At 33.1% G+C, this 57,671-nt stretch carries 57 protein-coding genes and 1 pseudogene (1 of these 58 running past the window's edge); 39 read left to right on the forward strand and 19 right to left on the reverse strand.

Annotated features, from left to right (window positions below; genetic code table 11):
- From ACIQ0M_RS04445 to ACIQ0M_RS04455, 3 genes are all read left to right on the forward strand, one after another.
- On the forward strand, positions 1 to 208 hold a 208-nt coding region (locus tag ACIQ0M_RS04445; RefSeq protein WP_396150135.1), incomplete at its 5' end, for a hypothetical protein.
- Positions 209 to 214: 6 nt separating this feature from the next.
- Complete coding sequence (locus ACIQ0M_RS04450) at positions 215 to 1,582, forward strand: hypothetical protein (RefSeq protein ID WP_396150137.1); 1,368 nt, start codon at positions 215 to 217, stop codon at positions 1,580 to 1,582.
- 3 nt (positions 1,583 to 1,585) lie between these two features.
- Positions 1,586 to 2,509, forward strand: coding sequence for a DUF4435 domain-containing protein (locus ACIQ0M_RS04455; RefSeq protein ID WP_396150139.1), 924 nt, complete (start codon positions 1,586 to 1,588; stop codon positions 2,507 to 2,509).
- A 296-nt stretch (positions 2,510 to 2,805) separates the two neighbouring features.
- Here ACIQ0M_RS04455 and ACIQ0M_RS04460 read toward each other — a convergent pair whose 3' ends face one another.
- Positions 2,806 to 2,952, reverse strand: coding sequence for a group II intron maturase-specific domain-containing protein (locus ACIQ0M_RS04460; RefSeq protein WP_396150288.1), 147 nt, complete (start codon positions 2,950 to 2,952; stop codon positions 2,806 to 2,808).
- 256 nt (positions 2,953 to 3,208) lie between these two features.
- Here ACIQ0M_RS04460 and ACIQ0M_RS04465 point away from each other — a divergent pair, with 256 nt between their 5' ends.
- Positions 3,209 to 3,736, forward strand: a complete 528-nt coding sequence (locus ACIQ0M_RS04465; protein WP_396150141.1) for a hypothetical protein — start codon at positions 3,209 to 3,211, stop codon at positions 3,734 to 3,736.
- Between the two features lie 4 nt (positions 3,737 to 3,740).
- The gene (locus ACIQ0M_RS04470) at positions 3,741 to 3,908 is read left to right on the forward strand and encodes a hypothetical protein (RefSeq protein WP_396150144.1); all 168 of its coding nucleotides are present in this window, start codon (positions 3,741 to 3,743) and stop codon (positions 3,906 to 3,908) included.
- 308 nt (positions 3,909 to 4,216) lie between these two features.
- On the opposite strand, the gene ACIQ0M_RS04475 is transcribed toward ACIQ0M_RS04470, so the two are convergent.
- Positions 4,217 to 4,285: a hypothetical protein gene (locus ACIQ0M_RS04475; protein WP_396150290.1), complete on the reverse strand. Its 69-nt coding sequence runs from the start codon at positions 4,283 to 4,285 to the stop codon at positions 4,217 to 4,219.
- A gap of 361 nt (positions 4,286 to 4,646) precedes the next feature.
- Here ACIQ0M_RS04475 and ACIQ0M_RS04480 point away from each other — a divergent pair, with 361 nt between their 5' ends.
- Positions 4,647 to 5,390: a DUF6597 domain-containing transcriptional factor gene (locus ACIQ0M_RS04480; RefSeq protein ID WP_396150146.1), complete on the forward strand. Its 744-nt coding sequence runs from the start codon at positions 4,647 to 4,649 to the stop codon at positions 5,388 to 5,390.
- Between the two features lie 39 nt (positions 5,391 to 5,429).
- Positions 5,430 to 5,822 (forward strand): VOC family protein, encoded by a 393-nt coding sequence (locus ACIQ0M_RS04485; protein ID WP_396150148.1) that lies wholly within the window; start codon positions 5,430 to 5,432, stop codon positions 5,820 to 5,822.
- Between the two features lie 184 nt (positions 5,823 to 6,006).
- Here ACIQ0M_RS04485 and ACIQ0M_RS04490 read toward each other — a convergent pair whose 3' ends face one another.
- Entirely contained in the window at positions 6,007 to 6,897 is an 891-nt protein-coding gene (locus ACIQ0M_RS04490) for a Brp/Blh family beta-carotene 15,15'-dioxygenase (protein ID WP_396150150.1), read from the reverse strand.
- Positions 6,898 to 7,008: 111 nt separating this feature from the next.
- Here ACIQ0M_RS04490 and ACIQ0M_RS04495 point away from each other — a divergent pair, with 111 nt between their 5' ends.
- Positions 7,009 to 7,734 carry a bacteriorhodopsin-like gene (locus ACIQ0M_RS04495; RefSeq protein ID WP_396150152.1) on the forward strand — a complete coding sequence of 242 codons (726 nt, stop codon included), beginning with the start codon at positions 7,009 to 7,011 and terminating at the stop codon, positions 7,732 to 7,734.
- Positions 7,735 to 7,860: 126 nt separating this feature from the next.
- Here ACIQ0M_RS04495 and menD read toward each other — a convergent pair whose 3' ends face one another.
- Positions 7,861 to 9,522: a 2-succinyl-5-enolpyruvyl-6-hydroxy-3-cyclohexene-1-carboxylic-acid synthase gene (menD, locus tag ACIQ0M_RS04500; protein ID WP_396150154.1), complete on the reverse strand. Its 1,662-nt coding sequence runs from the start codon at positions 9,520 to 9,522 to the stop codon at positions 7,861 to 7,863.
- Positions 9,523 to 9,650: 128 nt separating this feature from the next.
- On the opposite strand from menD, the gene ACIQ0M_RS04505 reads away from it, so the two are divergent.
- Positions 9,651 to 10,157: a GNAT family N-acetyltransferase gene (locus ACIQ0M_RS04505; RefSeq protein ID WP_396150156.1), complete on the forward strand. Its 507-nt coding sequence runs from the start codon at positions 9,651 to 9,653 to the stop codon at positions 10,155 to 10,157.
- Between the two features lie 93 nt (positions 10,158 to 10,250).
- On the opposite strand, the gene ACIQ0M_RS04510 is transcribed toward ACIQ0M_RS04505, so the two are convergent.
- The 4 genes from ACIQ0M_RS04510 to ccsA all read right to left on the reverse strand — a co-directional run bounded on the left by ACIQ0M_RS04510 (position 10,251) and on the right by ccsA (position 15,947).
- Positions 10,251 to 10,832, reverse strand: a complete 582-nt coding sequence (locus ACIQ0M_RS04510) for a glutathione peroxidase (protein WP_396150158.1) — start codon at positions 10,830 to 10,832, stop codon at positions 10,251 to 10,253.
- Between the two features lie 105 nt (positions 10,833 to 10,937).
- Positions 10,938 to 11,621 (reverse strand): DUF4276 family protein, encoded by a 684-nt coding sequence (locus tag ACIQ0M_RS04515; RefSeq protein WP_396150160.1) that lies wholly within the window; start codon positions 11,619 to 11,621, stop codon positions 10,938 to 10,940.
- Positions 11,618 to 12,721 carry an AAA family ATPase gene (locus ACIQ0M_RS04520; RefSeq protein WP_396150162.1) on the reverse strand — a complete coding sequence of 368 codons (1,104 nt, stop codon included), beginning with the start codon at positions 12,719 to 12,721 and terminating at the stop codon, positions 11,618 to 11,620. Before ACIQ0M_RS04520 ends, ACIQ0M_RS04515 begins: the two co-directional genes overlap by 4 nt.
- A 70-nt stretch (positions 12,722 to 12,791) precedes the next feature.
- Positions 12,792 to 15,947, reverse strand: a complete 3,156-nt coding sequence (ccsA, locus tag ACIQ0M_RS04525; RefSeq protein WP_396150164.1) for a cytochrome c biogenesis protein CcsA — start codon at positions 15,945 to 15,947, stop codon at positions 12,792 to 12,794.
- Positions 15,948 to 16,098: 151 nt separating this feature from the next.
- Here ccsA and ACIQ0M_RS04530 point away from each other — a divergent pair, with 151 nt between their 5' ends.
- From ACIQ0M_RS04530 to ACIQ0M_RS04570, 9 genes are all read left to right on the forward strand, one after another.
- On the forward strand, positions 16,099 to 16,860 hold the full coding sequence (locus ACIQ0M_RS04530) for a Rossmann-like and DUF2520 domain-containing protein (RefSeq protein ID WP_396150166.1): 762 nt from the start codon (positions 16,099 to 16,101) through the stop codon (positions 16,858 to 16,860).
- A complete protein-coding gene (locus tag ACIQ0M_RS04535) occupies positions 16,844 to 17,371 on the forward strand; it encodes a KdsC family phosphatase (protein WP_396150168.1) in 528 nt (175 codons plus the stop codon). The genes ACIQ0M_RS04530 and ACIQ0M_RS04535 overlap by 17 nt, the downstream gene beginning before the upstream one ends.
- 215 nt (positions 17,372 to 17,586) lie before the next feature.
- Positions 17,587 to 18,519, forward strand: coding sequence for a geranylgeranylglycerol-phosphate geranylgeranyltransferase (locus ACIQ0M_RS04540; protein WP_396150170.1), 933 nt, complete (start codon positions 17,587 to 17,589; stop codon positions 18,517 to 18,519).
- Positions 18,512 to 19,102, forward strand: coding sequence for a Maf-like protein (locus ACIQ0M_RS04545; protein WP_396150172.1), 591 nt, complete (start codon positions 18,512 to 18,514; stop codon positions 19,100 to 19,102). The genes ACIQ0M_RS04540 and ACIQ0M_RS04545 overlap by 8 nt, the downstream gene beginning before the upstream one ends.
- Before the next feature lie 3 nt (positions 19,103 to 19,105).
- Positions 19,106 to 19,636, forward strand: coding sequence for a mechanosensitive ion channel domain-containing protein (locus ACIQ0M_RS04550; RefSeq protein WP_396150174.1), 531 nt, complete (start codon positions 19,106 to 19,108; stop codon positions 19,634 to 19,636).
- 55 nt (positions 19,637 to 19,691) lie between these two features.
- Positions 19,692 to 21,521, forward strand: coding sequence for a hypothetical protein (locus ACIQ0M_RS04555; RefSeq protein ID WP_396150176.1), 1,830 nt, complete (start codon positions 19,692 to 19,694; stop codon positions 21,519 to 21,521).
- A gap of 114 nt (positions 21,522 to 21,635) precedes the next feature.
- Positions 21,636 to 24,143, forward strand: coding sequence for a PIG-L family deacetylase (locus tag ACIQ0M_RS04560; protein ID WP_396150178.1), 2,508 nt, complete (start codon positions 21,636 to 21,638; stop codon positions 24,141 to 24,143).
- A 114-nt stretch (positions 24,144 to 24,257) separates the two neighbouring features.
- Positions 24,258 to 25,964 carry a sodium:solute symporter gene (locus ACIQ0M_RS04565; RefSeq protein WP_396150180.1) on the forward strand — a complete coding sequence of 569 codons (1,707 nt, stop codon included), beginning with the start codon at positions 24,258 to 24,260 and terminating at the stop codon, positions 25,962 to 25,964.
- A gap of 6 nt (positions 25,965 to 25,970) precedes the next feature.
- Positions 25,971 to 28,382 carry a TonB-dependent receptor plug domain-containing protein gene (locus tag ACIQ0M_RS04570; RefSeq protein ID WP_396150182.1) on the forward strand — a complete coding sequence of 804 codons (2,412 nt, stop codon included), beginning with the start codon at positions 25,971 to 25,973 and terminating at the stop codon, positions 28,380 to 28,382.
- Positions 28,383 to 28,453: 71 nt separating this feature from the next.
- Here the strand turns inward: ACIQ0M_RS04570 and ACIQ0M_RS04575 are convergent, their stop codons facing one another.
- The gene (locus ACIQ0M_RS04575; RefSeq protein ID WP_396150184.1) at positions 28,454 to 29,305 is read right to left on the reverse strand and encodes a DUF2911 domain-containing protein; all 852 of its coding nucleotides are present in this window, start codon (positions 29,303 to 29,305) and stop codon (positions 28,454 to 28,456) included.
- 135 nt (positions 29,306 to 29,440) lie between these two features.
- Here ACIQ0M_RS04575 and ACIQ0M_RS04580 point away from each other — a divergent pair, with 135 nt between their 5' ends.
- From ACIQ0M_RS04580 to ACIQ0M_RS04595, 4 genes are read left to right on the forward strand one after another with little or no spacing between them, the layout of a single operon-like run.
- The gene (locus ACIQ0M_RS04580) at positions 29,441 to 29,908 is read left to right on the forward strand and encodes a cell division inhibitor (protein ID WP_396150186.1); all 468 of its coding nucleotides are present in this window, start codon (positions 29,441 to 29,443) and stop codon (positions 29,906 to 29,908) included.
- A gap of 3 nt (positions 29,909 to 29,911) precedes the next feature.
- Entirely contained in the window at positions 29,912 to 30,610 is a 699-nt protein-coding gene (locus ACIQ0M_RS04585) for an SDR family NAD(P)-dependent oxidoreductase (protein ID WP_396150188.1), read from the forward strand.
- A gap of 42 nt (positions 30,611 to 30,652) precedes the next feature.
- Positions 30,653 to 31,939: a cryptochrome/photolyase family protein gene (locus tag ACIQ0M_RS04590; RefSeq protein ID WP_396150190.1), complete on the forward strand. Its 1,287-nt coding sequence runs from the start codon at positions 30,653 to 30,655 to the stop codon at positions 31,937 to 31,939.
- Positions 31,940 to 31,952: 13 nt separating this feature from the next.
- Positions 31,953 to 33,413 (forward strand): deoxyribodipyrimidine photo-lyase/cryptochrome family protein, encoded by a 1,461-nt coding sequence (locus ACIQ0M_RS04595; protein ID WP_396150192.1) that lies wholly within the window; start codon positions 31,953 to 31,955, stop codon positions 33,411 to 33,413.
- A 1-nt stretch (position 33,414) separates the two neighbouring features.
- On the opposite strand, the gene ACIQ0M_RS04600 is transcribed toward ACIQ0M_RS04595, so the two are convergent.
- From ACIQ0M_RS04600 to ACIQ0M_RS04635, 8 genes are all read right to left on the reverse strand, one after another.
- Positions 33,415 to 34,074, reverse strand: a complete 660-nt coding sequence (locus ACIQ0M_RS04600) for an HAD family hydrolase (protein ID WP_396150194.1) — start codon at positions 34,072 to 34,074, stop codon at positions 33,415 to 33,417.
- 159 nt (positions 34,075 to 34,233) lie between these two features.
- On the reverse strand, positions 34,234 to 34,950 hold the full coding sequence (locus ACIQ0M_RS04605; RefSeq protein ID WP_396150196.1) for a ThiF family adenylyltransferase: 717 nt from the start codon (positions 34,948 to 34,950) through the stop codon (positions 34,234 to 34,236).
- Positions 34,951 to 35,107: 157 nt separating this feature from the next.
- On the reverse strand, positions 35,108 to 35,767 hold the full coding sequence (locus ACIQ0M_RS04610) for a TatD family hydrolase (RefSeq protein WP_396150198.1): 660 nt from the start codon (positions 35,765 to 35,767) through the stop codon (positions 35,108 to 35,110).
- A 26-nt stretch (positions 35,768 to 35,793) separates the two neighbouring features.
- The gene (locus ACIQ0M_RS04615) at positions 35,794 to 36,405 is read right to left on the reverse strand and encodes a hypothetical protein (RefSeq protein ID WP_396150200.1); all 612 of its coding nucleotides are present in this window, start codon (positions 36,403 to 36,405) and stop codon (positions 35,794 to 35,796) included.
- 17 nt (positions 36,406 to 36,422) lie between these two features.
- Entirely contained in the window at positions 36,423 to 37,019 is a 597-nt protein-coding gene (locus ACIQ0M_RS04620) for a DUF1684 domain-containing protein (protein ID WP_396150202.1), read from the reverse strand.
- Positions 37,020 to 37,252: 233 nt separating this feature from the next.
- Positions 37,253 to 38,203 (reverse strand): phosphoribosylaminoimidazolesuccinocarboxamide synthase, encoded by a 951-nt coding sequence (locus ACIQ0M_RS04625; protein ID WP_396150204.1) that lies wholly within the window; start codon positions 38,201 to 38,203, stop codon positions 37,253 to 37,255.
- Between the two features lie 126 nt (positions 38,204 to 38,329).
- Positions 38,330 to 38,839, reverse strand: a complete 510-nt coding sequence (locus ACIQ0M_RS04630) for a hypothetical protein (protein ID WP_396150206.1) — start codon at positions 38,837 to 38,839, stop codon at positions 38,330 to 38,332.
- A gap of 172 nt (positions 38,840 to 39,011) precedes the next feature.
- Positions 39,012 to 39,962, reverse strand: coding sequence for a PhoH family protein (locus ACIQ0M_RS04635; protein ID WP_396150208.1), 951 nt, complete (start codon positions 39,960 to 39,962; stop codon positions 39,012 to 39,014).
- A 106-nt stretch (positions 39,963 to 40,068) separates the two neighbouring features.
- On the opposite strand from ACIQ0M_RS04635, the gene ACIQ0M_RS04640 reads away from it, so the two are divergent.
- The 6 genes from ACIQ0M_RS04640 (at position 40,069) to ACIQ0M_RS04665 (ending at position 45,702) form a co-directional block, all read left to right on the forward strand.
- Positions 40,069 to 40,896, forward strand: coding sequence for an S-adenosyl-l-methionine hydroxide adenosyltransferase family protein (locus tag ACIQ0M_RS04640; RefSeq protein ID WP_396150210.1), 828 nt, complete (start codon positions 40,069 to 40,071; stop codon positions 40,894 to 40,896).
- A 5-nt stretch (positions 40,897 to 40,901) separates the two neighbouring features.
- The gene (locus ACIQ0M_RS04645) at positions 40,902 to 41,198 is read left to right on the forward strand and encodes a putative quinol monooxygenase (RefSeq protein ID WP_396150212.1); all 297 of its coding nucleotides are present in this window, start codon (positions 40,902 to 40,904) and stop codon (positions 41,196 to 41,198) included.
- A gap of 96 nt (positions 41,199 to 41,294) precedes the next feature.
- Positions 41,295 to 42,020 carry a gliding motility-associated ABC transporter permease subunit GldF gene (gene gldF, locus ACIQ0M_RS04650; protein WP_396150214.1) on the forward strand — a complete coding sequence of 242 codons (726 nt, stop codon included), beginning with the start codon at positions 41,295 to 41,297 and terminating at the stop codon, positions 42,018 to 42,020.
- Positions 42,020 to 43,684, forward strand: a complete 1,665-nt coding sequence (gldG, locus tag ACIQ0M_RS04655; RefSeq protein WP_396150216.1) for a gliding motility-associated ABC transporter substrate-binding protein GldG — start codon at positions 42,020 to 42,022, stop codon at positions 43,682 to 43,684. The genes gldF and gldG overlap by 1 nt, the downstream gene beginning before the upstream one ends.
- 72 nt (positions 43,685 to 43,756) lie before the next feature.
- On the forward strand, positions 43,757 to 44,875 hold the full coding sequence (gene dnaN, locus ACIQ0M_RS04660) for a DNA polymerase III subunit beta (RefSeq protein ID WP_396150218.1): 1,119 nt from the start codon (positions 43,757 to 43,759) through the stop codon (positions 44,873 to 44,875).
- Positions 44,876 to 45,012: 137 nt separating this feature from the next.
- Positions 45,013 to 45,702, forward strand: coding sequence for a LipL32 family surface lipoprotein (locus tag ACIQ0M_RS04665; protein WP_396150220.1), 690 nt, complete (start codon positions 45,013 to 45,015; stop codon positions 45,700 to 45,702).
- A gap of 137 nt (positions 45,703 to 45,839) precedes the next feature.
- Here the strand turns inward: ACIQ0M_RS04665 and ACIQ0M_RS04670 are convergent.
- Together ACIQ0M_RS04670 and ACIQ0M_RS04675 are read right to left on the reverse strand one after the other, a co-directional pair.
- Positions 45,840 to 45,998, reverse strand: a pseudogene (locus ACIQ0M_RS04670) (AbgT family transporter); the annotation flags it as partial.
- A gap of 188 nt (positions 45,999 to 46,186) precedes the next feature.
- The gene (locus ACIQ0M_RS04675) at positions 46,187 to 47,029 is read right to left on the reverse strand and encodes a universal stress protein (RefSeq protein ID WP_396150222.1); all 843 of its coding nucleotides are present in this window, start codon (positions 47,027 to 47,029) and stop codon (positions 46,187 to 46,189) included.
- Between the two features lie 214 nt (positions 47,030 to 47,243).
- Here ACIQ0M_RS04675 and ACIQ0M_RS04680 point away from each other — a divergent pair, with 214 nt between their 5' ends.
- The 11 genes from ACIQ0M_RS04680 to ACIQ0M_RS04730 form a co-directional block, all read left to right on the forward strand.
- Positions 47,244 to 48,209 carry a Gfo/Idh/MocA family protein gene (locus tag ACIQ0M_RS04680; RefSeq protein WP_396150224.1) on the forward strand — a complete coding sequence of 322 codons (966 nt, stop codon included), beginning with the start codon at positions 47,244 to 47,246 and terminating at the stop codon, positions 48,207 to 48,209.
- A gap of 23 nt (positions 48,210 to 48,232) precedes the next feature.
- Entirely contained in the window at positions 48,233 to 49,849 is a 1,617-nt protein-coding gene (locus tag ACIQ0M_RS04685; protein ID WP_396150227.1) for an exonuclease domain-containing protein, read from the forward strand.
- Between the two features lie 58 nt (positions 49,850 to 49,907).
- Entirely contained in the window at positions 49,908 to 50,255 is a 348-nt protein-coding gene (locus tag ACIQ0M_RS04690) for a hypothetical protein (protein WP_396150229.1), read from the forward strand.
- A gap of 7 nt (positions 50,256 to 50,262) precedes the next feature.
- A complete protein-coding gene (locus ACIQ0M_RS04695) occupies positions 50,263 to 51,153 on the forward strand; it encodes a 3-hydroxyacyl-CoA dehydrogenase family protein (RefSeq protein WP_396150232.1) in 891 nt (296 codons plus the stop codon).
- A gap of 55 nt (positions 51,154 to 51,208) precedes the next feature.
- Positions 51,209 to 52,069, forward strand: coding sequence for a helix-turn-helix domain-containing protein (locus ACIQ0M_RS04700; protein ID WP_396150234.1), 861 nt, complete (start codon positions 51,209 to 51,211; stop codon positions 52,067 to 52,069).
- 78 nt (positions 52,070 to 52,147) lie between these two features.
- Positions 52,148 to 52,672, forward strand: coding sequence for a GRAM domain-containing protein (locus ACIQ0M_RS04705; protein ID WP_396150236.1), 525 nt, complete (start codon positions 52,148 to 52,150; stop codon positions 52,670 to 52,672).
- Positions 52,673 to 52,720: 48 nt separating this feature from the next.
- A complete protein-coding gene (locus ACIQ0M_RS04710) occupies positions 52,721 to 53,341 on the forward strand; it encodes an outer membrane beta-barrel protein (protein WP_396150238.1) in 621 nt (206 codons plus the stop codon).
- Positions 53,342 to 53,451: 110 nt separating this feature from the next.
- Positions 53,452 to 54,669 (forward strand): DUF1015 domain-containing protein, encoded by a 1,218-nt coding sequence (locus ACIQ0M_RS04715; RefSeq protein WP_396150240.1) that lies wholly within the window; start codon positions 53,452 to 53,454, stop codon positions 54,667 to 54,669.
- A gap of 88 nt (positions 54,670 to 54,757) precedes the next feature.
- Entirely contained in the window at positions 54,758 to 55,417 is a 660-nt protein-coding gene (locus tag ACIQ0M_RS04720) for a YggS family pyridoxal phosphate-dependent enzyme (protein WP_396150242.1), read from the forward strand.
- Between the two features lie 38 nt (positions 55,418 to 55,455).
- On the forward strand, positions 55,456 to 56,817 hold the full coding sequence (locus ACIQ0M_RS04725) for an exonuclease domain-containing protein (RefSeq protein ID WP_396150244.1): 1,362 nt from the start codon (positions 55,456 to 55,458) through the stop codon (positions 56,815 to 56,817).
- Between the two features lie 30 nt (positions 56,818 to 56,847).
- Positions 56,848 to 57,671, forward strand: partial view of an ion transporter gene (locus tag ACIQ0M_RS04730; protein WP_396150246.1) — the 5' portion only. Its footprint extends 19 nt past the window's final position; only the first 824 of its 843 coding nucleotides appear in the window; it begins with the start codon at positions 56,848 to 56,850; the stop codon falls past the right edge of the window.

Here is a 57,671-nt window from a genome sequence, read left to right on the forward strand (position 1 = left end):
TGTAACTGGTTACGGGAAATTCCTTGGATATGTTGCATCTTTAAATATAAACCTTTTCTGTTTTTCTTACAAGTTTTTTGGTATATTTGTTAAAGAGATTGTGGAGGTTTTTTCACAGTCTGACGTTGTGCGAGATTATGAAACCAAGCTACCAGCCAAAAAAACAAGCAAGAAAATTGTATCTTTGAAGTTTGAACATAAACATTGAAATAAAATGAATCTAAATAATATAAAAAGTTTTACCGTTCTAGGTCTTTTTGGGACTAATGATGTTACTATACCATTCAAAGATGGAATCAAAATTTTAATTGGCGAAAATGGTCTTGGCAAAACCCAAGTATTAAATCTTTTCTATTACACACTTGAAAGAAATTTCTTTAGACTTGGTGAGTTTCATTTCAATAAAATAATACTTGAATTTGAAACAGAAGAAATTGAAATCTCTAAAATTCAAATTGATGAATTGGTAAAAGAAGCATTTAGCGACCCAGCAATTCAAGATTTCATTGAAGAATTTGGATATTCACACTTTGAATTTTTACGAAATAAATTTATCAATTATAAAGGAAATAAATTTCAATTTGAAAGAGAGCTAGACTCTAACTATAATTATAACAAGTATCGGAAATTCCCACTGCATCGAATTCTAAGAATATTTGACAAAATTGATTCAAATAGTTCTACTATTTTTAATTCACAAATTAAAAATAGTGAAAACATAATTAATGATGCTATAAAAGGCTATGATATTATGTATTTCCCTACCTATAGAAGAGTTGAGGAAGATTTACACAGCTTAGGATATGACGAGGAAAATATAAACTTCGATGAAGAAAAAACTCTGATTCAGTTTGGAATGGATGATGTTCAACGAAGATTTAATTTCATACAAAATACAATTGATAAACAATTAAAAGAAGGCTTAGCTCAATTTACAAAAGACATACTGAATGTAGTAATTGATGACGTTCAGCCAAGAAATAATCTTTTTGAAAACATTAATGAAGAAGACATAGATATAATTTTATCTAGAGTAGGCAATTTACTACCTCAACATCAAAAAGATTCTGTGAAAAATATAATTATTAAAAAAGAATATAAAAATCAGTTACACGGATATTTACTTCAAAAATTAATTGATATTTATGAAAAACAAAAAGAGTTAGACAACTCTGTGAAGTTATTTAGAGACGTTTGTAACAAATATCTAATAAATAAAGAGGTTTTTTATGATGAGAGTGCAATTAAGATTTTTATAAAATCGCATTTCACTAGAGACGAGATCAAACTAAGCAAACTTTCTTCTGGCGAAAAACAAATTGTTTCAATTTTTTCTAAAGTATACCTTTCAGAAAAGAACAAAAGATTTATCGTTTTATTTGATGAACCCGAATTGTCATTGAGTATGATTTGGCAAAAACAATTATTACCTGACATTTTAGATTCTAAAAAATGTGATTTTTTACTAGCAGTTACACATTCCCCTTTCATTTTTGACAATGAATTAGACCGATATGCAGTTGGTTTAAGTGAATATGTTACTGGATCGACTGAAACTTTTAAACACGGAGATTTAAACTAAGGTATGACTTCATATATCCAACAACTAAGACAAAGTAAGGAAAAAGCTACGGTTGCATACCAGGAATTTGCTCTTTCAACAAAAACTTATACTAATAATTTATTTTGCTTCTTTGAAGGGAATGATAATCCTTATTATGTTCCTCGCATAAAGAACTTTACAGATGAGATATACCCCATTAATTGTGGAGGTAGAGACAAAGTTTTAAAAGTGTATGAACTCATATCAAATCAAGAGGTTTACAATGAGTATTCCAAGGCTTTTTTTATTGATAGAGACTTTAACAGTCCACGTCAAAGTAATAAGGATATTATATTTGAAACACCTTGTTACTCTATTGAAAATATGTTCGTAAATCAAAATGTATTTGAACAGATACTAATTCACGACTTGCAATTTTCAAAAAACGATGCAAATTTTGAGGTATGTATTTCATTATTTAACGATAGATTTAAAGAGTTTAATTCTTCTGTAACTCTTTTTAATTCTTGGTATGCTTGTTTAATAGAAATCAGAAATAAAACAGGGAAACAAACTGGAGTTCAATTAGATGATAAATTACCAAAAGGATTAGTTAACATTTCACTACAGTCTGTAAATGGTGACTATGATTTAGAAAAAATTAGACAAATTTTCCCAGAATCTACAGAAATTGATGATGAAACATTAAACAATAAATTCAGTGAATTTCAAAATTGTGATTCGAAATTAATTTTTAGAGGTAAATATCAATTAGAATTTTTAATAACAATATTGCAACTAATAATAAATGACTCAAAGAATGAGCAACAGTATGTGAAAAATAAAATTAACTATTCATTTGATGGTGCACTTAATCATAAACGAGCACTAAGCATATTTACGAATTACGCTTCAACCCCTGAAATTTTAAACGACTTTCTACAAAACGTAACAACGAAAAACTGAAAATAACCTCGCACAATCGAGTAGACTGCCCTGCCAGAAACTGACAGGGAGAGCCTCTCACACCACCGAGCGTACGGGTCACGTACTCGGCGGTTCGCAAAGAGATGGGTTAAGTTGAATGTAGATTTCCGTTAAGGATTCGTATCCCTACTGTTTTATTTGGCTTTTTTATTGTTTTTTGGTGTTCGTGAATGCAAAGCATTTGAGCAATCGCCCAGCCGCCTTTTCTTTTCCCTCCCGCCTCTTGGCTAGTTCGCTAAAAATGTCTACCGGACATTTTCTTATCGCTCTGCCCTTCAATCCTTCCAAATACAGTAACGAATTCGATTCCGTAGCCAACCGTCCATGTCTCGTAATTTTCCCATGATGTTGGTTCCTCGAAAATAGTTTAACCATCCTCCTTGGATTTCCTTTATCTTGGTTATCGATGAGTTGGTATTGATTTTTGCTTCCTATAATTTAACGTAGATTATTAATTTAATGAATCAAAATACGCTCAAACAGTACTAAAAGCACTGACCTTACTTTTTTGTCCTTTAAAAGACGTTTTTAAGCCCTTTTACACCCTTTTTATTTTTGAATCGATTACTTCTCCTTTTTTTAAAAAAGGTTTTTATTTGACGTTGGCAGAAAGGCTCGAAAAAATCGTAAAAAATAAAAACCTTCTTTCAATTGAAACATTTTTTGTAAATTAGCATAATGAAAGAGAATAAAGTGATAGGGTTAGATTTTATCATCGATAAATTAACCAATTCAGTTGAAAATGTGGTGACTGGTGATAGTTTTGCAACGGAAATTTCTTTATTAAAAAGTTCAGATTTAAAAAATGTATCGAAGAAAAAAAATTGGTTATTCGATTGGAATTATGAATTCAAACAACCTGAAAGAGATGTTTACAAACTAACAATTGTAAATAATTCTGCTATAATTCAAGGATTGGTTTGTTTAGAAGTTAAAGAAGATCACGTTTATATGCACTTAGTTGAAAGTTCTCCTTTTAATAAAGGAAAAGACAAAGTTTATACAGGAGTTTCAGGAAATTTAGTTGCTTTTGCTTGTAAACTTTCTTTTCAACGTGGACATTTTGGAAATGTATCTTTTGTTTCTAAAACTCAACTAATTGAACATTATGAAAAATCACTAGGAGCAATTCATTTCGGTGGAAGATTAATGATAATAGAAACTAAATCAGCATTAAAATTAATCAATAAATATTTTAAAGACTAATATTATGAAAACTAGAAAAGATGAATTTAACATAGATTTTATAGGAGAACAAACTTCTCTAACACAAGAAGAAGAAAAAGCTTTAAGCGAATATTTTAAACAAAAAAAAGAAAGTTTGAAACTAACAGAAAGAAAAAAAACTGTTAGAAAATCGAAAACGGTTACTAAATAAAAGCACTATCTGCCAATCGAGTAGACTGCCCTGCAAAAAACTGACAGGGAGAGCCTCTCACACCACCGTATCCCGAAAGCTTTCGGGAGATCTCGTATACGGCGGTTCACAAAGAGATGGGTTGAGTTGAATGTAGATTTCCGTTAAGGATTCGTATCCTTTTTGTTTTATTTGGCTTTTTTATTGTTTTTTGGTGTTCGTGAATGCAAAGCATTTGAGCAATCGCCCAGCCGCCTTTTCTCTTCCCTACCGCCTCTTGGCTAGTTCGCTAAAAATGTCTACCGGACATTTTCTTAACGCTCCGCCCTTCAATCCTTCCAAATACAGTAACGAATTCGATTCCGTAGCCAACCGTCAATGTCTCGTAATTTTCCCATGATGTTGGTTCCTCGAAAATAGTTTAACCATCCTCGTTGGGTTTCCTTTATCTAGGTTATCGATGAGTTGGTATTGATTTTTGCTTCCTATAATTTAATTTGGATTTTTAATTTAATTGACCAAAATACGCTCAAACAGTACTTAAAAGCACTGACCTTACTTTTTTTGGCTATAAAAGACGTTTTTAAGCCCTTTTACACCCTTTTTATTTTTGAATCGATTACTTCTCCTTTTTTTAAAAAAGGTTTTTATTGTAAGTTAAAACCAATATATTTACGTAAATATTAAATTCAAATCAGTTCGGAGGAGGGTTTTTAGACGAACTGACGTTACTGGCAATTTTAACAGACCATACGACTAATGAAATATGAAGAAATAAAAGCAGACGGTTATCTATCAAATTTTGTTAAATGTTTTTGGACTTCAGAAACATTTACAAAGAGTTCTGATTACACAATTCTACCAGACGGTTATTTTGATCTAATTGTTGAAATTAAAAACAAGAAAATAGCAAGTATTAAACTTACAGGTATTTGGACAATTCCAATTGACATAAAAACAGAAATTGATACAGAAATTTTTGCTGTAAGATTTAAACCACTTGCAGTTGAACTAATGGAGAATGTAAATCTTAAAACATTATTAAACTCTTCAATAAATTTAGGGACTGACTTTATAGGAATTGACAAGTTAGCTTTTGACAACTTTAAAGATTTTTGCAGTCATATCGAACACTATTTTAAAACTCGAATTGAAAAAACCAAGACTGTTAGTGAATTGAAAATTCGTTTATTTAATGAAATCTTTAAAAAAGAAGTTTTTAAAGTTCAAGATTTATCAGAGAAAATATTTTGGACAAGCCGACAAATAAACAGATACTTCAATTTAACTTTTGGGTTATCATTGAAAGAATACTTAAATATTATTAGGTGCAACCAAACCTTCAAAGACATTTCAAAAAATAGACTTTCACTACAAAGTAATTTTTTTGACCAATCGCATTTTATCAAAGAAATAAAAAAGTTTACGGGAGTAACACCAACAGAATTGAAAAAAAATAAAAATGACCGATTTTTACAATTATCAACCATCAAAGAAATTTAACTTTGCAAGCTCATATATAAACAATTTAAGCAAGATAAAATGGTAAAGTTAGGATACACAATTTTATACGTTGCAGACGTAACAAAGTCAATCGAGTTTTATGAAAAAGCATTTGGCTTTGAGAGAAAATTTATTACACCCGAAAATGACTATGGCGAACTTCTTTCAGGAGAAACAACAATTTCATTCGTTTCGAAAGACTTAGCAAATTCAAATTTAAAAAACGGTTTTATTGAAAGTTCACAATTGGAGAAACCTTTTGGAATAGAATTAGCTTTAGTTACAGACAATGTTCAAACAATCATTGAGAAAGCATTAGAGCTTGGAGCAATTGTAACTGAACAGCCAATCCAAAAACCTTGGGGACAAACGGTTGGTTACATTCGAGACATAGACGGATTTTTACTTGAAATTTGTACACCAATCAAATAACAAAACGAAAAACACCAGCCACTAATCAAGTAGACTGCCCTGCAAAAAACTGACAGGGAGAGCCTCTCACACCACCGAATATTCAAATCCTCCTTATAAAATGGATGTTGAAATATATGAATACAATTTACCTCAAGAGGCTTTTTCATATCAAACATCAGTTGAATCGTGTAGCTTATAAATTTCAACTTCTCTTGGATTTAAACATTTGAGTTATTACCCAAACGTGAGGAAAAGTGATTGCAGCCAAAAATGCGAAAAACAGTGCATCAAAATAATGTTGTTCATTTAAAAGAAAATATAAAAGTGCTATTCCCAACAAAGATACCAACCAATATAGAGCAGCAGATCTAAAATATAGTTTGAAATTATGCCACGTAAATGAACCATATAAAAAATTAATTTGATCTTTAATAGAGGGAATGCTATGCCAAATAATAAAATAGAGTGCAAATCCCCAAATTAAAGTTGATGTTTGAAAAAGAATTGCTAAAATAACTACCAATAAAAATTCAACCCCAAGTGGTCTTTTAAACTCTTTATTTTTACTAAAAATGATAAAACCAATTACTAATGTTAAAAAAAGAGTTAAGTAAAAAAACACGTGTAAGCAACTACTTGAAATAACAAAACCGGTAATATCATTTATAATCCGCTGTACGTCATCTTCGTGAAAAATAAATAAAAGAGCTAAAATTAGCAGACCATAATTCAATTGAAATAAAAATTCAATCCAACCCTTTCCTCTTTTAATGTTCAGTTGCCAATGCTGCTGCCCAAAATGATAACCACTTACCAAAATAAATAATGAAAGTGCAATTAAAGGAATAAAGTAAAATAAAATTGCTCCTAAAACCACGACAACACAATAATATAGTAATATTTTTGTAGTATAAATCACCTTTTCAATCGTTTGCGTTCTAACAATTAGTAGCAAGTCATTAGCTCCATGTAAGATTCCAAATGAAAAAATCAAAATAAATCCTACATAAGTTTGCATGGCCTCTGAAAAAAAAGATTTAAGCCATAATCCCAAAAAGCTCGCTATGATTAAGAAACTAACAAATTTTGTCATCTAATATTATATTTTGTTTAAATATACATAAAAAATATTAAACAAAATAATTTTTTATTTGTTTAATCTTTTATAATTTTGATTAAACAAAAACATTAAAAAATATTAATTATGAAAAATTTTATGTTAATTGCCGATTTGGTTCCAAAGCTAGATCCAACAGATTATGTGGGTTTTACTTTCTTTGTAGGATGTATGGCCATGATGGCTGCATCAGCTTTTTTCTTCCTTTCTTTAAGTCAGTTTGACAAGAAATGGCGTACTTCTGTATTAGTTTCAGGGTTAATTACCTTTATTGCTGCTGTGCATTACTTCTACATGCGTGATTATTGGGCAGCACACATGGAATCACCTACTTTCTTTCGTTATGTAGATTGGGTATTAACAGTGCCATTAATGTGCTTGGAATTTTACTTGATTTTAAAAGTAGCCGGTGCAAAACAATCTTTGTTGTGGAGAATGATTGGTTTCTCTATAATAATGTTGGTTACAGGATACTTTGGTGAAGCAGTAGATCGCGATAATGCCGCTTTATGGGGTTTTATTTCAGGAGTTGCGTATTTTGTAATTGTTTACGACATTTGGTTGGGAGCAGCATCCAAATTAGCTAAAGAAGCAGGTGGAGATGTTTTAGCAGCACACAAAATTTTATGTTGGTTTGTGTTAGTAGGTTGGTCAATCTATCCATTGGGTTACATGCTCGGAACTGATGGATGGTACAGTGGTCTTCACGCCCTAAACCTTAACATTGATGTGGTTTACAACATTGCCGATGCCATCAACAAAATAGGATTTGGTTTGGTAATTTATACTTTAGCTGTAAAATCAAGCAAATAATTTACGATTTTCAAAAACAAACCGGACTTCATCAGGTCCGGTTTTTTTATGAAAATAATTTACTCACCAGTAAGTTTTATATTAAAAGTTTCACAATCTTTCATGTTCTTTCTATAGAATTCAGAATTAAACCAACTTTCGGAAATATTCCTTCAACAACTTATCGTTTTCATACGTTGGTGTGAAGACTTCCAAAATCTGAGGCACTTCTTTCTCCTCAAAAAACGCATTTAACTCCTTTTTTAACGTTTCAATCGTACTCGCTTTACGATACCCAAAACGATACATGATAGCCAATTGTTCTGCTGTTAAACAATGAGCCGTTTCAAAATAGGTGTGAAACGTTTCATTTTCTTCATGACCGGGCAAAATACGGAAGATCCCTCCTCCTCCATTATTGATAACGATAATTTTAAAATTTTTCGGAATGTAATTGTTCCATAACGCATTACTATCATAAAAGAAACTCACATCGCCTGTAATTAATAAAGTATCTTTTTCTGAAGCCAATGCAGCTCCAATAGCAGTTGACGTGCTTCCATCAATCCCACTCGTACCTCGATTACAATAAACCTCAACCGATTTTGGTAAATCAAACAGTTGTAAGTAGCGAATGGAGGAGCTGTTTCCCACTTGTAAAAGCAGGTTTTCCGGCAAGTGATGCACGATTTGTTCAAACGCTTTGAAATCACAAAACGGTAAACCAGCCATGTAAGTTGCATGTCTCTCTTTTCGCAAGGCTTTGATACGCAACCCTAAATCATGGTAATTACTTTGGATATATTTTGTGTAGGGCAAAAACTGATTGAAAAAATCGTTTGGGTTGACTTCAAAATGATAGGTCAAACTACCAAAAGTGTTGTAAGCTCTTTGTCGATCCACATGCCAATGATGCGTTGGCGAATAACTTCTCAGGAACACTTTAATTCGTTTTGAAACAATCATTCCTCCAAAAGTCAGCACTATATCCGGTTGAAAATCATGAAAATTTTCTTTTGAAAAAGGTGTGATAATCGAATCTATATTGTTCAAAAACGATTCATGATGCAAATTAGAAGTCGTTTCAGTCATCACCAAAACCGAAGGATCATTAGCCAAATGATTGATGATAGAAACATCTAATTCATTCGGGGCAAATGTTCCAACAAGCACTAATTTTTTTCGGGCCGTATTCCAAATATTGGTGGAAGCAATAATATCTTCAAATGGAATGGTTTTATATACTTTCCCAAACGTGGAAATCATGGTATCTACTGATGGAACAGATATGGTTTCATACAAAGGCTCTTCAAACGGAGCGTTAATATGGGTTGGCCCCAATTTTGAAAAAGCTTTATTAAACGCTTCATTGATTAAAAAATCATTTTCTTCCGAAGCCACTTCGGTTAAATTGGCATTAAAATGAGTATGATTTGCCAGTACATTTTCCTGTCGAATGGTTTGTCCGTCGCCAATATCCACCATCGCTTTGGGTCGGTCGGCAGAAATAATTACCAACGGAATCATGCTGTAAAAAGCTTCGGCCACAGCCGGATAAAAGTTTAAAATCGCCGAACCGGAGGTGCAAACCACCACAACCGGTTTACCGATTTGCTGAGCAATTCCCATTGCAAAAAAAGCAGCACAACGCTCGTCGGCAATACTGTAACAAGTGAAATATGGATTGGCCGTAAACCCAATCGTTAACGGTGCATTTCGCGAACCCGGAGCAATGACAATGTGTTGAATACCTTTGGCATGACAAATTTCAATAATGCTTTGGGCTAACGCTATTTTGGGATAAATCATTTCTTTCTGATGAAATTTAATTGCAACAAAAAACGCTTGAAGCAACAAACAAAGTTATTATTTTAACATCGAAAAAAGCTTGTTACAACGATTAAAGTTTTGTTATATTTGAACATACTTTTCAACAAATGACAATTCAAATTCGACCTTATTCTGAAGCTGATGTACCGGCTATTTTGGACATCATTAACGACAATATTTTACACTCTACTTCACTGTATGATTATGAACCAAGAAGTTTAACCAAGCAAAGTGACTTATTAAAGGAAAAAGTAGCCAAAAATTTTCCGGTTATTGTGGCTGAAATCGATGGAAAAATTGCCGGATTTGGTATGTATGGCGAATTTCGCTTTCGCGATGCGTATCGGTTTACGGTTGAACATTCCGTTTATGTTTCCACCAATTTTAAAGGAAAAGGAATTGGTGGAAAGTTACTTCAATCGTTAATCGAATTAGCCAAAAAACAAGGTTTACACACGATGATTGGCGTTATTGATGCTGAAAATACAGAGAGTATTCTCTTTCACGAAAAGTATGGATTTAAAAAGGTGGGAATTATAAAGGAATCCGGATTTAAGTTTAATCGTTGGTTGGATTCCGTTTTCGTTCAACTGATATTAGAGGAAAATACATAAACGAAGAACACAGATTAAAGAAATCTATAAATTTTAAAAATTTATCTGATTTTTCTAATCTGTGTTCCTAATCAATTTGGTCTTCAAGTTTATTTAACTCGCTAACCATTCTAAAATTTCTTTATCTTTTGGACTAGTTCTTGGACTGATTACTTTTTCTAGTTCGCCCTTTTCATTTAGTAAGTATTTTTGAAAGTTCCATTCCACATCACTATCCTGCAAGCCGTTTTGTGCTTTTTGGGTTAAAAATTGATAAAGTGGGTGCATTTCTTTTCCTTTTACCGAGATTTTACTCATCATTGGGAAAGTTACCCCGTAATTCTTTTGACAAAAAGCTCCGATTTCTTCATTGGTTCCCGGCTCTTGCTTCATAAAATCATTGGCAGGAAAACCGATAATCACTAAACCTTTGTCTTTGTATTCTTCATACAATGCCTGAAGTTCTTTGTATTGTGGTGTCAATCCACATTTGGAAGCCGTGTTGACCACCATGATTTTTTTACCTTTCAAGGAAGCAAAATCAAATTCTTTTCCTTCTAAATTGGTTACTTTAAAACTGTGGATGGACTGTTTCATGGTACTTTGTTGAGTAGTTGACGATTGAGATTTTGTTTGTGCTTGGTTTTGACAACTCAGCATTAAAAATCCGGCCAATGCAAAAAAATATGTTTTCATGCTTTTTTTTCAAATTTAGTTTTTTTACTGTCACGTTTTAGTAAACAAATCATAAATAGTTGCTAAACTATCTATATTAATTTTTTTATTGATTGATTTTAAAATTTATATTCCTTCAAGTTTTGTAATCCATTCATTAAAATGATAACATTTATTTCTTAATTCAGTCATTCCAATATCTTCTGCGACTAAAGGTCCCACCTGAGCTTTTTGCCCCTCATAATTTGGTAAATATTTTATAATACGTTTTGAGGGAGAAGTTAGATAAGATTCATTTATTTCTTCTGGGTTCTTGTTAAAAATTTCAACTTTTAGTTTTGAGATTGCATTTTGACTTTCAGGATACATGATTAATAACTTATCAGGATCTACTAATAATAATGATTCAAATTCATGTAACTGAACATAGGGAATAAATTTTGGATGGTTAATATCTTCATAAATAGCTTTCTCTAAGTTTTTTACTTTCAAATAAGGATTGCTTATTTTCTGTATGCTTTCTTTGTAAGGACTTTCAGAATCTTTTGGAAAAGCATATAAATCAATAAAGCTTGTGTAATAAGTATCTGGTCTATCCCTATCAGATTCAATCCAACTTATTACATCATTCTTAAATTTACTATATTTTAACAAACCGCCTTTTGCTGGTTTACTTGCGGTTTTATCCCAACCTGTTTTAATTTTTCGTGCTGATATAAAAATGTTTAATGACGCAAAGTGCTTAATCATTATTTCATTAACAAAGTTTTCTTCAGAACTTCCCTCTACTATAATGTTTATATACTTCATGGTCTGCCTCCAATTATATTTTTTTCCCAAATCTGTCCAACTGAAAATTCATCTAAATAGACTTTTAAAGAAAGAGAATCAGGTCTATGATAAACTGAATTTCTTCCTTTGCGATCAATTACAACAAGATCTTCCAATTCAAAATTATTCACCAAGCTAATTGATTGAGTTGCTACAAAAACTTGACAATTGGAGGAGGCTGTTTTTATAAGACCAGCAATAGTATCTATTGCACTTGGATGCAAGCCCAATTCAGGTTCATCTAAAAACAAAACAGTTGGCAAATCTTTTGGATTTTGACCTAAAAGACTTATTAAAGCTATTGTTCTAAGCATCCCATCTGAAGCTTGACCTGCATTAAATTCTTTATTTGTTCCTTTTTCTTTCCATCGTAATAATATTTGACCAAATTCAGGATATAAAACAAAATCATCAAAAAAAGGTAGAACTAATCTAATATATCTAACAATCCTCAAATAGTATGGTTTCTCTTCCTCCTGTAAGCGGTAGAGAAAACTTGCTAAATTCTCACCATTTTGCTTTAACCAACGACCATCAAATTGTGACCATTTCAATCTCATCGGTGCAGTATCACTAGTATTATGAAACTGATATACTATCAATTTTCGTAATAAATTCAATATTACATTTGTAGTCTTGTTATTAACCTGCGGTAATTTAGCTTCATCGTGTCCAACACCACATGAACTCCATGATGCTTGACCATCTTTTTTAAAACTACTAAAACGATAAAATTCTTCTTTAAAAACTAATTTATCTGGTTTAGCAAACATTAAACTAAATTTATATTCATTAATTCCAAACTTATTATTAATTGAAATTTCTGCTTCTATAGTCTTTGTAGTATCAACCCCATCATGTAAAATATCATTAGCACCCCCTAAATATGCAACATGCTCTTGAAGTTTTCCATCTGAATTTAACATCCAACTTAAAAATTTAAAAAAAGAAATAAAATTACTTTTTCCAGCACCGTTTGGTCCTATTAAAATATTAATTGGTCTTGGTTCAAAGTTTTCAATTTGCTTAATCGTCTTATACCCTCTGATATTAAAAGATTTTAGTTCTATTTCTGACATATAATTTAAATTCTTAATGAGATTAAATACCTATAAAATTAGTCTAAATGCTGTAATAAAAAAAATTAATCTATTTCTTATAAAACTTTTTGTATTGAAAGAACGATAGAATACCCAATAGCGTAACCGCTGCAACAGAAATATATACAAAACTTGGCGTTACCACTTTATCACCACTTGCGTAAGAATGTAAACCTGTTAGATAGAAATTCACACCAAAATACGTCATCATGATGGAATAAAACGCAAAAACACTCATCAAATTAAACACCCAAGTTCCTCGTAACGAGGGCACAAATCGGGCATGAATCACAAACGCATACACCATAATACTAATCAAAGCCCATGTTTCCTTTGGGTCCCAACCCCAGTAGCGACCCCAACTTTCATTGGCCCATTGTCCTCCTAAAAAGTTACCGATGGTTAGCATCACCAAACCAATGGTTAACGCCATTTCGTTGATGTAGGTTATCTCCTGAATGTTCAACTTCATTTTTTCTTTGTTCTTATCATTGGTCAAAAGAATCAGCAACAACGCTACAATTCCCAAAATCATTCCCAACGTAAAGGGGCCGTAACTGGCCACAATTACCGCCACGTGAATCATCAACCAATATGAATTTAAAACCGGTTGCAAGTTCGCAATCGATGGATCCATCCAACTCCAATGAGCAATCATCAAAATCATCGATGCAACAAAAGCACCGGAAGCAATGGTTAATTTCGATTTTCTGTCAAATGCCAATCCGAAAAACATAGTTGCCCAAGCAACATAAATCATACTTTCATAAGCGTCACTCCACGGAGCATGACCGGAAATATACCATCTGGCAATCAATCCTAGCGTATGCAAGACAAAGAAAAATGCGATTAGAATATGAAAGGCATTGACGGTATAGTTTAAAAATTTAGACGATTTAAAAATCTGAATGATGCTAAAAATCAACATTAAGACCCCAGCTAGCATATACAAATAAAACAGACGTTTAAAAATATCGTACTTGTTGTACATAATTTCAGAATCAATTTTACTGTCAGAAGGTCGTACTTCACTTCCGTATTTCAATTGAAATTTTTCCATTCCGCCAATAATATCATCCGCCATTTTATAATCCTGTGTTCGGCTGGCTTCTGCTAAAATTTGCATATAGGCAGGAAGAATATTTTTTAAATTTTTAAGTTCAGTGTCTTCATATTCGTCCAATTCCAAATAGGAAATCCATTTATTATTCGGATTATTTGGAATAGGGAAAATACGGAGAATACTACCACTTAAAGCGGAATTCAACAAAACCACTTTTTTATCTACTTCAATGAAATCTTTTTGAAATTGATTTGGAATTGTAGCTTTGTATGCCTCATCTAAAAAGGGAGACAATTTATAATTTCCTTTTTCATCAAAAAAACGGATAAATGGAGCAAATTTGGCATCTTTTTCAACGCCTAAAATGTTTCTAATGCTGTCATTTCCACGTTTTAAATAAACCAATGGAATTTCAAACCAAGCATTGGGTGTTTGTGACATCGATAAAAAAACCTGATCAGAAGTGTAACCTTTGTAGTGGTCGCTTTTACTGACTTTACGAAGTAATTCTGATGAAAAAGTATTCACCGGTTTCATTCTTCCTCCCGCATCTTGAATAACTAAACGACCAAATTTAGCGGCATGTTCCGGTTTTGGTATAGTGGTTTCCAGAAACTTCTCCACTTCGGCTAATGTAGGTCTTTGGTGATTGTGGTTTTGATTTTTTGCTTCACCCGAGGTTTGAGAAAATCCTATCAAGGAAAAAAGTAAAAACGAAACAGAAAGTAAAGCCGCTTTCTTGCTCTTCACTTTTTCCAATTTCATTTTAATATCGTGAAAACGCGTATTCTTGTCAAACAGAATCGCCATCATGGCTAAATAAAGTAAAAAATAGCCGATGTAAGTAATCCAAGTTCCCCAGAAATCATGGTTAACGGAGAGAATCGTACCTTTTTCATCTTCATCAAACTGAGCTTGAAAAAATCGGTAACCTTTATAATCCAAAATATTATTCATAAAAATATGAGCATCTTGCTTCTTATCGCCATCCAATACCGTTACTTTACTTTCAAAAGCTGAATAGCTGTTGATGGTTCCGGGATAACGTTTGGCTATAAAATCATTTAATTTTACGCTGAAAGGTAATTCGTAAATTTTACTTCCGAACATCAATGTGATGTCTAAATCACCCATTTTAACGGTTTGTGGAATTCCCTGTTTTCCTTTGGAACCTACTAATGTCACTTCTTTTGTTTCTCCATTTGCTTCTACTTCTACGACCAATGCATCATCAGTCATAATGTCTTTCCAATCGTTGTTAGAAACATACTCTTTTTTACCTTTTACAGGTGCATCAGGTAAAACAAACTGTGCCCCGGCGATATTGTAAAGCGAACGAAACATTAACGGTTGAACAGAATCTTTTACCACTAAACCTTTCATTTGATCAGCCATTCGCATAAAATCACCACCAAAAGTAGATTTGATAAAAAAGGAATCACCCTTTTGAATGATATTGATAGCTCCCTCTGTTTCTTTGTTGTAGGCAAAAAGAATCCCGTGTAAACTTTGTACTTCCCCTTCTTTGAGGTGGTGCTCATGACGAGTTCCCCCACTCGATTCGACTAATTTTAAAAATGTTTCACCACTTTCATCCGGTTTGATGGTTTCGGTGGCATTCATGATAAAATTTTTATAGCGAATGGTATATGGTTTTGTGTCAAATTTATCATTAATGGAAAAACTATTGTTAGCTGCTTGGGACAAAATCAGTGGCTTTTCGATGGTTTTTCGCTTGGTTTCACCTTTGTAATTACCATCGGCAAAAATGGTCAGATACGTTTTGTCAGAATAAAATCGTTTTTCAGCTGCACCTTCGCGAATGGGCATCATTCCTTCATAACTGATATATCGTGTGATAAACGCTCCAACTAAAATGAAAATAAATGAAAAATGCAAAAGTAGCGTAGCCCATTTTTCCTTTTTCCAAAGTTGATACCGCTTAATGTTTCCAAAAAAATTAAGCATAAAAAATAACATAATCACTTCAAACCACCATGCATTATAAACCCAAATTCGGGCAGTATCCGTGTTATAATAACTCTCAATAAAAGTTCCTGCCGCCATTGCTGCTGCAAAAGCAATAAATAAAAAAGCCATTAAACGGGTGGAAAAAAGGAAGGAAAGTATTTTTTTGTCCATTTTTAAGAAGGGTAATTTTTGAAAGCACAAAAATACTTATAAAAGAAAGAATCTTATTGATTTTTATGGAATTTTTAAGGGAAGTTTAAGCAGGTTTTTATTCTCCATAATTTTAATCGGAAATCGCTTGTGTTTTTCTTATTTTTGACCCATGATTTCAATTGTCCTTATCGGTTCCGGAAATGTAGCTCAACATTTAATTACAGCTTTTTTGCAAAGTAATGAAATTGAGCTTGTTCAAGTTTTTTCGAGGCAAAAAGGGAGTGTTTCTCACTTACTTTCTTCGGATAAAATTGTTTCCGAGTATGATGAAATAAAAGTGGCAGATATTTATATTATCGCTGTTTCTGATAATGCAATTGCTGATGTTTCGGCAAAACTTGCATTTGAAAACAGATTGGTTGTTCACACATCTGGAAGCATGCCAATGGAAATATTAAATAATAAAAATCGTCGAGGAGTTTTTTATCCCTTGCAAACTTTTACAAAAAATAAAGCGGTTAATTTTAAAGAAATTCCGATTTGTTTAGAAGCAGAAAAAGAAAATGATTTTAAAATAATCAAAATTGTGGCTGAAACCATTTCAACTGTTGTGCAATCTATTTCTTCAGAGCAACGAAAAGCACTCCACGTGGCGGCTGTTTTTGTTTGTAATTTTGTGAATCATTTATACAAAATCGGCAATGCTATTTGTGAAGAAAATCAACTTTCATTTGATTTATTGAAGCCTTTAATTCAGGAAACCGCTCAAAAAATCATTCAATTAACGCCTGAAAATGCTCAAACCGGTCCGGCAAAACGGAATGATACAGCAACCATAAATTCGCATTTAAATTTTTTAACCTATGAAAATCAGAAGGCTATTTATAAACTAATCACTAAATCAATTATTGACGATGGCAAAAAGCTATAAAGAATTAATGCATGACATTACCACTTTTATTTTTGATGTGGATGGCGTTCTAACCGACAGTTCTGTTCACATTACACCTACCGGAGAAATGCTTCGCATTATGAATATTAGGGATGGTTTTGCCATGAAAGCTGCTGTTGAGAGTGGCTATCATGTTTGCATCATTTCCGGCGGGAGCAATGAAGGTGTTCGGATTCGTCTCAAAAATCTAGGCATTAAAGACATCTATTTAGGCTCTACGGATAAAGTGAAAACTTTTCAAGAATACTGTGGCATTTACAACATAAATCCCAATCAAGTTTTGTACATGGGTGATGATATACCTGATTATCACGTTATGAAACTGGTCGGATTACCCACTTGTCCGCAAGATGCAAGTCCGGAAATCAAATCCATTTCAAACTATATTTCACACAAAAACGGTGGAAAAGGTGCTGTTCGTGAAGTCATAGAACAAGTGATGAAAGTACAAGATAAATGGCATTTGTATTATGATGGGAAGCATGATTAGAAGTTGCGGGTTGAAAAGTTGCGGGTTTCGGGCTGCGAGCTACACACCGCTTTTTGTCATTCCGAAAGATGACGAAGTCGAAAGAGAAATCTCCTGATAATCAGGGAAAAAGCATTACTTTTTGTCATTCCGAAAGAGGACGAAGTCGAAAGAGGAATCTCCTACAAAGTAGGACAAAAAGCATTATTATTAAAAAAAATAACTGAATCAAAAAGATGATTTATCTACAATTAATACGATACAAAAATCTATTACTACTTGCTTTAATGCAAATCATTTTCCGTTACGGATTTTTAAAACAACAAGACGGTTATTTGTCATTAGCCGATTGGCAATATTTTTTATTGGTTTTATCAACTGTATTATTAGCCGCAGCCGGATATGTAATTAATGATATTTTTGATCAAGAAACCGATACAATCAATCGACCGGAGAAAGTCATTGTTGGAAAAGCCATTTCAGAATCAAGAGCATATAATATTTATGTTGGTTTAAATATTATTGGGGTGGCGATTGGATTTTATCTCTCCAATGTAATACAAAAACCAAGCTTTGCGACAATTTTTATATTCATAGCTGCTTCACTATATTTTTATGCTACCACTTTGAAAAAGATGTTGTTATTAGGTAACATTTTGGTTGCTTTTATTCTTGGTTTAAGTGTTTTAATAATTGGTGTTTTTGATTTATATCCGGCCACTTTTGATGGCAATCGGGACAAAATGGGTTTGTTATTTAAAATTCTGACCGATTATGCTGTTTTTGCATTTGTATTAAATTTAATTCGTGAAATCATTAAAGATGCAGAGGATATTAAAGGAGATTACAACCAAGGTATGCAAACACTTCCTATTGTTTTAGGAGTGAACAGAACAGCAAAAATTGTATTCAGTTTAGTAGCAATTGCCGTTGTGATTGTTCTTTGGTATACCAATAAACATTTAATGGGCTTTGATTTGTATTATGCTGTTTTATATGTACTTTTCCTGGTACTTGGTCCACTTTTGTATGTATTAATTAAAAGTTGGAATACAAAATCCGTTTCCGATTTTCATCATTTAAGTACTATTTTAAAATGGGTTATTTTCTTTGGGATTTTGTCAATTGCTGTAATTACTTATAACATCAAAATCAACACCAATGCTTAGAGAGAAACTTAAATCGTATAAAATAATTTTAGCTTCGGGTTCACCCAGGAGGCAACAGTTCTTTAAGGATTTAGACATTGATTTTGAAATTCGTTTAAAGGAAGTAGAAGAAATTTATCCGCTTCACCTTCAAGCCGAAGAAATTACCAATTATCTGGCTGAATTAAAAGCCAGTGCTTTTGAAGGAGAACTGAAGTCTGACGAAATAGTAGTGACGAGCGACACCATCGTTTGGCACAATAACCAATGTTTAGGTAAACCAAAAGATGAAGAAGATGCTTTTAATATGTTGAAATCATTATCGAACTCTACACATGAAGTAATTACCTCTGTTTGTTTTAAAACCTATACAAAGACCGAAACATTTCATGAAGTCACCAAAGTAACATTTCGTGAGCTTACTGATGAAGCCATTCACTATTATTTAACCAATTACAAACCCTTTGACAAAGCAGGAAGTTATGCTATTCAAGAGTGGATTGGCTACGTAGGGATCCGTAAAATTGAAGGTTCTTATACTAACGTGGTGGGAATGCCCATGCATTTGGTCTATGAAAAACTAATGGATTTTATAAAAAAATAAGAAATGGAATTCTTGAAACTATATATTAAAGAAGAAATTGCCACAGGAATTGTTTTGTTGCTCTTTTTTATCGCTCGAATCATTACAGCAAAGATTGTACGTCGGTTTGCAAAAGTTAGTCAAACACTAGAACACCGCTCTAATTTAGTGATTAAATATTTCAATATCCTTTTAGGTTCTATTGCTGTTATTGCTATCTTCATCATTTGGGGAGTCAAACCTCAAAATGTAATTCTTGTCTTTTCATCCGTTTTTGCAGTAATAGGCGTGGCAATGTTTGCCCAATGGTCTATTTTGAGCAATGTGACATCGGGTATCATTTTATTCTTTTCAGCACCTTTTAAAATTGGCGATACCATTCGAATTCACGATAAAGATTTTCCAATTGAGGCAGAAATTGAAGACATCAGAGGATTTCATACTTATTTGAAAACCAAGGAAGGAGAGCTCATTACCTATCCAAACAGTTTATTGTTGCAAAAAGGTATTTCAGTACTAAAATATACTTCAGAAGAAAAAGAGTTTACGGATTAACTTTCCCTTTATAACACAAGTATGCTTTTTTGCGTTATCTTCGAATCAGTAAGCTATGACTCAGAAGTACTTTTTTTTAGTTCTTTTCCTTTGGATGTGTTTTATTTCCTTTGCTCAGGATAATAAAACCAAAACGGATTCTACGGCTTTAGGTTACAAAAAAATTGAAACCTATTCTAAAAAAAATAAGTTTACAAAATTTGTGCACAAGCTTGTTTTTAAATCAACGAATGTAAAGCCAACACATCCTAATAAAGTTCAATCGATAGCGAAAAAACACGCTGTATATGAGAACAAAATCATTCGTAAAATCACCATTAAAACGCTGGACCCATTTGGTTACTCAGAAATTGATACAACAAAAAAGCCAAAGCGATTTACCGAAAAGGCAGGAAATGCTGTCCACATGAAAAGTAGAAACTTTGCGATTCGCAATGTGCTTTTACTTAAAAAAAATCAACCTTATGACAGTTTACTCATCAAAGAAACTGCTCGTTTAGTAAGAAGCCAACGTTTTGTTCGGCGGGTAGACATCACATCAGAATTGGTTGGTCTCCAAGCAGATAGTGTTGATATTACTGTTGTTGTCTTAGATTCTTGGAGTTTGATTCCGAATGCAAACATCACCCCAAACAAAGCTACTTATGAACTTACGGAACGAAATTTTTTAGGTTCGGGTCATCTTTGGGACAATCGGTACCAACACGATTTGAATGACAAAAGAAGAGCTTTCTCTACTCGTTATGTAGTTCCGAATATAAAAAACACCTATATTCAAACCGATTTAAACTATCAAATTGATTTAGAAAACAATTATTCTAAAAGCGTTCGTGTGGAACGAAGATTTTTCTCTCCATTTACCCGATGGGCCGGTGGGGTTTTTATGGAAAACCGTTTACAAAGGGACAGTTTGCCAACTATTTCCTCAGAATATTCGCTTCAAACCTTTAAATACAATACCATTGATTTATGGGCAGGACATTCATTTCGAATAAAAAGTGATGAATTCAACGACATAAAAAACACAAATTTAGTCACTACTTTACGTTATTATAAAGTAAATTATTTGGAAGATATCTCCTCAGAATTTGATGCTATAGATTTCTTTTCCAATGAATCTTTTTGGTTAACCGGAATTGGACTTTCTTCCCGAAAATTCGTTCAAGATGAATATGTTTTCAACTTTGCGATTGCGGAGGATATTCCAATCGGAAAATATTATGGCATTACGGGTGGAGTACAACATAAAAATTTTGAGAACAGACTCTATTTTGGTGCAAAAGCAACTTTTGGAAACTACTTTAAATGGGGCTATTTTAGCACGAATTACGAGTACGGTAGTTTTTTTAAAGATAATAAAAGTCAACAGAGTGCCTTTGCCTTGCAAATCAATTATTTTACGCCACTAATTGAACTAGGGAAATGGAAAGTACGGCAATTTTTTAAAAGTGATGTCATCATCGGAAGTCATCGATTGGAGTCAGTTGGCGATAGAATTTCCATCAACGAATCAAATGGAATCAATGGTTTCAACGACCCAAAATTCCTTGGAACCCGAAAAATGCTCTTTTCATTTCAAAGTCAAAGCTACTCACCTTGGCAGTGGGCAGGCTTTCGTTTTAGTCCTTTTTTAAACTATTCCTTAGCATTTTTAGCCGATTCCGAAAGAGATTTCAGCATCAGCTCAGGCTATTCAAAACTAGGTTTTGGTCTTATTATTACAAACGATTATTTAGTATTTAATTCCTTTCAAATTTCATTTGCTTATTACCCTAGAATTCCCAATCAAGGTGAAAATATTTTTAAATCAAATACTTTCAAAAGCAGTGATTTTGGTTATTTGGATTTTGAAATCAATAAACCCAAAACTGTTTTGTATGAATAAAATACCACTCAATATTTTAACAAATTAAATGGAATAACTGTTAAAGAAATTCTAATTAAAACATCAACTTATTTAATTCACTATATTTGACTTTTACTGAAAATTGTGCATTCAATGGGTTTAAAAAAATATTGTTTATTTCTATACTTATTACTTTTATCATCTACTTTACTGGCTCAACAGCCGCAAAAACCTTCATCGGTTGAAATTTACCATCAAATTCAAAAACTTAATTTCTTAGGTTCTGTATTGTATGTCGCCGCCCATCCTGACGATGAAAACACACGCTTAATTTCTTACATGGCGAATCATGTCAAAGCAAGAACCGGCTATTTGTCGATTACGCGAGGTGATGGTGGTCAAAATCTTATCGGAACAGAATTACGTGAATTGTTGGGAGTCATTCGAACCCAAGAATTAATAGAAGCCAGAAAAATTGACGGTGGAGAACAATTTTTTACTCGTGCAAATGATTTTGGTTTTTCCAAAGTTCCTGATGAAACACTCAAAATTTGGAATAAAAACCAAGTGTTAGAGGATATGGTATACATCATTCGTAAGTTTAAACCGGATGTCATTATCAACCGATTTGATCATCGATCACCAGGTACTACACATGGTCATCATACCTCTTCTGCCATGCTTTCTATTGAATTGTATGATGTAGTAAATGATTCTTCCATTTATCCTGAACAATTAAAATATACATCCATTTGGCAACCCAAGCGATTGTTTTTCAATACTTCTTGGTGGTTTTACGGCGGAAAAGATAAATTTGACAAAGCTGATAAAAGTAAGTTGAATAATTTTGACATGGGTGTTTATTATCCAACTTTTGGAAAGTCGAACCAGGAAATTGCGGCGTTGAGCAGAAGTCGTCATCAATCGCAAGGATTTGGAAGCACCGGTTCAAGAGGTGATGAAATTGAGTATTTAGAACTAATTAAAGGTGAAGCAGCCAAAGACAATAAAAACATTTTTGAAGGAATTGATACCTCATGGAATCGTGTAAAAGGCGGTGCTTCAATTGGAAGTTTGATTACTCAAATTGAAAAGGATTTTGATTTTAAAAACCCCTCTGCAAGTATTCCAAAATTAATAGAAGCTTACTCCTTAATTCAAAAATTGGATGATGAACATTGGAAAAAAATCAAAACGGAGGAAATAAAAAAAATCATTGCTGGTTGTGCCGGATTATTTTTAGAGGCGGTAGCTGACTCACAAAGTTCAACTCCGGGAAGCACACTAAAAGTAAAATTGGAGGCCATCAACCGCAGTTCTCAAAAAATGGTTTTGAATGGAATTAATTCCAAACCTGCTTCCATGACAACCTTTAGTATCACACCTTTAGAAAATAACCGCCCTTATTTTGTTGAGATGGAACTAATTCTTGATAAAAACCAAGCATATACCGCTCCCTATTGGTTAAAAGAGCAAGGAACTGTTGGAATGTATGCTGTTTCTAATCAGGAAAACATAGGAATTCCTGACATAATCCGAACCATTTCGGTTACTTTTATGGTGGAAATTAATGGTGTTGTCATTCCTTTCGAACGAGAAGTAATTTACAAATTCAATGATGAAGTGAAAGGTGAAGTTTACAAACCGTTTGATGTTGTCCCCGTAGCCACTTCATCGATTTTAGACAAAGTAAAAATTTTTAATTCGGATAAAAGTAAAACGGTTGGTGTAAAAATCAAAGCCGGAAAAGACAATGTTATCGGAAATGCATTCCTTACAACTGCTCAAGGTTGGAAAGTATCACCGGAATCTATTCCTTTTCAAATCAACAAAAAAGGTGGTGAAACAACGGTCTATTTTGAAGTGACACCACCAAAAAACTCAAGCGAAATTACTGCTTCAAGTTATATGGTAGTTGATGACGAAAAATTAGACAAAGAACAGATTAACATTCAATACGAACACATTGCCCAACAACAAGTTTTGGTGAATTCTGAAGCTAAATTCAATAAGTTGGATATCGTTACTACGAATGAAAAAATAGCCTACATCATGGGTGCCGGAGATGAAATTCCGCTTTATTTGACACAAATGGGTTATGAAGTGAGTGTCATTAAACCGGAAGAAATTACTACAGAAAATCTTACTAACTTTCAAGTAGTGATTTTGGGTATTAGAGCATACAATACAGTGGAAGAATTAGCTTTTAAACAACAAATTTTATTTGATTTTGTCAAAAACGGCAATACCATGATTGTGCAATACAACACCACCGGAAAATTTACGGTGAAAGAATTAGCTCCTTTCCCTTTAAAAATTTCCAGAGATAGGGTTACAGAAGAAGATGCTGAAGTGCGATTCTTAGCCCCAAATCATAAAATACTAAATTTTCCAAACAAGATAACTTCCGATGATTTTAAAGGGTGGGTACAAGAACAAGGCTTGTATTATCCAAATGAGTGGGACGCAACCTTTACGGCTATTCTGTCATCCAACGACAAAGACGAAAAACCTAAAAATGGTGGTTTATTGGTAGCTCAATATGGAAAAGGATATTACATCTACACGGGATTGAGCTTCTTTAGGGAACTTCCGGCAGGAGTTGCGGGAGCGTATCGGTTATTTGCAAACATGATTTCTATCGGAACAAAAACAAATTAGAACATGAAAGAAGATAAAAAAATAGCCATAAAAAGCATTTACATTTGGGTGTTGCTCGCCAATGCTTTCTATATCCTTTTGTTTTATTTTATTAAAACCTATTTTTCTTAATCCATGCAAACACTTGATTGGTTTATACTCATTTTTACGCTACTTTTTATAGTAGTATATGGTGCATGGAAAACAAAGGGTAGCGAAAATGTAAAAGATTATATTTTAGGCAATAATGAAGCCAAATGGTGGACAATTGGTATATCTGTTATGGCCACGCAAGCCAGTGCAATTACCTTTCTTTCCACTCCCGGCCAAGCTTTTCATGACGGAATGGGTTTTGTGCAATTCTATTTCGGGTTGCCCATTGCGATGGTCATTATTTGTATCTTTTTTATTCCAATTTATCATAAACTCAATGTTTATACTGCTTATGAGTTTTTGGAAAAAAGATTTGACCTAAAAACGCGAAGTTTAGCAGCAATTCTTTTTCTTATTCAAAGAGGTTTGGCGGCAGGAATTACGATTTACGCTCCGGCTATTATTTTATCTTCCATTTTGGGATGGAACCTTAATTGGCTGAACTTTATAATTGGAGTTTTAGTTATCATTTATACCGTTTCCGGTGGAACAAAAGCAGTAAACGTTACGCAAAAGCAACAAATGTTTATTATCATGTTGGGTATGTTTATTGCCTTTTACTTGATTTTGAGTTACCTTCCAGAAGAAGTTTCATTTAGCAATGCACTACAAATTGCCGGTGTGAATGAAAAAATGAATATTTTAGATTTTTCAGTTAATCCAAATAGTCGTTATACATTTTGGAGCGGAATTACCGGCGGATTATTCTTGGCTCTCTCCTATTTTGGAACCGATCAATCCCAAGTGCAACGATATCTTTCAGGAAAATCAGTACGTGAGAGTCAGCTGGGACTTATTTTCAATGGATTTTTGAAAGTACCAATGCAGTTTTTTATTTTACTAACCGGTGTCATGGTATTTGTGTTCTTTCAATTTAACAAAGTTCCGTTAAATTTTAATCCAACCAGTCAAATTGCCGTTGAAAAATCAATTCATGCCGAAGAATATAAGGCATTACAGAATGAATTGGAAGAAATTCACGAAGAAAAGAAAATCATTACACTTACCTATGCAAAGCAATTAAACATCGATGTGGACAATGCTGCTTTGCGAAAAAGAATGATTGGTTTATATGAAAAAGAAAAACTTTTAAAAGAAGAAGCAAAGGTTATCATTAAAAATCTCAATCAGGAGTCTAATGACAAAGATTATGTTTTTATTCATTTTATTCTCAATTACTTACCTACTGGATTAGTGGGTTTGTTATTGGCCGTTATTCTTTCAGCTGCTATGTCTTCCACCGCTTCAGAATTAAATGCGTTATCCTCCACAACAGTAATTGACATCTATAAACGAAATATCAAAAGTGAAAAATCAGATAAGCATTTTGTGATAGCTTCAAAGTTTTTTACTCTACTCTGGGGAGCAATTGCCATTCTTTTTGCTTGTTTTGGAACATTAGTAGAAAACTTAATTCAATTAGTAAATATTATCGGTTCTGTATTTTACGGAACTATTCTTGGCATATTTCTTGTTGCTTTCTTTCTTAAATTTATCAGAGGAAATGCTATTTTCTACGGTGGTGTCATTAGTCAGTTAATTATTTTTGTAATTTATTACCAATGCATTCATATTTATCCTTCCGGTAAAGAAATACTGGGCTATTTATGGCTAAATGCGATTGGTGCGGCACTTACTATTGGTTTGTCATTTTTGATTCAGGTTTTTACAAAACCAAAACTTAACTAATGTAACATGTACAAAAATTTACTTGGATTTATTTTAATCCAATTATTTTCATACGGACTATTTGCTCAAGAAGTAACGGTTAAAGATATCTCTACCGGAGAAAATCTTGAGGCAGTTACATTCAACTCCAATCAACCTAAAACGTCTGCAATCACCAATAATATAGGAATAGTTGACCTTTCTAACTTTAAAGAAGCAAGAAAAATCTTTATTAGAATGTTGGGTTATGAAACCTTAACATTAAGTTACGGTCAGATTGAAGAACTAGGTTTCAGACTATTTCTTACACCCGATAATACTTCACTCAACGAGGTGATTTTATCAGCTTCAAAGTGGGAAGAATCTAAAAAAAGTGTACCCAATTCAATTATAACTTTTAAACCAAAAGATATTATTTTGGCCAATCCACAAACGACAGCTGATTTACTAACCAACACCGGAAAAGTATTCATGCAAAAAAGCCAATTGGGAGGTGGTAGTCCAATGATTCGGGGTTTTGCAACGAATCGTGTTTTAATTAATGTTGACGGAATTCGAATGAATAACGCCATTTTCAGAAGTGGAAATGTGCAAAATGTAATTTCTATTGATGCGAATTCCATTCAAAATACAGAAGTAATCCTTGGCCCGGGTACTGTGATTTATGGTAGCGATGCTATTGGAGGAGTGATGAATTTTTACACCTTAGCTCCAGAATTTACAAACGATAAAAGTCAGTACTATTTTGGTAATGTCATGAGCCGTTGGTCCTCTGCCAACAATGAAAAAACGCTACATTTTGATTTGAATGTAGCTTCAGAAAAATGGGCGTTTGTTACCTCTGCATCCTTTAGTGACTTTGAAGATTTACGAATGGGAAATCATGGCCCGGATGCTTATACCCGACCGGATTATGTTCAAACTATTAATGGCGTTGATGAAATCATCACCAATGACAACCGCGAAATGCAAGTTGCTTCTGGTTATAATCAAATTAATTTTATACAAAAGGTAGCATATAAACCAAACGAATTTTGGTATTTTAAGTATGCACTTCACTATTCAACCACTTCCGATTTTAATCGTTATGACCAATTATTAAGGCGGAGAGATGGAAATCTACGCTTTGCAGAATGGTACTATGGTCCGCAAGAATGGACCATGCATCACTTAAAAATAAAGTATTCAAAAGGAAACAAATGGTTTGACAAGGCCCAATTTAATGCTGGCTTTCAACAATTTGAAGAAAGTCGACACAACCGAAACTTTAATAGCTTAACTCGAAACAGTACTATTGAAAATGTTGATGCTTTTTCAATTAATTTTGATTTTATCAAAAAATTTGGTTCAAAAAACAGAATTTCTTATGGTTCAGAATACATATTAAATTATGTAAATTCAATAGGTTTTCAGAAGAATATTGAAACGCAAGATCAAATTAATGCACCTTCTCGCTATCCGGATGGTTCGAGATGGCAATCGTTAGCGGCGTATTTACAATATGAAAATAAATTGTCTAAAAAATTTACATTTCAATCCGGAATACGTTTCAATCAAATTTGGTTGGATGCCACTTTTGATAAAACCTTTGTAAACTATCCGTTTGACAAAACAAATATCAACACGAGTGCTTTTACAGGAAGTTTGGGTTTTACCTATTTAGCGGCAAAAAATACAGCCTTATTTTTTAATGCAGGAACAGCCTTTCGTTCACCTAATGTAGATGATGTTGGAAAAATTTATGAAAGCACACCCGGAAATTTAGTGGTTCCCAATCCCAATTTAGAATTTGAATATGCGTACAATATCGAAATTGGAATCCAACAAAAAATAGGAAAATCAATCTCGTTTGATGTCACCGGTTTTTATACACATGTAATTGATGCTTTAGTACGAAGAGATTTCACGTTAAACGGAGAAAGCACCATTGAATTTCAAGGTGAAGTAAGTAACATCCAAGCCATACAAAATGCTGCAAAAGCAAATGTTTATGGAATTCAAGCGGGATTAAATGTGGAACTTCTACCCTATTTACATTGGAAAACCAATGCTAATTGGACTAAAGGTGAGGAAGAATTGGACAATGGTGATACCGCTCCGCTTCGCCATGCTGCCCCGTTTTTTGGAGATTCTCGGATCAGTTTGAAGTTGAATAAATGGACAACGGATTTGTTTTTGGTTTATAATTCACAAGTAAAAGCCGAAGATTTAGCCCCTTCAGAAGTTGAAAAAGATTATTTATATGCAACCGATAAAAATGGAAATCCGTTTGTGCCGAGTTGGTACACTTTAAATCTTAAATCGGTCTACAAACTCAATGAAAGTTGGTCGTTTTCCGGCGGAATAGAAAATATCACTGATCAACGCTATCGCCCTTATTCATCAGGAATTACTGCTCCAGGGAGAAATTTTATTTTATCAGTACGCACTGCGTTTTAGAATAAAACTAATAACAAAAAAATCCTACCACTCGAGATGATAGGATTTTGTTTATTCATAATAAAGTAAGCTTATTTTTTACTCCATTCAGCAATACTGTCTTTGTTCATTTTCACATAATCTGAATTACCAGCTTTTTCAGCAGCTTCTAATGATAATTTAGCGGTCTCAATTGCTCCTTTCTTATCACCTGCTTTTGCTTGGATTTGCGATTTTAAACGGTTGTACCAAAATGGTGTTCCTTTAGCAGCTGTCATTTCAGTTGCTTTGTTTACATATTCCAAAGCTTTAGCAATATCACCATTTGATTGGTAATAATATTGTGCAGAAGAAAAATAATCACCCGCTGTTGGTCCTGCTAATACTTTTTCGATATTTGACATGGCTGTCTTTTTGGTGGGTACTTCAATTTTTACAGCAGCTACTGTTTTTTCCCAAGCAAACTCCAAGTGAGCAAAATCATTATCTACGTTATTCAAAGAAATAGTAAAAGTTTCAACATTTCGGTTTAATGTTTCCGGTTTTACATTCACACGAGCTGCTACTTTAGCTTCATCAAATTTTTCAGGTGTTCCCCAGTTTTCGGTATCGGTGTAGAAAATAACTTCCCAATTATCTACTTTTGGAGTTACAAAAAGAGCATATTTCCCTTTCTTTAATGTTTTTCCATCTACCGTAACATCATCACTAAAGGAAATCATTGAATTTTGATTGGCACCGGTTCTCCACATTTTTCCAAATGGTACTAAATCGCCAAAAACAGCTCTTCCTTTTGCACTCGGACGACTGTAATCAATTTCAACTTCTGTTAATCCAACAGTTTGTTCAAAAGTTGCTCTAGGGCTTGCCGCCGGTGTTTTAACTTGTGCTGTTACGGCTAAAGAAGCAACAAAAAAAACTGCTGCTAGAATTGTTTTTTTCATAATTAAATAAGTTTTGTTAATTCTTCAAATTTACGTTTTCCAATTCGCAGAAACTGTTAAAGAAAATATAAATCGAAAACTTTTTGTTTAACTTTTATGATAAAATAATAAACAATAATTATCTTTACAGAAAAAATGAAAATTTATACCTTGCACACCAAACAAAATCTCCCGATAACACTCAATGAAGCTTGGGAATTTTTATCAAGTCCAAAGAACTTAAAAACAATTACTCCCGATTACATGGGATTTAACATCTTAAGTGGAGCCGAAAAGCCCATGTTTCCCGGACAAATCATACAATATATTGTTACACCGGTATTAGGAATTCCTACAAAATGGGTTACTGAAATTACACATGTAGTAGACAAACAGTATTTTGTAGATGAACAACGATTCGGACCTTATGCTTTGTGGCATCACAAACATTTTTTAAAAGAAATACCCGGTGGTGTGGAAATGGAAGACATAGTAGATTATAAACTTCCGATGGGAATTTTAGGTCAAATGGTACATCCCATTTTAGTTAAACCTAAATTAAAAGAAATCTTTGACTATAGACAAAAAAAATTAATTGAGCTTTTTGGTGAATATAAAAGATAAACGATGAAAAATATTTTATTAATTGGCGGTTCGTACGGAATTGGTTATGCTATCGCCAAAGAATTACAATTTGAATGCAAAGTATTTGTTGCTTCAAGAACATTTGAAAATAAGGAAGATTTACGAATCACTCATATTCCCTTTGATGCTTCATCCGATTCGTTGGACACCTCTCAACTTCCTGAAGTGATTGACGGTTTGGTCTATTGTCCGGGGAGTATTAATTTAAGACCATTCAAAGGCATAAAACCGGAAACTTTTGAAGCAGATATGCAAATTAATTTTATTAGTATGGTGAAAGTTATTCAGACCATTTTACCAAATTTATCGGCCTCAAACCAATCTAGTATTGTGCTTTTTAGTAGTGTAGCTGCAACAATGGGAATGCCATTTCACACCAGTGTGGCAGCCGCCAAAGGTGCGATTGAAGGCTTTGCAAAAGCACTTGCTGCCGAATATACTCCGAAAATTAGAGTCAATGTCATTGCACCTTCCTTAACAGATACACCATTAGCTGATAAATTTTTGAATAATGATGTGAAACGTGAAAAATCAGCTGAACGTCATCCGCTCAAGCGGTTTGGGACAGCAGATGATTTAGCTCAAATGGCAACATTCCTTTTGAGTTCCAAAAGTAGTTGGATTTCGGGACAAATTTTTCATGTAGATGGAGGTATGTCCACTTTACTTGTAAATGGCTAACTTTGAACGATCACCCATTATCATAAACCCATTACCAAACTTATGACAATTTTCTGGTTTCGTAGAGATTTACGTTTAGATGACAACATTGGTTTGTATCACGCTTTAACAAGTGGCGATGAAGTATTGCCTATTTTTATTTTTGATGAAGCAATCTTATCACAATTACCAAAGGATGATGCTCGGGTAACATTTATTCATGATCGAATTACAACTATTCAACATCAATTAAAGGAAATCGGAAAATCATTGGCTGTTTTTCATGGTAATCCAAATGAAATTTTTGAAAAATTAATTCGTGAACAAAAAATAAATTCAGTATACACCAACCATGATTATGAACCGTATGCACGAAAACGAGATAAAGAAATTTATCAATTATTCAAAGAACACGCAATTGAGTTTAAAACTAGTAAAGATCAAGTGATTTTTGAAAAAAGTGAAGTGGTTAAGGATGACGGATTACCTTATGTTGTTTACACTCCTTATTCGAGAAAATGGAAAGAAAAATTTAAAACTATCCCTTTAGTTCATTACGAATCAGAAAAAAAATTAGCTGAAATTTCAAACCACTCCTACCCTTTTTTAAGTTTAAAAGAGATTGGATTTGAACCCTCTCCTATCAAAGTCGCTCCCTTTGATATTTCAGATAAATTAATTTCAAATTATGAAGCTACCCGAAATTTTCCGGCTGTTAAGGGTACATCTATGCTGGGAATATATTTGCGTTTTGGAGCCGTTTCCATCCGAAAAATGGTGGCAAAAGCCATTGAAAACAATAACGAAACCTTTTGGAATGAATTGATTTGGCGGGAATTTTTCATGCAAATTTTATGGCATTTTCCGCACACTATCAATAAAAGTTTCAAAGAAAAATACGATGCCATTCGTTGGAACAATAACGAAACCGATTTTAAAAATTGGTGCGAAGGTAAAACCGGTTACCCAATTGTAGATGCCGGCATGCGGGAATTGAATACAACCGGACACATGCACAACCGCGTTCGGATGATTGTCGCCAGTTTTTTATGTAAACATCTTTTAATCGATTGGCGATGGGGCGAGGCATATTTCGCTTTAAAGCTATTGGATTACGAACAAGCCAGTAATATTGGCAACTGGCAATGGTCGGCCGGTTCAGGTGTTGATGCCGCACCGTATTTCAGAATTTTTAATCCGACAGAGCAAATCAAAAAGTTTGATAAAGATTGGAAATACATCAAAAAATGGGTGCCTGAAGTAGAAACTTCTGCGTATGCCAAACCCATTGTAGACCACAAAGAAGCGAGAGAACGTTGTTTGAAAGTGTACAAAGAAGCCGTTGGATAAATAAATCAATAAAATGAACATCGTTTGGTTCAAAAGAGATTTGCGATTATTCGATAACGAAGCTCTTTTTCGAGCTTTGGAATCGAATGAACCAACGCTTTTGATTTACATTTTTGAACCTTCGCTATTAAATGACCATCATTACAGTACACGACATTTTGATTTTATCAAACAATCGTTGGAAGACTTACAAAATCAATTAAAATCTTTACAAACGGAAATTTTAATCATTGAAAGTGAAGCAGTTAATGCCTTTGATAAAATCAATCAAATTCAATCCATTTCCACTCTATATTCTCATCAAGAAACCGGAATTCAACTCACTTTTGATCGGGACAAAGCGGTTTTACGTTTTTGTCAAAAACATCAAATTCAATGGAAAGAATTTATTACTAATGGTGTAAAACGAGGTTTATCCAATCGAAAAACTTGGCGTGATGATTGGGTCGAATTTATGGAATTACCGCAATTTTCTTTTCAACCAAACATAAAGTCATTTGTTACAAAAGAGGAATTAAATCATTTAAAAACTGCTTTTAAAACTGTTTCACTTTCAACTCCAAAAAACACTCCTTTTCAAAAAGGTGGCACCACAACCGGAGTTCGGTATTTAAAATCTTTTTTGGAAGAACGAGTCGTTAATTACAGTCGGCATATTTCTAAACCTGAATTAGGAAGACACAGTTGCAGCCGAATTTCACCTTATATCGCTTGGGGAAATCTTTCGATTCGACAAGTCATTCAATTGAGTATGCAATTCAGGGCTCAAAAGAAAAATGTGAGACAAATTGATAATTTTACTTCTAGATTGCGGTGGCAAGCTCATTTTATTCAAAAATTTGAAATGGAATGTCACATGGAATTTATTGCCGTAAACAAAGGATATCGCAACCTCAATCAAACCGTTAATCTTAAATTTCATCAAGCTTGGGTGGAAGGAAAAACAGGCGTTCCATTGGTAGATGCGTGCATACGATGTTTGAATACAACCGGCTATTTGAATTTCAGGATGCGGGCTTTGGTGGTTTCCTTTTACACCCATCATTTGTTTCAACCTTGGCAAAATTGTAGTCCGCACTTGGCTAGACAATTTTTAGATTTTGAACCCGGCATTCATTATCCGCAAATTCAGATGCAAGCGGGAGTTACGGGAATCAATACGTTACGCGTTTATAATCCGGTGAAAAACTCTTATGAACATGACCCTGAAGGCATTTTTATTCGAAAATGGGTGCCGGAACTTGCCAAAATTCCAACCGAATTTATTCATGAACCTTGGAAATTAACACCGATTGAACAAATGTTGTATGATTTTGAATTGGGTACAGATTATCCTTTTCCGATTGTGAATTTGGAAGAAGCCCGGCGGTTTTCAAGTGATTTTTTCTGGTCGATGCGAAAAGAAAAAGAAGTCAAAAAAGATAGTTCTCGGATAATTGAAAAACATACTTTGCCCGACAGAGAAGCTCAATAATTTAGTGTTTTATAAAACGAATTTTTTCAAAACTCAATTCATTAAAATGCGATATAACTTTATCAGCTAATGAATAATCTTGAAGTTTAGAGTGAAAACTATCGTAACCCACACAATAAATTCCGGCAGCTTTGGCAGCCATAATTCCATTGGTACTGTCTTCAATCACTATGCAATGTTCCACCGGAGTTTGAGCCAATTCGGCTGCTTTTTGAAAAATGGCAGGATGCGGTTTTGATTTCGGAAAATCTTCTCCGGAGACTTTGTGGGTAAAATATTTATCCAAATCAAATCGGTTGAATATACGTTGAATCGTAACATTGGCGGAAGAAGAAGCCAAAATCAGTTGCATGCCGTTTTGATGTAACTCTTGGATTAAATCTTCCACTCCATCCAACAAATACAAATCCTCTTTTTGGTCAAATGCGTCATTGAAAAGATTGCGTTTCACTTCTACCAAATCCAATACATCTTCTTTCAAACCATAAACGGACTTGAGACGTTCGTAAATATTTTTGGTCGAATTTCCGGTAAACGAAGCATACATTTCGGGCGAAACTTCAATGTTTAATTGCTTAAAATGGTGTTGATACGCAAAATGATGCACCGGTTCGGTGTCAACGATTACGCCATCCATGTCGAAAATTACGGTTTGTATCATAGGGAGTTGCTTAGAATCTGAGTGCCTGAGTTGCTGAGATGCTGAGTAGGTTAAATGATTTTGAAAATATTTTATTTTTTTATTTGTACTATTTGATTTCTATTCTTTTGAAATTGAAAATTTGCAGATAATTAACTCAGTAACTTAGTTACTCAGCAACTATCGCTTCAACAAATACTTCACTACCGTTTCTGCTGCATGTAAGCCAAACAAGCACGGCATCCAACTATTAGTTCCGTAGAAAGACTTTTTAAAATTTTTTCCATCGGTTATTTTTAGACTGGTTTCATCCGGCATTTCGGTAGAATACACCGCTTTTATACCTGAAGAAATACCTTCTTTTTTCAATCGCTTGCGGATGTTTTTCGCTAATGGGCAATACTCGGTTTTGCTGATGTCGCGTACTTTCACTTTAGCTGATTCATACTTTCCACCGGCACCCATGTTACTGATGACTTTTACTTTTTTGCGTTTGGAAGCAATCAATAAATTGAGTTTTGGCGTAATGCTATCGATGCAATCTAATACATAATCAAAATCAGAAGTAACCAGCTCAAATGCTCGTTCGGGAGACAAAAATTCCTCCACACGTGTGAGATTCAATTCGGGATTAATGTCCATCAAACGGTCGCCCACCACATGCACTTTTGGCATTCCAACGGTAGAATGTAAAGCCGGTAATTGTCGGTTGATGTTAGTAATATCCACGGTATCGCCATCCACAATAGTCATATTTCCAACGCCGGCACGGGCAAGAAACTCGGCGGCAAATGAGCCTACTCCACCCAATCCAACCACCAATACATTGGCGTTTTTTAAATTGTTTAATCCTTCCGTTTTAAATAAGAGCTCTGCTCGTTCTTGCCATTTAGCCATTTCTTTTAGTTTTCAGTTCTCAGTTCTCAGTCCTCAGTCGATTATTTCAAATGTAGTTTTTCAAAAGACAATCTATATCTATATTTACATTCTTTATTCAATATTACTTTTTTAGAACACAGATTTAAAAAATTTGAGAAATTCTGATAATTTAATTTTAAATCAGTTTTAATTGAAATACTTTTTCAAAATTGCTTGCCACATTCTCTTTTATTTCTTCTATTTCTATGTTTTTATAGTTTGCTGCTAAAGTATACACTTCTTCTAGCGATTCTTCAATGGTGTCAGTTTCCAGAAAAAATCTATCATTAGGCACCGATTGAAAAACAGTTTTTAATTCCGGATTTCGCAATAAATACTTTCCAAAAGAAAGATAGAATCCGTTATCCAAAAGCTGTTTTGCGGTTGGCTCATTTTTGGAAAATCCGTGAATAATCATAGGAACTTTAATGTTTAGTTCTTTTTTGATTTGGATAATTTCCTGAAAAGCGGCAACGCAGTGCAAAACTAAGGGTTTTTGGCATTTTTCTGCTAAAAAAATTTGGGCTTTGAATACTTTTATTTGAGTTTCTAATGGAATTTCAATGCGTTTGTCGAGTCCGCACTCGCCTAGAGCAAGACAATTATTTAAAGTTAATTTTTGTTCAATTGTTTGTAAATCATGACTTAATCTATCTTCATTGATATACCATGGATGAATTCCGATGGAATAAAAAGTTATTTTTTCATCAAATTCCCAAGGGTATTGATTGACTAATTCGAGAATGTTTTCTTGGTTGGTGTAATGGTGTGTATGAAGGTTGAATAATTTTGACATTTTTATTTTAACGGATTATATATGAATCAATTAATCTTCTCTATTTCATAAACCGTATTATAACTTGTACCTGCTGCAAACAAGAATAATAAAGCTCCCTCTCTGGAATAAGCTCCGTTAAAAATTAAATTACCGCTTTTGGATAAACCTATTCTTCTTTTTTTTACATCTATACCACCCCACAAGTAAGGAATTCCTTTAGATTCAAAATACTTATTATCTAAATAGAATAAACCATTTCTTTTAATTTTACCATTAATAATTTCTCTTGATTTGATAACATCATTGATCAAATAAATAATCTCAATTTGTTCAGAACTAATAAAACGTAAAGCAAACTTTTTATTACTATTTATAAATTCAATAGTATCAAGCTTAGAAAATTTAATTGGCTCGTTGACAAAAAGATTATATGTATTCATTTTTCTAAAGATGGAATCTGAAAAAAAATTCTTAGATTTTGAATAATAAACTGATTTAGGATTAACTGAATAAGTTCCATCCAAAAGTTGATAATTTTTTTGATTTAATTTTTGTAAATCATGCTTAAAATGTCTTTTTTTAAATGATGCACCACAGCTTGATAAATGAAGTGTCAAAAAAATTAAAAATATTACCCTTAAAAAACGATTCATCATTTTTGAATTGAATTAATTTACTTCTTAAACGCCTTTACCCCTGCTTTTATTTCCACTTTCAAATCGTTTTCTTCAGGAACAATTGGGCAAGAATATTTTTCGTTATAGGCACAATACGGATTGTAAGCTTGGTTGAAATCAATCGTCCAAGTGTTACCTTTTTGAATTTCCAAATCGATGTAGCGACCGCCGCCATAACTTTCTACTCCTGAAGTATAATCGGTAAAAGGCAGAAACAAACTGTTTTTGTAACCCGGTTTTTTCGAAAATTCTACATTTTGATAAACGTTTAATTGGCATGGAATTCCGTCGATTTCAAAATGGAGTTCACCATATTTTACATACAAAGGTTTGCGGGAAGTAGTGGTTTTCATTTCAAACGGTTTTTCCTTTTTGGTACGTTTGAAAGTTGCTTTTACAAAATACTTTTCAGCAATAGAAAAAAATTCCAACGCTTGAAAAACAGCCAAATCCTTTATCTTTAGTGGACTTTTAGCCGAATCAGCATAATGTTCATTCATGCTTTTTTGAAATTGAATGACTGAATCGCGTTCAAAATGTTGTTGGGAAAAAACGGAATGGGTAATTAACAAAAAAAGAACAAGCTTAGACATATTTTTCGTTTTTACATTTTGAGATTTTAACAAATTTAATAATCTAAATGAACTATTAATAATATTTTTCTATTGTATCAACTTTTAAGAAATAATTCAATTTATTTTCTCAATATTTAAAATTTCAAAATGGAGTTATTCTTGAAATATTTGAATACATCAGTGATAAGAATATTGAACAATAATCTGTAATTGGCTGATCTATAATCTGAAAAACAAAGTTTAAAGGATATTTATTTCATTATTAAATAATTCAAAACATTCGTTTCAATTCTCTCCTGAATATTTGAAATGTCTGCTTTTACAAATTTTTCACCAAGGATGTTTTCAAATAATTCGATGTATCTATCTGAAACGGTTTCAATGTAATCATCAGTCATGTTTGGAATCTGTTGCCCCTCTTTTCCTTGAAATCCATTTTCGATTAGCCAACGACGAACAAATTCTTTAGAGAGCTGCTTTTGTTCTTCATTATTATTTTGTCTTTCCTTATATCCATCGGCATAAAAATAACGGGAAGAATCAGGCGTGTGAATTTCATCAATCAAGACAATTTTTCCATCTTTAGTTTTTCCGAATTCATATTTAGTATCAACCAAAATTAATCCTCGTGAAGCAGCAATCTCAGTTCCACGTTGGTATAAAGCTCTTGTGTATTTTTCTAAAATTAGATAATCTTCCTCAGAAACGATACCTTTTGATAAAATAGCTTCACGTGAAATATCTTCATCATGCGAACCATTATCTGCTTTGGTTGTGGGTGTGATGATAGGTATTGGAAATTTATCATTCTCTTTCAAACCTTCGGGCATTTCTACACCACAAAGTAATCGTCTTCCGGCATCATATTCTCTGGCTGCATGACCGGACAAATAACCTCTAATGACCATTTCCACTTTAAAAGGCTCACATAAATGTCCAATAGCAACGTTTGGATCCGGAGTTGCAATGAGCCAATTCGGAACGATATCCTGAGTTAATTGCATAAACTTTGTGGCTATTTGGTTCAGAATTTGACCTTTATATGGAATTCCTTTTGGCATGACAACATCAAAGGCAGAAAGTCTGTCAGTAGCAATCATGACCAAAATTTCATCGTTAATGTTATAAACTTCTCTGACTTTGCCTCTGTAAACCGATTTCTGATTGGGAAAATTAAAATTTGTAGTAGTGATTGTGTTCATGGTCGTGTGTTGTTGTGAAGTGCAAAAGTAAAAATTATAACTTACTTTTTATTGATTACACGCTTTAAAAATTTGCATAAAAAAAGGACGGTCAAACCGTCCTTTAAAAATTTATTTTGAAAATAGTTAGAACATAATGTTATACGTTGCACCTATTCCAACCGCCTGAATATCAACATCATTTTCCGTAAATGAATGTTGATAGAAACCATAAATGTTCCATTTTTTGTTGTGGTATCCAATTTGTGGACTCACATACATTCCTCCACTGTTGTTGTCAACATTGGTTAAAAAACCATAACCTAAATCTGCTCCCACAAAAACACCTTCTGTTTGAAAGTAGTAACGAGCAAAACCTGCTAAGGGAATTAAACTAAAGTCTTCACCACCATCTTTTCCAAAAAAGTGGTTGTAACCGGACGCAACACCAATTCCAAAATGTGGCGTAACTAAGTACTGACCTCTCACATCGGCACCAACTGTAAAAGAAGTAAAATCGGCAGTATCACCCATTGGTAAACCAGCTTTTAAACCAGCTTTAAACCAAGAATTGTCAGTTGTAATATTCAAATCTTGTGCTTGTGAAAAAGCAAAACTTGCGGAAAACAAACTGAATACTAAAAAGATTTTTTTCATTTTTAATTTATTAATTAATGTTAATTATCCTCGTTATTTCAAATACTGTGCCAAATAGTAAATAAATTCTTATTTTACTGACTTTTAAAAGTTTACAAAATGGCAGTAAAAAGCCTTTCCTATTTTTTAAGGAAAGGCTTTAAATTAGTTAAAAATATATTTAATTGTAAGATTAATCCAGATTCTCAATACTTTTATAAGCGTCAATTACTTTTTTAACCAATCGATGACGTACTATGTCTTTGTCATCCAAATAAAGAATCCCGATTCCTTCCACATCTTTCAAAATCAATATAGCTTCTTTTAAACCCGAAATGGTTCTGCGAGGTAAATCCACTTGTCCCGGGTCACCAGTGATAATGAACTTTGCATTTTTTCCCATACGAGTTAAAAACATTTTCATTTGAGAATGGGTAGTATTTTGTGCTTCATCCAAAATCACAAAAGCATTATCCAGTGTTCTTCCTCGCATGAAAGCCAAGGGTGCAATTTGTATAATACCTTTTAAAATATAATCTTCCAACGTTTGTGGTGGCAACATATCACGCAAAGCATCATACAAAGGTTGCATATACGGATCCAGTTTTTCCTTCATATCCCCGGGAAGAAAACCTAAATTTTCACCCGCTTCAACAGCCGGACGAGTTAAAATAATTCGTTTTACTTGCTTTTCTTTTAATGCTTTCACAGCTAAAGCTACACCAGTGTATGTTTTTCCTGTTCCGGCAGGTCCGACTGCAAAAACCATGTCATTTTTGGTAACCAAATCAACTAATTTTTGTTGATTGGGAGTCATGGCTTTGATTAGTTTACCACCAATACCGTGAACTAAAATTTTGTCATGATCCGGCATGCGTTGTTCTTCTTGCGAATTACTTTGAATTACTCGATCAATAACGTTGGCATCAATATTATTGTAACGGGTAAAGTGAAGCATCAATCGGTTAAAACGATTTTCAAATTCATCCAACACTTCCTTCTCGCCGTAAGCCTTCAAGGTGGTTCCTCGGGCTACAATTTTTAGCTTTGGATAGTATTTTTTGATGGTTTCAAGATGGGTGTCTTGAGCTCCCCAAAACTCTTTTGGGGCAATGTCGTGTAGTTCAATAATTCTTTCGTTCAAAAGCAACAGTTTTAAAATTAAAAAATAGTTTTTAATTAGTAGATTTGCATCACTCAAATTTAAACAAAAAACTTCGTAGGTTCTACGAATAGTTATAAACAAAAAAATGTCAATAATTACGCTTACCACGGACTACGGACTCAAAGACCATTTTGTAGGTGCTTTGAAGGGTAAAATCATATCTGAATTTCCGGATGCTAAAATCATTGATGTTTCACATAATATTGACCCATTCAATGCTTCGGAAGCGAGTTATATCATTCAAGCTTCTTACAATAGTTTTCCTAAAGGAACGGTGCATTTGATTGGCGTTGATGCCGAACGTAATTCGGAAAACGAACACATCGCTATGCAATGGAACGATCACTTTTTTGTGTGTGCCGATAACGGAATATTGAGTATGTTGACACAACATATTGTTCCACAAAAAATTGTAGCCATCAACATTCACGATCGTTTATCGCAAGATGCAACCGACATGGATGTGTTTAAAACCGTAGCTTGCCATTTAGCAAAAGGTGGTTCTTTAAGCGTAATCGGTAAAGAAATTACAGCATTGAAACAAATTACCGATTTGCAACCTATTGTTTCAAAAGATGGAAATTCTATTAAAGGAAACGTGATTTATATTGATCATTTTGGAAATATTGTCATCAACATTTCTAAAAAACAATTTATTGAATTAGGAAAAGGAAGACCGTATGAAATTGATATTAAACCAAGACCGCTAAAAACAATTTTACCGAATTATTCCTCTATTGCTGTTTCAGATAAATTTCCGATTAAATATTATGAAGGTGAAAAATTAGCCATTTTCAACGAAGCCGGTTATCTGGAAATTGCCATATTTAGGAGCAATGCAGCGACCGTTGGCACAGCAACCAGTTTATTAGGAATCGGTTATCGAGATACCATTACCATCAATTTTAAATAAAAAATATGTTTGTTCGAATCGTAAAAATGAGTTTTCACGAAGAAAATATTCCGAAGTTTTTGGAAAATTTTGATTTAATGAAAGAAAAAATACGAAATGCTCCCGGAAATCGTTTGTTAGAATTATATCAGGATAAAAACAATCCCGAACTATTTTTCACCTACAGTTATTGGGAAACTGAAAACGATTTGGAAAACTACCGCAATTCTGAACTATTTTATGATGTTTGGCAGTTTACCAAAAAACTATTTAATGATAAACCTGAAGCGTGGAGTGTGGATAAATTAGTTTCTTTGGTTTAAGCTAGTTTAAATTGGTTTAATATTGTTCTTTTAAACTCTTAAACCTTTAAACTTTTAAACTTTTAAACTTTTAAACTTTTAAACCTAAAAAAATAAATGAAAGCAATTCTTCTTCGAGAAATAAAATCATTCTTTGGCTCACCCATTGGTTACATGGTGGTGGCGATTTTTTTAATTCTAAACGGACTTTTCCTTTGGGTTTTTGAAGGTGATTTTAATATTTTAAACAGCGGTTTTGCCGATTTGAATCCGTTTTTCACCTTAGCACCTTGGATTTTAATTTTCTTGATTCCCGCAGTAACGATGCGAAGTTTTTCGGATGAAAAGAAACAAGGAACGATTGAATTATTGCTTACTAAACCTTTGAGCAGTTGGCAAATTGTAAACGGAAAATTTATTGGAGCATTCCTATTGATTATCATAGCTCTAATTCCAACGTTGGTGTATGTTTTTGTGATTTCCAATTATGGTTCTCCCGAAGGAAGTTTCGATTTAGGAAGTACAGTTGGTTCTTATTTTGGATTGCTTTTCTTAGTTGCTTCTTACACATCTATTGGATTGTTTACTTCAACACTATCCGAAAATCAAATTGTTGCTTTTATTATTGCTGTCTTTTTGTGTTTTCTATTTTATTTTGGGTTTGAAGGCTTATCAACATTAACTGCTTCTTTTTCAGATTTTGTTGCTTCGTTGGGAATGGATTTTCACTACAAAAGCATCAGTCGTGGTGTCATTGATACCCGCGATGTTCTCTATTTTATTAGTGTGACGGTTTTATTTTTGGCCGCAACAGTGTATCAACTTAAATCCATGAAAAACTAATGAACAATCAAACCAAAAAAAATATACTCGCGTTTTTATTGCTTTTTGCTGTAATTATTGTCATTAATATAGTTGGAAATTTCTATTTCAAACGATTCGATTTAACACAAGACAAACGTTACACCTTATCAGAAAGCACCATCAAACTCATTGAAAACATTGAAGAGCCTGTCTTTATTGATGTTTTTTTAGAAGGTAATTTTCCCCCGGAATTCAAACGTCTTCAAAACGAAACCAAACAAATTTTGGAGGAATTCCGCAGTCATAATTCCAATCTAATTTTTCAGTTTACCAATCCGTTGGAAGACGAAAGTCAAGCTCAGCAATACGTTGAAGAGTTAATCAAATTAGGTTTCATGCCAACCAACATTAACAGCAATAAAAAAGGGAAAAAAGAAGTAATTCAAATATTTCCTTGGGCCATTGCTAACCAAAATGAGAAATCGGTTCGAGTACCGCTTTTGGTAAATAATTTTGGGAATTCTCCTTCTGAAAACATTAACAGTTCTGTACAATTATTAGAGTTTGCTTTTGCTGATGCGATTACGAAAATCACAACTGAGAAAAAGAAACGAATTGCCGTTTTGAAAGGGAATGGGGAAATGGCGGACAAATACCAAGCCGATTATCTACTGAATTTGAAAGAATACTATCAATTAGGTGAATTTAATTTTGATTCACTCCAAGATAATCCGCAAAAGATTCTGGAAAACCTAAATCGATTTGATGCTGCTCTTATTGTGAAACCGACTGAAGCCTTTTCGGATAACGAAAAATACATCTTAGATCAATTTGTGATGAATGGTGGAAAAAGCATGTGGCTGATGGATAAGGTGGTGGCCGATATCGATTCCCTTCAAAATGAAAACAATGCTGCTTTGGCTTATCCAAGAGAATTAAATTTAGATGATTTGTTTTTTAAATACGGTGTCCGAATAAATTATCAATTAGTGCAGGATTTGCTTTCGACTCCAATTACTGCTCAATCTGCTCAAGGTGATGTTCCAATTGATTGGTTGTATTCGCCGATTATTAAATCAGATAACAATCATACCGTTAATAAAAACATCAACCTGATAAAATTAGAATTTGCCAATACGCTGGATACATTAAAAAATGGTATTAAAAAGACAGTTCTACTAAAAAGTACTCCACAATCCAAAGCTGTTGGAGCTCCTCTTGAAGTGAATTTATATGAATTTATGGAAGGATTAGATGAACAATCATACAATAAAGGCAACCAAAATATTGGAGTTCTGTTGGAAGGAAAATTTACTTCCGGTTTTAAAAATAGGGTAAAACCTTTTCCCTCAAAGAACAATTTAGAGTCAGGAAAAGAGAATAAAATGATTGTGATTGCCGATGGCGATATTGTCAATTACAACTACGTTAACAAAAAACCGTTAAATGGTGGCATCGACCAATGGACACAACAAGCGTATGGCAATAAAGAATTTTTGTTGAACGCCATGAATTATCTGTTGGATGACAGCGGACTTATTAACATTAGAAATAAAGAAGTAAAATTAGCTTTTCTTGACAAAGAGAAAGTAGAAAAAGATTATACTTATATTCAACTCTTAACTGTTGGACTGCCAATACTATTGTTACTTCTTTTTGCCACTTTATTTGCTTATTTGCGAAAAAGAAAATATGCCCGATAGATGTTAATAAAATACTTTTTTTGTTTCAATACTTAACTTTATATTTGTGGGATATAAAAAATAAAAACCGAAATGAAGTTTATAGTATCGAGTTCGTATTTATTAAAGCAACTACAAGTTTTAGGTAGTGTGATAAACAGTAGCAATACCTTGCCTATTTTAGATAATTTTCTGTTTGAATTAAACAACAACAGTTTGGTTGTATCTGCTTCTGATTTAGAAACAACCATGTCTGCCACACTTGAAATTGATAGTAAAAGTGAAGGAAGTGTAGCTGTACCCGCAAAATTATTATTAGAAATTCTAAAAACATTCCCTGAACAACCTCTAACGTTTACGGTGGAAGAGAATAATACTATTGAAATCAGTTCCAATTCCGGAAAATATGCCTTGGCCTATGCATCCGGTGATGAATTCCCAAAAGCAGTTGTATTAGATGATCCATCTTCTACGTTAGTACCTGCGGAAGTTTTAGCTACAGCCATCAGCAAAACTATTTTTGCGGCCGGAAACGATGATTTACGTCCGGTAATGTCCGGTGTTTTCTTCCAATTTTCTCCCGAAGGATTAATTTTTGTGGCAACCGATGCTCACAAATTGGTAAAATATTCTCGCACAGATGTAAAAGCTTCAGAAGTAGCCGATTTTATTATGCCTAAGAAGCCATTAAATATTTTAAAAGGTATTTTAGGAACTTCAGATAGTGAAGTAAAAATTGAATACAACGATAGTAACGCTGTTTTCTCCTTTGATAATTATATGTTGGTTTGTCGTTTAATTGATGGGAAATATCCAAACTACGAAGCGGTAATTCCAAAGGAAAACCCAAATAAATTGCACATCGACAGAACACAATTTTTGAGTTCAGTGCGTCGTGTGGCTATCTTTTCTAATAAAACAACACATCAAATTCGTCTTAAAATTGCCGGAACTGAATTAAATATTTCAGCAGAAGATATAGACTACTCGAACAAAGCTGAAGAAAGACTAACGTGTGATTATCAAGGTGATGACATGCAAATTGGATTTAACTCTCGCTTTTTAACGGAAATGTTAAACAACCTTCAATCCGATGAAATTCAATTGGAAATGTCGTTGCCAAACCGTGCCGGAATTCTTACTCCTGTTGATGGATTAGATGAAGGCGAAGTAATCACGATGTTGGTTATGCCGGTTATGTTAAATAATTAATATATTAATATCATTTTTTCAAAAAAATCGTATTTTTTTTATTAATACGATTTTTTTTGTGTCTTTATTTTAAGTGTTTTTACATAAGGAGAAACCGAAAATCCGTAAAAGAGTAGGATAACCAATATCAATAAATAATGAAAAAAAATGTTTTAGCAGCGATTATCTGTCTTAGTTTCGCTATCAATGCAACCGCACAAAAACTAGATAAATTTGGAGCAGATTTAGGTAAAAAAAGTCTAATGGGAAAAGAGGTTAGAGTACCTTATACAGACCTTTCCAGTTACTTTGGATTTGTAAAACCGGGAACTGCACCAGATGAAGTAGTAAATGGAAAAAAAATGTACTATGTTTATGTTTGGATACCTGTTGCTGCACCGGAAATTGGAATTCGAATGATTTCTCCTGTTCCAGAAGGAACAAAAACTACCGATAAAGACATCGTTTCTGCTGATTACACTGCCAATGCAGCTGATACGAAAAGTTATTTTGACACATGGATATCTTTTGAAAGAGCCGAAAGCGTTTTAAGACTAGAGGATGTTGCTACAAAAGCTAAAACAACAAAATGGATTTCTATCGAACAAAATGACGATTCAAGTGAGATGCCAGCTCAACCTTCGGGAAGTAAATACAATTCACTTATGAGAATTACAAGTGATACTTCAAATCCAACAAAATCGTTAGTTATGGGATTATACCGAATCGGATTTACTACTTATAAAAGAGGAGAAGTAACCGGTAGTTTCCTTGCACAAATTGGGGCACCGATTAAACTACCGGGTGTACAAATTGCGGCAAAACCGGAACAGATTGTTGTAAAATAAACTATAATTAATAAAAAATTAAAAAGCCGAAGATTGATTTTTTCGGCTTTTTTAATTTATAAACTAGTTTGCAATATATTCACAAGATGCTTGCAATCCTAACGGAATTCCCAAAGCATAATAAATCAAAAGAAATGTCATCCAAAAACCATAAAAGCAATGGAATTAGGAATAATTATGTAGACCAAAGTCCTGATTCGGGTGCTCTTCACGTATTTTTGACAATACTCTACTGCCAAAGGAAAATAGGGCATTAACGGAGTTACAATGTTAGATACAGAATCCCCAACTTGAAAGGAAACTTGTGTTTAGTTCGGTATGGACATTAATGACCCCAACTTTAGCAAAATCATCGAAACTAACAGAGCCAACTTAACAGGAGTGGTTGTTGTCAATTAGTGTCTGCTCATAAATTACATATAGTAAAACTATTAAAAATAGTACTAGTCGTGAGGAGTTGAAACGCAAAGCCCGCCCGAACGGTCTATCCTAAACTACTCTCATGTATAGCTAACAAAGGTACTTGCACGTGATAAGATAGTTTTTGTGTAAGACTTTGCTTGAACAATTCTTCAAAAAAGCCTCGTTTATAATTGAGCATGGCCAACATATCAACGTTATAAGAATCTACAAAATTAAGAATGGTTTGTTTTACATTTTCATCTTCAATAATATGAAAAACAACTTTATCGTCTTTAAAGAGAAATTTCCAATCTTCGATGATTACGGGATTTACGTCTGTTTTTTTAGTTTTAACATACAAACAATGAACTTTTGCATCAAATAGCTTAGCCAATTCAATAACTTTTTTAAGAGCTTTTAAATCTTTTTCACGAAATCTGGTTGTAAAAACAACATTTTGAATTCCATTATATTCTGAACTTTGAGGAACTCCGATAACATAGGCTTCCAATTCTGTCATTACACTTCCGGTATTTGAACCTAAAAAAGTTTCTTTGAGACCGGTTGCTCCTTTGGTTCCCATCACCACATAATCAATGCTCTCCTCCTTCGTTACTTTTTTAATTGTCCAAATAAGATCACCGTGCTTTAGAATATTACTGATTTTAACGTGACCTAAATCATGTTTCTCGGCGATTTCCCGGAGCAATGGAATTTGGTCTTTAAAATTTTCAAAATTTTCTAATTCGATACTATCATACACTTCTTTGAGTGTGTTGGGTAATCCTCCCATGTGAAGTTGCGGAAGTTCATAAGCGTGAAGTGTAATCAACTCCGCTTTTATCGCATCAGCTAATTTTAGAGCATAAACAAAAGCATTATTAGAGGCTTCTGAAAAATCGGTTGGGAAAAGTATTCGTTTCATAATAGTTAGTTTTTTATGTTTCAGTAGTCGTTTGTCGGGATATCTTCCATCTTTATTCAAAGTAAAGTTAGGCATTAAGATTCAATTTCAAACTGATAATTGTCAGTTATAACATTTAATTAAGATGAAAAGCGATTAACTCATTGCAATAATTTAAACCTTTCTCACTTGTCAATTCTGCTATTATTACTATTTTTGATAAAATTTACTTTTTATGCTTAAAGTTGGCGTTTTAGGTGCTGGACACCTTGGAAAAATACACTTGCGGTTACTCAATCAATCTTCCAAATACGAATTAGTTGGCTTTTATGACGAAAATGCAGAATATGCTGAGAAAATTGCGGCTGAATTTGGTTACAAACGTTTTGATACAATTGCCAAATTAATACACGCGGTGGATGTGATTGATATAGTTACTCCTACCCTTTCGCACTATAAATGTGCTAAAGTTTCGATTAAATCGGGCAAACATGTTTTTATTGAAAAACCGATTTCCACAACGGTGGAAGAAGCAGAAGAAATTATTGCTTTAGCGAAAGAATATAATGTTAAAGGCCAAGTTGGTCATGTGGAGCGGTTTAATCCGGCATTTATTGCGGTGAAAAATCAAATTGATAATCCGATGTTTATTGAAACCCATCGTTTGGCGGAATTTAATCCGAGAGGAACGGATGTTCCGGTGGTTTTGGATTTGATGATTCATGATATTGATGCGATTTTGAGTGTGGTGAAATCGAAAGTAAAAGCCGTTCATGCGAGTGGTGTTTCAGTATTGAGTCAGTCACCTGATATTGCCAATGCTCGAATTGAGTTTGAAAATGGTTGTGTGGCAAATGTGACTTCAAGCCGCATTTCGATGAAAAACATGCGTAAATCACGTTTTTTTCAAAAAGATGCTTACATCTCGGTGGACTATTTGGACAAAGTGTGTGAAGTGGTAAAAATGAAAGATGCACCTGAAGTTCCGGGTGATTTTGATATGATTTTACAAAATGCGGAAGGTGTGAAAAAACAAATTTATTTTGACAATCCGGAGGTTTCGATGAACAATGCCATTTTGGATGAATTGGAAACGTTTGCCGATGCAATCAACAATAATACTACTCCGGTTGTAACGTTGGAAGATGGAACGGAGGCTTTGAGAGTGGCGTATATGATTATTGATTCGATGGGGAAATAAAATCAGAGATTTTTAAATTTTATATGTCTAAAATCATAAAATTTCCAGATGGTTCTTCATATGAAGGGGAACTTAAAGATGAAATGTATCATGGAAATGGAAAATATATTTTTCCTGATGGCTCTTTTTATGAAGGAGAGTTTCATGAAAATAAGTTTGACGGTTTTGGAAAATTAATTCATGTAAATGGAGAAATTTATGAAGGCCTTTTCGAAGAAGATAATTATAATGGTTTTGGTCATTATTTTTATTCTAATGGAAATGTTTACATTGGTAATTGGTTAAATGGTGAGAGGAATGGTGAGGGTAAAATGGAATATAAAAAAGGAAATGTTTTTATTGGAAATTGGTTAGATGGAAAAGAGAATGGATATGGAAAATATACTTATTCTAATGGTAGTTACTATGAAGGAAATTGGATAAACGGTCTAGAAAATGGATTTGGAAAAATAGTATTTGATAAAGATAGTTACTATGAAGGAAATTGGGTAGATGGAGAATGGAATGGATATGGAAAATGCACTTATTCTGATGGTAGTTACTATGAAGGAAATTGGATTAATGGAGAATGGAATGGATTTGGAAAATATACTTATTCTGATGGTAGTTACTATGAAGGAAATTGGATTGATGGAGAAGAGAATGGATTAGGAAAATACAATTATTCTAATGATAGTTACTATTATGGAAATTGGAATGATGGAGAAAAGAATGGATTTGGAATAAGAAAATATGAAGATGAAACCTCTTATGAAGGTAATTGGAAAGATGGCAAAAAAAATGGTTTTGGGAAAGAGGTTTATAGTAATGGAGATTGTTATGAAGGAAATTGGTTAGATGATTTTAAAAATGGATTTGGTAAATATGCTTGGAATAATGGTCAAATTTATATAGGTGACTTTGAGAATAACAAATTAAATGGTTTCGGAAAGATAACATATTTAGACGGTGAAATTTTTATTGGTAAATTCATTAATGGTAAAAGACAAATCGAGAAAAAAAAGGACAAAAAGAAAAACAAGGACAAGGAAAAACATATTAAAAATAATAAACCAAGTCAAAAAACGAAATATTACTTATTTTTTGATACCGAAACCACAGGACTTCCTAAAAATTGGAAAGCTCCTATAACTGATTTTAATAATTGGCCCAGACTAGTTCAATTAGCTTATATCTTATATGATGAAGATGGAAATAAAATTGAGGAAAACGATTTTATAATAAAGCCTGATGGATTTTCAATACCAAAAGAAGCTTCTAAAGTGCATGGAATAACAACTGAAATAGCAATTGAAGAAGGATATTCTATTGATTATGTTTTAGGGATTTTTCAAGAGTTAATCCAAAAAACAGAATATCTAGTTGCTCATAATATCTCTTTTGATGAAAAAATTATGGGATGCGAATTTCTTAGAAATGATTATGAAAACTTAATCAACAATAAGAAAAAGATATGTACAATGGAAAAAACAACAAACTTTTGCAAACTAGATGGACCTTATGGTTATAAATGGCCAAAACTATCCGAACTACACCAAAAAATATTTGGTTATGTTTTTGATGAAGCTCATGATGCTTCAGTTGACATTAAAGCAACTGCTAAATGTTTCTGGGAATTAAGAAATAGAAAAATATTGTAGCAAAAATTATGGAAGAAAATGAAATTATAGAATTGATTGAAATTTTAAATATAGAATAATGACTAAAGAAGAAATTGACCAAATAAGTAAATTAATAGATTTGTATATCAATGATATTAAATTTGAAAATTTAAAAGAAATCGAAGAAATATTAGTATGTGGAAATGAACGATTTTGTTTTTTTGATAATATTGACATTTTTTTTGAACATTATCAGAGTTTTTCTAAAATTAAAAATTTAGAAAAAACAAAACTTGAAATGATTTTAGATTATTTTGCATTTAATAAATATATAAAAAAACAAAATACGAATTTTTCAAAAGAAAATAAACATGAACGCTTCCATTTAGAAGACGAAGAATACTTTTATACTGTTTTAGAAACTTATAAGAATAAAACAAACTAAAAATACAATGAAAACAATCGCAGTAATCGGAGCAGGAACGATGGGAAATGGAATTGCCCACACGTTTGCTCAAAGCGGATTTACCGTAAAACTTATTGATATTTCTGAAAAATCGTTGGAAAAAGGAATGGCAACGATTGCCTCCAACTTGGATAGAATGGTTACAAAAGGAACCATTTCGGAAGACGACAAACACAAAACCATTTCCAATATTATTACATATACCGACATCAAAGATGGTGTTGTGGGAACGGATTTAGTAGTAGAAGCTGCAACTGAAAACGTTGGTTTAAAAATGAATATTTTCAAACAATTGAGTGAGGTTTGCGACCACAATGTGATTTTGGCAACCAATACTTCTTCTATTTCCATCACGCAAATTGCGGCTCAAGTGGTGCATTCTGAACGTGTAATTGGCATGCATTTTATGAATCCGGTGCCAATTATGAAATTGGTTGAAATTATTCGCGGGTACAACACTTCGGATGAGGTGACCAAAATCATCATGGATTTATCAGTAAAATTAGGCAAAACGCCAACGGAAGTGAACGACTACCCCGGTTTTGTGGCGAATCGTATTTTAATGCCAATGATTAATGAATCCATTGAAACGTTGTATAACGGCGTTGCCGGAGTACAGGAAATTGATACAGTAATGAAACTCGGAATGGCTCACCCGATGGGACCTTTACAACTAGCTGATTTTATTGGTTTGGATGTTTGTCTCTCCATTTTAAATGTGATGTATGACGGTTTCAAAAACCCTAAATATGCTCCTTGCCCACTTTTAGTAAATATGGTAATGGCCGGAAAATTAGGTGTAAAATCCGGAGAAGGATTTTATGATTATTCGGAGAGTAAAAAAGCAGAGAAAGTATCAAAACAATTTTCAAAATAATTATTCACTTACGATAAGTCGGAACAAAAATTCCGACTTACTTTTTTTCTCAATTTTGAATATAAACAGTCAACACAATGATGTTTTCATAACATCTAAACCACAATCTGAAAAAATAAAAAGATTTATTGCTTATTATTATTTTCATTTTTCAACCGATGATAATTATAAAAAAAGCTTTACTTTTTTTCCAAACTATAAACATGCTATCACCGTTTATAAAAATTCTCAAATTGAAATAATAAATGATCATGCGAATGTAAAACCTTGTGTTGACTCAGAACTAAATACTTTATATACAATTAACAAAAATAAAAGTGTAAAAGTATCAATTGAAGGTAAGTTCAACAAAATAGGAATAGTATTTAATCCTCTGGGAATCAATCATTTTTTTACCGATTATTTGTCCTCTTTTCTGCAAACTGATATGGGAATTTTTCCTCATTTTGGAAAAAAATTTGATTTAACATTAGAACAGGTTTTTAATGATAATCAAACAGAAAACCAAGTTAAATTGTTAGATCAGTTTTTTGAGGAATCGCTTAAACCTTTTAATGAAACAAATTTAAAAAAAGCAATTGGAGAGATTATTATTTCCAATGGTGGAATTAAAGTTTCGGAATTATCTGAAAAGCTTAATGTTAATAGAAAAACGCTTCTTCGCTTATTTTGCAAACATACCTTGATGTCGGTAGAAGAATACAAAAAAATGGTTATGTTTAGACAAGCTTTCAATTATTTTCAACAAAATAAAGGAACAACAAATCTAACAGATGTAGCCTTATTTAGTATGTATTATGATCAAGCTCACTTCATAAAGCACTTTAAATCAATCACGAAAGAAACTCCCAACACATTACTTTCTAAAATTTCACATTTGGGTTTGGAAGATACCTATTGGTATTTTGAAAATTAAAATTTGCATTGTCTCAATTTTACAATTTTTACATTTTTTTGCATTGTAATATTGCCATATAAATAAATCTAAAAAACTATGGCAAAATTGAATATAAAGTTAATGATTGTTCAATCAATTATTATGGGATTTACTTTTGCAGGTGCAATGGTATTGTTTGGATTTATTTGGGATGAAAACTTCAACACTTGGCAATTTATATTCAATGCAACTTTTTTTGGTCTTTTTACGGGAATTCTTTTTCCTATAATCATCGAATTCCAAACAAAAAAAATTCTAAAAAAAACAATTATCGACTTAAACGAGGACGAACAACTAGTTTATGAAGGAGCTTCAACGTTAAAAATCAAATCTTTCTCTGCTAGTGGGAAACTTGTACTCACTAGTAAAAGACTGGCGTTTAAACAACACAAATTAAATTCCAAAAAAACGTTTGTAGAAATTCCTTTAAAAGAAATTAGGAAAGTTGGCAAACAAAATACTTTTAGATTTATCCAGAATATTTTAATCATTCAAAAAGCAGACGAAGAATTCAAATTTTATGTTGCTGAAAATGAACGAGATATTTGGGTAGCTAAAATCAATACTTTCTTTAACAAATAAATCAAATATTAATTACATTTTTTTTTTTAACCTTTAAATTATTTATATATGAAAAAGTCAATTTTTACATTATTGCTTGTATTGATCACATTGAATGTGAATGCACAGGAAGAAACAAAACAAACAGAATTAGGTTTTAATGTAACCGGTAAATTGGGTTTTGCTAAGCTAAATCAATCCGGAATGGTCAATTTGAATGGAAGTATAAATGCAGGAGAAGTATTATTCTTTTACAGACTTGAATCAGGAACATCATTTAGTGTTGGAGCGGGAATGTTAGATTTTAACGCCAATGGCGTTTCTGATGGAGAAAGTTATGCTTTAAAACAAACCTACCTACGAATTCCTATCAATTTAAATTACTCCCTATTTATTCTTAAAAATCAATTAGATAGTAAGCTTTCTGCCTATGGCGGAATAGGTATTTATGCAAATAACCTCTTTAGAGAAGAAATTCAAACTATTGATCAAACCTTTAAAAACAAGAACCAAGGTTGGAATGCAGGTCTAGGATTTAATTTAGGTTTGCGATTTGGTGTAACAAAAGACGTTAACTTTGGAATAGGTTTTGAATCACAATCCGATATTACTAAAATGAAAAAAAATGGAACTGAAAGAAAATTAGAAGAAATTAACACTATCAATTTTTCTTTTGAATTCAAGTTTTAACTAACTAAAATCGAACATAAAATTTTAAACCTTTTAAAGTAAAATTTTATAAAATTAACCGTAGCGTTGCATTTGTAAATTTGTAACTTTACGGTTATTTTTTTATTATAATGTCAAAAATAGTTCCTTTTAAAACTGTTCGACCAACACCGGACAAAGTTGGCTTAGTAACGTGTAGAAATTATGACGATTACAGTTCGGCTGAGCTTGCTGCTTGGTTGAGTTTTAATCCGTATTCGTTTTTGCATGTGATTCATCCTGCCTATGTGCATTCACAAAAAATTACCTTGGATAAACGGTTCAAAGGAGTAGCTCATAAATACCAAGACTTCAAAAATGAAGGCATTTTTATTGAAGAAGATAACCCAGTATTTTTTGTGTATGAAATTCAGACAAAAACCAATTCTTTTACCGGAATTGTAGCGGGAAATTCCATTGAAGATTACAAAAATAATGTCATTAAAAAACACGAAGACACGTTACAATATCGCGTGGAATTGTTCAAAGATTATTTACATCAAACAGGTTTTAATACGGAACCGGTTTTGATTACTTATCCGGATAATATCTCAATCAATCAATGGATAGCTGAAAAGAAAAAAAGTATTCCACTATACAATTATTCCACCACAAACAAAGAGAAACATCAATTGTGGAAAATTGATGATGATCAAGAAATTCAGTGGTTGCAACAACAGTTTAAACGAATTCCGGAACTGTATATTGCCGATGGACATCACCGTTCGGCTTCTGCTGAATTATTACATGATGAATATAAAGCTGTCGGAAATGAAAATTTAAACTATTTCATGAGTTTTCTAATTGCTGAAAGCGAAGTGAAAATTTATGAATTCAATCGAATTATTCGCGATTTGAATGGCTATGAAATGAATGACTTTCTTGCCAAATTAGACGAACATTTTATCATCAAAAACAAAGAACAAGAATTGTGGAAACCGCAAAGTAAGTTTGAATTTGGGATGTATTTGGATGGAAATTTTTATGCTCTCTTTTATAAATTGGAAAAAGCTAATCCCTCCATTTTGGAAAACTTGGATGCCCAAATTTTGTATGATAAAGTGTTGCAACCTTTACTTGGAATTGAAGATTTGCGTAATGATGAACGTATCGAATACATTCCCGGAAAACAATCCATTTTAACCATCAAAGAATTGATTGATGAAGGTGAATTTGAAGTAGGATTTATGCTTTATCCTTCGGATATTTCTGAGATTAAAGCATTGGCGGATAACAATTTGATCATGCCACCTAAGAGTACGTATATTGAACCTAAGTTTAGAAGTGGGTTGATGGTGTATGAATTATAATTTAGATAAACGTTTAGGAACACAGATTTAAGAAATTTTAAAAATTTTAAAAATTTCTTAAATCTGTGTTCAAATAAAAAATCAAAGAATGTCAATAACAGAAAACCTTTCTCAAATAAAATCCAGTCTTCCTTCCCACGTAACCCTAGTTTCCGTTTCCAAAACAAAACCGGTTGATGATTTGATGGAAGCCTACCATGCCGGACAACGCATTTTTGGTGAAAACAAAATTCAGGAAATGACTGAAAAATGGGAACAAATGCCCAAAGACATTCAATGGCACATGATTGGTCACGTTCAGTCAAATAAGGTAAAATACATGATTCCGTATGTGAGTTTGATTCACGGTGTGGATAGTATGAAACTGCTAAAAGAAATCAATCGTTTGGCTGCCAAGTGGAGAAGAACAGTTGATTGTTTGTTGCAAATTCATATCGCTGAAGAAGATACCAAGTTTGGTTTGGATGAACAAGAATTAACTGAAATATTGCAATCAGAAGAATTGAATACCTTTGAAAATATTCGCATTGTCGGTTTAATGGGAATGGCTACTTTTACTGAAAATCAGGAGCAAATCAAACGCGAATTTTTACATTTGAAAAGTATTTTTGACCAACATAACCAACTGAACACTGACAACTGCCAACTGACCACTTTATCCATGGGCATGAGCGGCGATTATCAACTCGCCATCGAATGTGGAAGCAACATGGTTCGAATTGGAAGCAGTATCTTTGGAAGCAGATAATAAACTAATTACTATTCACTAATTACTAATCACTTTTTTTGTACGCAATCTTAGACATAGAAACCACCGGAGGTCAATACAACGAGGAAGGAATCACCGAAATCGCCATTTATAAATTTGATGGTCATGAAGTTGTGGACCAATTTATTAGTTTGGTGAATCCTGAAATTCCGATTCAGCCGTTTGTGGTAAAATTAACCGGTATTAACAACGCCATGTTGCGTTCGGCTCCCAAGTTTTTTGAAGTGGCCAAACGCATTATTGAAATTACGGAAGGTTGTATTGTGGTAGCTCATAATGCTTCGTTTGATTATCGAATTTTACAAACCGAATTCAGACGATTGGGCTTTAAATTTCAAAAACAAACGCTTTGTACCGTTGAGTTATCCAAAAAACTGTTGCCCGGTCATCCCTCCTACAGTTTAGGAAAATTGGTTCGAGCACTCGGAATTCCGATGGCAGACCGGCATCGAGCAAGTGGTGATGCTATGGCAACGGTGAAATTATTCAAAATGCTTTTGGCTCAGGACGTTGAAAAAGAAATCTTAAAAAGTTTGGTAAAAACCGAAATCAAATCAGGTATGTCGCCGAAATTACTGGATATTGTGGAAAATCTTCCCTCTAAAACAGGAATTTATTATATCCATAACGAAAAAGGTGATTTGATTTATATCGGTAAAAGCAAGAACATCAAAAAACGTGTCAACCAACATTTTACCGGAACAAGCCGTAAGTGCAAAAAAATTCAAATGGAAGTGTATACGGTTACGTATGAAGAAACCGGTAGTGAACTCATCGCTCTTTTAAAAGAAAGTGAAGAAATAAAGATTAACAAACCTATTTACAATCGTGCCCAACGGAAAACGATATTTCAGTGGGCGTTGTATCCAATTAAAGATGAAAACGGCTATTTAAAACTCTCCCTTCAAAAAACAGATGGAAGAAAAAAAGAGATTACCAGTTATACCTCTATTCAAGAAGGAAAAAATGCATTATTTAAAATTACAGACCAATTTAATTTATGCCAAAAAATAAACGGTTTGTATGATACAAAAAATGCTTGTTTCAAATATAAGATAAAAGAATGTGACGGGGCTTGTATTGGTGAAATTACAACTGAAGAATATAATTCAAGAGTGGAGGAATTCATCGAATCAAGTCAATTTGAAAACGACAATATGGTGGTGATTGATAGAGGCAGAAGTTTGGAAGAACGCTCCGCTATTTTAATTGAAAACGGAATTTACAAAGGCTATTGTTTTTATGATTTAAATTACCAAATTACAAATATTGAGGTGCTCAAAAACATCATCATCCCAATGCAAAACAACCGAGATACCAAGAGTATCATTCAGGCCTACTTGAGAAAACACAGAGTAATGAAGATTATTAAACTATAATTTCTTTATATTTGACTAGTTAGATATGTTATGAAAGAAGTCAAATCAAGATATGAAATTTTCAGGCAAAAAGCTCATATAATAATCTATGGCACCAATACGGTTGCCGGTAGACTTTTTGACCTTATTCTTCTTGGATTAATACTTCTCAGTGTATTACTGGTTATGTTAGAAACAGTGGAAGGTTTCGATATAAAATTCCACAAACAGTTGGTCTTATTAGAATGGATAATCACAGTATTTTTTAGCATTGAATATATCCTACGAATTATTTGCATTGATAAACCCAAGCGATATATTTTTAGTTTTTACGGAATCATTGATCTGCTTGCCATTTTACCAATGTATTTATCCTATTTTTTTGCCGGTTCAAATTTATTAATGATAATCAGAGCGTTACGACTTTTGCGATTATTTAAAATTTTAAACCATCCTCATTTTTCAGGTCAATCACTTCAATTAAAAAATTCCCTTATTGCCAGCCGTGGAAAAATTGTAGCATTTATATACTTCATTTTAATAAGTTGTATCCTAATTGGCTCTTTAATGTATGTTGTGGAAGGAAAAGAAGCCGGTTTTACCAGTATTCCAATCAGTATTTATTGGTGTATTGTAACCTTAACCACAGTTGGATTTGGTGACATCACTCCCACTACACCACTCGGGCAATTTATTGCATCTATCGTAATGATTATGGGTTACGGAATAATTGCCGTTCCCACCGGAATTGTAACTGCAGAAATTGCAAAATCCGAATTCAAACGTGGTTTGCAAACTAAACGTCATCATTGTATGAATTGTGGAAAAGATGATCATTCGGAAAATTCAAAATTTTGTTACCACTGCGGAAATGA

The organism is Flavobacterium sp. (assembly GCF_044339515.1).
Lineage (GTDB): Bacteria > Bacteroidota > Bacteroidia > Flavobacteriales > Flavobacteriaceae > Flavobacterium.

What these genes read in the sequence shown, in the direction of transcription:
- ACIQ0M_RS04645 (WP_396150212.1), top strand. Translation starts at nt 40,902, where the DNA reads ATGTTTGTTCGAATCGTAAAAATGAGTTTTCACGAAGAAAATATTCCG.
- ccsA (WP_396150164.1), bottom strand. Translation starts at nt 15,947, where the DNA reads ATGGACAAAAAAATACTTTCCTTCCTTTTTTCCACCCGTTTAATGGCT.
- gldF (WP_396150214.1), top strand. Translation starts at nt 41,295, where the DNA reads ATGAAAGCAATTCTTCTTCGAGAAATAAAATCATTCTTTGGCTCACCC.
- ACIQ0M_RS04490 (WP_396150150.1), bottom strand. Translation starts at nt 6,897, where the DNA reads ATGACAAAATTTGTTAGTTTCTTAATCATAGCGAGCTTTTTGGGATTA.
- ACIQ0M_RS04695 (WP_396150232.1), top strand. Translation starts at nt 50,263, where the DNA reads ATGAAAACAATCGCAGTAATCGGAGCAGGAACGATGGGAAATGGAATT.
- ACIQ0M_RS04610 (WP_396150198.1), bottom strand. Translation starts at nt 35,767, where the DNA reads ATGTCAAAATTATTCAACCTTCATACACACCATTACACCAACCAAGAA.
- ACIQ0M_RS04680 (WP_396150224.1), top strand. Translation starts at nt 47,244, where the DNA reads ATGCTTAAAGTTGGCGTTTTAGGTGCTGGACACCTTGGAAAAATACAC.
- ACIQ0M_RS04630 (WP_396150206.1), bottom strand. Translation starts at nt 38,839, where the DNA reads ATGAAAAAAATCTTTTTAGTATTCAGTTTGTTTTCCGCAAGTTTTGCT.
- ACIQ0M_RS04585 (WP_396150188.1), top strand. Translation starts at nt 29,912, where the DNA reads ATGAAAAATATTTTATTAATTGGCGGTTCGTACGGAATTGGTTATGCT.
- ACIQ0M_RS04540 (WP_396150170.1), top strand. Translation starts at nt 17,587, where the DNA reads ATGATTTATCTACAATTAATACGATACAAAAATCTATTACTACTTGCT.
- ACIQ0M_RS04720 (WP_396150242.1), top strand. Translation starts at nt 54,758, where the DNA reads ATGTCAATAACAGAAAACCTTTCTCAAATAAAATCCAGTCTTCCTTCC.
- ACIQ0M_RS04575 (WP_396150184.1), bottom strand. Translation starts at nt 29,305, where the DNA reads ATGAAAAAAACAATTCTAGCAGCAGTTTTTTTTGTTGCTTCTTTAGCC.
- ACIQ0M_RS04685 (WP_396150227.1), top strand. Translation starts at nt 48,233, where the DNA reads ATGTCTAAAATCATAAAATTTCCAGATGGTTCTTCATATGAAGGGGAA.
- ACIQ0M_RS04520 (WP_396150162.1), bottom strand. Translation starts at nt 12,721, where the DNA reads ATGTCAGAAATAGAACTAAAATCTTTTAATATCAGAGGGTATAAGACG.
- ACIQ0M_RS04640 (WP_396150210.1), top strand. Translation starts at nt 40,069, where the DNA reads ATGTCAATAATTACGCTTACCACGGACTACGGACTCAAAGACCATTTT.
- gldG (WP_396150216.1), top strand. Translation starts at nt 42,020, where the DNA reads ATGAACAATCAAACCAAAAAAAATATACTCGCGTTTTTATTGCTTTTT.
- ACIQ0M_RS04530 (WP_396150166.1), top strand. Translation starts at nt 16,099, where the DNA reads ATGATTTCAATTGTCCTTATCGGTTCCGGAAATGTAGCTCAACATTTA.
- ACIQ0M_RS04595 (WP_396150192.1), top strand. Translation starts at nt 31,953, where the DNA reads ATGAACATCGTTTGGTTCAAAAGAGATTTGCGATTATTCGATAACGAA.
- ACIQ0M_RS04625 (WP_396150204.1), bottom strand. Translation starts at nt 38,203, where the DNA reads ATGAACACAATCACTACTACAAATTTTAATTTTCCCAATCAGAAATCG.
- ACIQ0M_RS04555 (WP_396150176.1), top strand. Translation starts at nt 19,692, where the DNA reads ATGACTCAGAAGTACTTTTTTTTAGTTCTTTTCCTTTGGATGTGTTTT.
- ACIQ0M_RS04605 (WP_396150196.1), bottom strand. Translation starts at nt 34,950, where the DNA reads ATGGCTAAATGGCAAGAACGAGCAGAGCTCTTATTTAAAACGGAAGGA.
- ACIQ0M_RS04710 (WP_396150238.1), top strand. Translation starts at nt 52,721, where the DNA reads ATGAAAAAGTCAATTTTTACATTATTGCTTGTATTGATCACATTGAAT.
- ACIQ0M_RS04480 (WP_396150146.1), top strand. Translation starts at nt 4,647, where the DNA reads ATGAAATATGAAGAAATAAAAGCAGACGGTTATCTATCAAATTTTGTT.
- ACIQ0M_RS04600 (WP_396150194.1), bottom strand. Translation starts at nt 34,074, where the DNA reads ATGATACAAACCGTAATTTTCGACATGGATGGCGTAATCGTTGACACC.
- ACIQ0M_RS04485 (WP_396150148.1), top strand. Translation starts at nt 5,430, where the DNA reads ATGGTAAAGTTAGGATACACAATTTTATACGTTGCAGACGTAACAAAG.
- menD (WP_396150154.1), bottom strand. Translation starts at nt 9,522, where the DNA reads ATGATTTATCCCAAAATAGCGTTAGCCCAAAGCATTATTGAAATTTGT.
- ACIQ0M_RS04570 (WP_396150182.1), top strand. Translation starts at nt 25,971, where the DNA reads ATGTACAAAAATTTACTTGGATTTATTTTAATCCAATTATTTTCATAC.
- ACIQ0M_RS04690 (WP_396150229.1), top strand. Translation starts at nt 49,908, where the DNA reads ATGACTAAAGAAGAAATTGACCAAATAAGTAAATTAATAGATTTGTAT.
- ACIQ0M_RS04495 (WP_396150152.1), top strand. Translation starts at nt 7,009, where the DNA reads ATGAAAAATTTTATGTTAATTGCCGATTTGGTTCCAAAGCTAGATCCA.
- ACIQ0M_RS04510 (WP_396150158.1), bottom strand. Translation starts at nt 10,832, where the DNA reads ATGAAAACATATTTTTTTGCATTGGCCGGATTTTTAATGCTGAGTTGT.
- ACIQ0M_RS04505 (WP_396150156.1), top strand. Translation starts at nt 9,651, where the DNA reads ATGACAATTCAAATTCGACCTTATTCTGAAGCTGATGTACCGGCTATT.
- ACIQ0M_RS04615 (WP_396150200.1), bottom strand. Translation starts at nt 36,405, where the DNA reads ATGATGAATCGTTTTTTAAGGGTAATATTTTTAATTTTTTTGACACTT.
- ACIQ0M_RS04450 (WP_396150137.1), top strand. Translation starts at nt 215, where the DNA reads ATGAATCTAAATAATATAAAAAGTTTTACCGTTCTAGGTCTTTTTGGG.
- ACIQ0M_RS04465 (WP_396150141.1), top strand. Translation starts at nt 3,209, where the DNA reads ATGAAAGAGAATAAAGTGATAGGGTTAGATTTTATCATCGATAAATTA.
- ACIQ0M_RS04580 (WP_396150186.1), top strand. Translation starts at nt 29,441, where the DNA reads ATGAAAATTTATACCTTGCACACCAAACAAAATCTCCCGATAACACTC.
- ACIQ0M_RS04455 (WP_396150139.1), top strand. Translation starts at nt 1,586, where the DNA reads ATGACTTCATATATCCAACAACTAAGACAAAGTAAGGAAAAAGCTACG.
- ACIQ0M_RS04545 (WP_396150172.1), top strand. Translation starts at nt 18,512, where the DNA reads ATGCTTAGAGAGAAACTTAAATCGTATAAAATAATTTTAGCTTCGGGT.
- ACIQ0M_RS04675 (WP_396150222.1), bottom strand. Translation starts at nt 47,029, where the DNA reads ATGAAACGAATACTTTTCCCAACCGATTTTTCAGAAGCCTCTAATAAT.
- ACIQ0M_RS04535 (WP_396150168.1), top strand. Translation starts at nt 16,844, where the DNA reads ATGGCAAAAAGCTATAAAGAATTAATGCATGACATTACCACTTTTATT.
- ACIQ0M_RS04590 (WP_396150190.1), top strand. Translation starts at nt 30,653, where the DNA reads ATGACAATTTTCTGGTTTCGTAGAGATTTACGTTTAGATGACAACATT.
- ACIQ0M_RS04565 (WP_396150180.1), top strand. Translation starts at nt 24,258, where the DNA reads ATGCAAACACTTGATTGGTTTATACTCATTTTTACGCTACTTTTTATA.
- ACIQ0M_RS04705 (WP_396150236.1), top strand. Translation starts at nt 52,148, where the DNA reads ATGGCAAAATTGAATATAAAGTTAATGATTGTTCAATCAATTATTATG.
- ACIQ0M_RS04560 (WP_396150178.1), top strand. Translation starts at nt 21,636, where the DNA reads ATGGGTTTAAAAAAATATTGTTTATTTCTATACTTATTACTTTTATCA.
- ACIQ0M_RS04515 (WP_396150160.1), bottom strand. Translation starts at nt 11,621, where the DNA reads ATGAAGTATATAAACATTATAGTAGAGGGAAGTTCTGAAGAAAACTTT.
- ACIQ0M_RS04665 (WP_396150220.1), top strand. Translation starts at nt 45,013, where the DNA reads ATGAAAAAAAATGTTTTAGCAGCGATTATCTGTCTTAGTTTCGCTATC.
- dnaN (WP_396150218.1), top strand. Translation starts at nt 43,757, where the DNA reads ATGAAGTTTATAGTATCGAGTTCGTATTTATTAAAGCAACTACAAGTT.
- ACIQ0M_RS04715 (WP_396150240.1), top strand. Translation starts at nt 53,452, where the DNA reads ATGTCAAAAATAGTTCCTTTTAAAACTGTTCGACCAACACCGGACAAA.
- ACIQ0M_RS04550 (WP_396150174.1), top strand. Translation starts at nt 19,106, where the DNA reads ATGGAATTCTTGAAACTATATATTAAAGAAGAAATTGCCACAGGAATT.
- ACIQ0M_RS04620 (WP_396150202.1), bottom strand. Translation starts at nt 37,019, where the DNA reads ATGTCTAAGCTTGTTCTTTTTTTGTTAATTACCCATTCCGTTTTTTCC.
- ACIQ0M_RS04470 (WP_396150144.1), top strand. Translation starts at nt 3,741, where the DNA reads ATGAAAACTAGAAAAGATGAATTTAACATAGATTTTATAGGAGAACAA.